Source organism: Collinsella sp. AM36-4AA, assembly GCF_003467795.1.
In the GTDB taxonomy this organism is placed as follows: Bacteria; Actinomycetota; Coriobacteriia; order Coriobacteriales; family Coriobacteriaceae; genus Collinsella.
In genome coordinates this window covers 1-57671 of record NZ_QSHS01000012.1, presented here as the reverse complement: position 1 = coordinate 57671, position 57671 = coordinate 1, and the positions used below count along the sequence as shown (strand labels likewise).

50 protein-coding genes (1 of these 50 running past the window's edge) are annotated in these 57671 nt (G+C 58.5%); 23 read left to right on the top strand and 27 right to left on the bottom strand.

Annotation, left to right across the window (positions count from 1 at the left end; all coding sequences use genetic code 11):
* The 3 genes in view from DW850_RS10410 to DW850_RS05340 are tightly spaced (at most 45 nt apart) and all read right to left on the bottom strand, a layout consistent with a single transcriptional unit that may run on beyond the window.
* Positions 1-1833, bottom strand: partial view of a MurT ligase domain-containing protein gene (locus DW850_RS10410; RefSeq protein ID WP_233540622.1) — the 5' portion only. 345 nt of this gene lie to the left of the window's left edge; the window shows 1833 of its 2178 coding nt (coding positions 1-1833); the start codon lies at positions 1831-1833; its stop codon lies beyond the left edge, outside the window.
* A 45-nt stretch (positions 1834-1878) separates the two neighbouring features.
* Positions 1879-2922, bottom strand: a complete 1044-nt coding sequence (locus tag DW850_RS05345; protein WP_117786457.1) for a hypothetical protein — start codon at positions 2920-2922, stop codon at positions 1879-1881.
* Entirely contained in the window at positions 2922-3998 is a 1077-nt protein-coding gene (locus DW850_RS05340) for a hypothetical protein (protein WP_117786456.1), read from the bottom strand. Before DW850_RS05340 ends, DW850_RS05345 begins: the two co-directional genes overlap by 1 nt.
* A 500-nt stretch (positions 3999-4498) precedes the next feature.
* Here DW850_RS05340 and DW850_RS05335 point away from each other — a divergent pair, with 500 nt between their 5' ends.
* From DW850_RS05335 to DW850_RS05310, 6 genes are all read left to right on the top strand, one after another.
* Positions 4499-5722 (top strand): iron-containing alcohol dehydrogenase, encoded by a 1224-nt coding sequence (locus DW850_RS05335; RefSeq protein WP_117786455.1) that lies wholly within the window; start codon positions 4499-4501, stop codon positions 5720-5722.
* Between the two features lie 83 nt (positions 5723-5805).
* Positions 5806-6906, top strand: coding sequence for a glycerol dehydrogenase (locus DW850_RS05330; protein WP_117563611.1), 1101 nt, complete (start codon positions 5806-5808; stop codon positions 6904-6906).
* 147 nt (positions 6907-7053) lie between these two features.
* Positions 7054-8121, top strand: coding sequence for a glycerol dehydrogenase (locus DW850_RS05325; RefSeq protein WP_117786454.1), 1068 nt, complete (start codon positions 7054-7056; stop codon positions 8119-8121).
* 151 nt (positions 8122-8272) lie between these two features.
* Positions 8273-9526 (top strand): 4Fe-4S binding protein, encoded by a 1254-nt coding sequence (locus tag DW850_RS05320; RefSeq protein ID WP_117786453.1) that lies wholly within the window; start codon positions 8273-8275, stop codon positions 9524-9526.
* A gap of 114 nt (positions 9527-9640) precedes the next feature.
* A complete protein-coding gene (ychF, locus tag DW850_RS05315) occupies positions 9641-10717 on the top strand; it encodes a redox-regulated ATPase YchF (protein WP_089572784.1) in 1077 nt (358 codons plus the stop codon).
* Between the two features lie 11 nt (positions 10718-10728).
* A complete protein-coding gene (locus tag DW850_RS05310; protein ID WP_089572786.1) occupies positions 10729-11112 on the top strand; it encodes a DUF1648 domain-containing protein in 384 nt (127 codons plus the stop codon).
* A gap of 9 nt (positions 11113-11121) precedes the next feature.
* On the opposite strand, the gene DW850_RS05305 is transcribed toward DW850_RS05310, so the two are convergent.
* The gene (locus DW850_RS05305) at positions 11122-11511 is read right to left on the bottom strand and encodes a hypothetical protein (protein ID WP_117786452.1); all 390 of its coding nucleotides are present in this window, start codon (positions 11509-11511) and stop codon (positions 11122-11124) included.
* Between the two features lie 76 nt (positions 11512-11587).
* Here DW850_RS05305 and DW850_RS05300 point away from each other — a divergent pair, with 76 nt between their 5' ends.
* Positions 11588-11806: a helix-turn-helix domain-containing protein gene (locus DW850_RS05300; RefSeq protein WP_035136926.1), complete on the top strand. Its 219-nt coding sequence runs from the start codon at positions 11588-11590 to the stop codon at positions 11804-11806.
* Between the two features lie 22 nt (positions 11807-11828).
* On the opposite strand, the gene DW850_RS05295 is transcribed toward DW850_RS05300, so the two are convergent.
* Positions 11829-12842 (bottom strand): asparaginase, encoded by a 1014-nt coding sequence (locus tag DW850_RS05295; protein WP_117786451.1) that lies wholly within the window; start codon positions 12840-12842, stop codon positions 11829-11831.
* Positions 12843-13109: 267 nt separating this feature from the next.
* Here DW850_RS05295 and guaA (DW850_RS05290) point away from each other — a divergent pair, with 267 nt between their 5' ends.
* The 4 genes from guaA (DW850_RS05290) to DW850_RS05275 all read left to right on the top strand — a co-directional run bounded on the left by guaA (DW850_RS05290) (position 13110) and on the right by DW850_RS05275 (position 18610).
* The gene (gene guaA / locus DW850_RS05290; protein WP_117786450.1) at positions 13110-14708 is read left to right on the top strand and encodes a glutamine-hydrolyzing GMP synthase; all 1599 of its coding nucleotides are present in this window, start codon (positions 13110-13112) and stop codon (positions 14706-14708) included.
* Positions 14709-14919: 211 nt separating this feature from the next.
* Positions 14920-15141 (top strand): type II toxin-antitoxin system RelB/DinJ family antitoxin, encoded by a 222-nt coding sequence (locus DW850_RS10170; protein ID WP_158551530.1) that lies wholly within the window; start codon positions 14920-14922, stop codon positions 15139-15141.
* 34 nt (positions 15142-15175) lie between these two features.
* Positions 15176-16534 (top strand): P-loop NTPase fold protein, encoded by a 1359-nt coding sequence (locus DW850_RS05280; RefSeq protein ID WP_117583318.1) that lies wholly within the window; start codon positions 15176-15178, stop codon positions 16532-16534.
* A gap of 9 nt (positions 16535-16543) precedes the next feature.
* Positions 16544-18610: a DUF262 domain-containing protein gene (locus DW850_RS05275; protein WP_117786449.1), complete on the top strand. Its 2067-nt coding sequence runs from the start codon at positions 16544-16546 to the stop codon at positions 18608-18610.
* A gap of 412 nt (positions 18611-19022) precedes the next feature.
* On the opposite strand, the gene DW850_RS05270 is transcribed toward DW850_RS05275, so the two are convergent.
* From DW850_RS05270 to DW850_RS05260, 3 genes are all read right to left on the bottom strand, one after another.
* On the bottom strand, positions 19023-19853 hold the full coding sequence (locus DW850_RS05270) for a class I SAM-dependent methyltransferase (RefSeq protein ID WP_117786448.1): 831 nt from the start codon (positions 19851-19853) through the stop codon (positions 19023-19025).
* Positions 19854-19968: 115 nt separating this feature from the next.
* Positions 19969-20574 carry a class I SAM-dependent methyltransferase gene (locus DW850_RS05265; RefSeq protein WP_117786447.1) on the bottom strand — a complete coding sequence of 202 codons (606 nt, stop codon included), beginning with the start codon at positions 20572-20574 and terminating at the stop codon, positions 19969-19971.
* Positions 20561-21190 (bottom strand): class I SAM-dependent methyltransferase, encoded by a 630-nt coding sequence (locus DW850_RS05260; RefSeq protein ID WP_117786446.1) that lies wholly within the window; start codon positions 21188-21190, stop codon positions 20561-20563. The genes DW850_RS05265 and DW850_RS05260 overlap by 14 nt, the downstream gene beginning before the upstream one ends.
* 563 nt (positions 21191-21753) lie before the next feature.
* Here DW850_RS05260 and DW850_RS05255 point away from each other — a divergent pair.
* Positions 21754-22203 carry a hypothetical protein gene (locus DW850_RS05255; protein WP_117786445.1) on the top strand — a complete coding sequence of 150 codons (450 nt, stop codon included), beginning with the start codon at positions 21754-21756 and terminating at the stop codon, positions 22201-22203.
* Between the two features lie 208 nt (positions 22204-22411).
* On the opposite strand, the gene DW850_RS05250 is transcribed toward DW850_RS05255, so the two are convergent.
* The 5 genes from DW850_RS05250 to DW850_RS05225 form a co-directional block, all read right to left on the bottom strand.
* Positions 22412-22831, bottom strand: a complete 420-nt coding sequence (locus DW850_RS05250) for a YjdF family protein (protein WP_117583313.1) — start codon at positions 22829-22831, stop codon at positions 22412-22414.
* Between the two features lie 393 nt (positions 22832-23224).
* Positions 23225-23461 (bottom strand): hypothetical protein, encoded by a 237-nt coding sequence (locus DW850_RS05240; protein WP_147326463.1) that lies wholly within the window; start codon positions 23459-23461, stop codon positions 23225-23227.
* 245 nt (positions 23462-23706) lie between these two features.
* Positions 23707-24615: a radical SAM mobile pair protein B gene (locus DW850_RS05235; protein WP_055252675.1), complete on the bottom strand. Its 909-nt coding sequence runs from the start codon at positions 24613-24615 to the stop codon at positions 23707-23709.
* Entirely contained in the window at positions 24603-25292 is a 690-nt protein-coding gene (locus DW850_RS05230; RefSeq protein ID WP_055252677.1) for a radical SAM mobile pair protein A, read from the bottom strand. The genes DW850_RS05235 and DW850_RS05230 overlap by 13 nt, the downstream gene beginning before the upstream one ends.
* Positions 25289-25489, bottom strand: a complete 201-nt coding sequence (locus DW850_RS05225) for a hypothetical protein (RefSeq protein ID WP_089572807.1) — start codon at positions 25487-25489, stop codon at positions 25289-25291. The genes DW850_RS05230 and DW850_RS05225 overlap by 4 nt, the downstream gene beginning before the upstream one ends.
* Positions 25490-25632: 143 nt before the next feature.
* On the opposite strand from DW850_RS05225, the gene DW850_RS05220 reads away from it, so the two are divergent.
* Positions 25633-26193 carry a TetR/AcrR family transcriptional regulator gene (locus DW850_RS05220; protein ID WP_117786443.1) on the top strand — a complete coding sequence of 187 codons (561 nt, stop codon included), beginning with the start codon at positions 25633-25635 and terminating at the stop codon, positions 26191-26193.
* A gap of 83 nt (positions 26194-26276) precedes the next feature.
* Here the strand turns inward: DW850_RS05220 and DW850_RS05215 are convergent, their stop codons facing one another.
* Genes DW850_RS05215 through DW850_RS05205 form a run of 3 tightly spaced genes read right to left on the bottom strand, consistent with a single transcriptional unit; the run spans position 26277 to position 28831 of the window.
* The gene (locus tag DW850_RS05215) at positions 26277-27125 is read right to left on the bottom strand and encodes an NAD-dependent protein deacetylase, SIR2 family (RefSeq protein ID WP_117786442.1); all 849 of its coding nucleotides are present in this window, start codon (positions 27123-27125) and stop codon (positions 26277-26279) included.
* Complete coding sequence (locus DW850_RS05210; RefSeq protein WP_117786441.1) at positions 27113-27811, bottom strand: hypothetical protein; 699 nt, start codon at positions 27809-27811, stop codon at positions 27113-27115. Before DW850_RS05210 ends, DW850_RS05215 begins: the two co-directional genes overlap by 13 nt.
* A 3-nt stretch (positions 27812-27814) precedes the next feature.
* Entirely contained in the window at positions 27815-28831 is a 1017-nt protein-coding gene (locus DW850_RS05205) for an NAD-dependent protein deacetylase (RefSeq protein ID WP_117786458.1), read from the bottom strand.
* A gap of 92 nt (positions 28832-28923) precedes the next feature.
* Between DW850_RS05205 and DW850_RS05200 the strand changes: the two genes are divergently transcribed.
* From DW850_RS05200 to DW850_RS05190, 3 genes are all read left to right on the top strand, one after another.
* Positions 28924-29484 carry a TetR/AcrR family transcriptional regulator gene (locus DW850_RS05200; RefSeq protein WP_089572815.1) on the top strand — a complete coding sequence of 187 codons (561 nt, stop codon included), beginning with the start codon at positions 28924-28926 and terminating at the stop codon, positions 29482-29484.
* Positions 29485-29682: 198 nt separating this feature from the next.
* Entirely contained in the window at positions 29683-30213 is a 531-nt protein-coding gene (locus DW850_RS05195) for a flavodoxin family protein (protein WP_117786440.1), read from the top strand.
* Positions 30214-30393: 180 nt separating this feature from the next.
* Positions 30394-31683: an ATP-binding protein gene (locus DW850_RS05190; RefSeq protein WP_089572817.1), complete on the top strand. Its 1290-nt coding sequence runs from the start codon at positions 30394-30396 to the stop codon at positions 31681-31683.
* Positions 31684-31782: 99 nt separating this feature from the next.
* On the opposite strand, the gene DW850_RS05185 is transcribed toward DW850_RS05190, so the two are convergent.
* From DW850_RS05185 to DW850_RS10270, 6 genes are all read right to left on the bottom strand, one after another.
* Complete coding sequence (locus DW850_RS05185) at positions 31783-34023, bottom strand: DNA gyrase subunit A (protein WP_117786439.1); 2241 nt, start codon at positions 34021-34023, stop codon at positions 31783-31785.
* A 45-nt stretch (positions 34024-34068) separates the two neighbouring features.
* A complete protein-coding gene (locus tag DW850_RS05180; RefSeq protein ID WP_117786438.1) occupies positions 34069-36066 on the bottom strand; it encodes a type IIA DNA topoisomerase subunit B in 1998 nt (665 codons plus the stop codon).
* Between the two features lie 152 nt (positions 36067-36218).
* Positions 36219-37601, bottom strand: a complete 1383-nt coding sequence (locus DW850_RS05175; RefSeq protein ID WP_117786437.1) for an ATP-binding protein — start codon at positions 37599-37601, stop codon at positions 36219-36221.
* Between the two features lie 129 nt (positions 37602-37730).
* Complete coding sequence (locus tag DW850_RS10405; RefSeq protein WP_158565226.1) at positions 37731-37901, bottom strand: hypothetical protein; 171 nt, start codon at positions 37899-37901, stop codon at positions 37731-37733.
* Positions 37902-38079: 178 nt separating this feature from the next.
* Complete coding sequence (locus tag DW850_RS05165; RefSeq protein ID WP_117786435.1) at positions 38080-42447, bottom strand: hypothetical protein; 4368 nt, start codon at positions 42445-42447, stop codon at positions 38080-38082.
* A gap of 155 nt (positions 42448-42602) precedes the next feature.
* Positions 42603-43607 carry a helix-turn-helix transcriptional regulator gene (locus DW850_RS10270; protein ID WP_055252404.1) on the bottom strand — a complete coding sequence of 335 codons (1005 nt, stop codon included), beginning with the start codon at positions 43605-43607 and terminating at the stop codon, positions 42603-42605.
* 297 nt (positions 43608-43904) lie between these two features.
* Here DW850_RS10270 and guaA (DW850_RS05155) point away from each other — a divergent pair, with 297 nt between their 5' ends.
* Positions 43905-44885, top strand: coding sequence for a glutamine-hydrolyzing GMP synthase (gene guaA, locus DW850_RS05155; RefSeq protein ID WP_082435590.1), 981 nt, complete (start codon positions 43905-43907; stop codon positions 44883-44885).
* Between the two features lie 116 nt (positions 44886-45001).
* Here the strand turns inward: guaA (DW850_RS05155) and DW850_RS05150 are convergent, their stop codons facing one another.
* Both DW850_RS05150 and DW850_RS05145 read right to left on the bottom strand, forming a co-directional pair.
* A complete protein-coding gene (locus DW850_RS05150; RefSeq protein ID WP_055252403.1) occupies positions 45002-46150 on the bottom strand; it encodes a HAMP domain-containing sensor histidine kinase in 1149 nt (382 codons plus the stop codon).
* Complete coding sequence (locus tag DW850_RS05145; RefSeq protein WP_055252402.1) at positions 46147-46821, bottom strand: response regulator transcription factor; 675 nt, start codon at positions 46819-46821, stop codon at positions 46147-46149. Before DW850_RS05145 ends, DW850_RS05150 begins: the two co-directional genes overlap by 4 nt.
* Before the next feature lie 89 nt (positions 46822-46910).
* Between DW850_RS05145 and DW850_RS05140 the strand changes: the two genes are divergently transcribed.
* From DW850_RS05140 to DW850_RS05120, 5 genes are all read left to right on the top strand, one after another.
* Positions 46911-47057: a CD1871A family CXXC motif-containing protein gene (locus DW850_RS05140; RefSeq protein ID WP_197032826.1), complete on the top strand. Its 147-nt coding sequence runs from the start codon at positions 46911-46913 to the stop codon at positions 47055-47057.
* The gene (locus DW850_RS05135) at positions 47050-47961 is read left to right on the top strand and encodes a 4Fe-4S binding protein (RefSeq protein ID WP_055252400.1); all 912 of its coding nucleotides are present in this window, start codon (positions 47050-47052) and stop codon (positions 47959-47961) included. Before DW850_RS05140 ends, DW850_RS05135 begins: the two co-directional genes overlap by 8 nt.
* Before the next feature lie 35 nt (positions 47962-47996).
* A complete protein-coding gene (locus DW850_RS05130; protein WP_117583291.1) occupies positions 47997-48959 on the top strand; it encodes a redoxin domain-containing protein in 963 nt (320 codons plus the stop codon).
* Between the two features lie 226 nt (positions 48960-49185).
* Positions 49186-50877, top strand: a complete 1692-nt coding sequence (locus DW850_RS05125; protein WP_117583290.1) for an FAD-dependent oxidoreductase — start codon at positions 49186-49188, stop codon at positions 50875-50877.
* 221 nt (positions 50878-51098) lie between these two features.
* On the top strand, positions 51099-54353 hold the full coding sequence (locus tag DW850_RS05120; RefSeq protein ID WP_117716805.1) for an ABC transporter ATP-binding protein/permease: 3255 nt from the start codon (positions 51099-51101) through the stop codon (positions 54351-54353).
* A 37-nt stretch (positions 54354-54390) separates the two neighbouring features.
* Here DW850_RS05120 and DW850_RS05115 read toward each other — a convergent pair whose 3' ends face one another.
* The 3 genes from DW850_RS05115 to DW850_RS10495 all read right to left on the bottom strand — a co-directional run bounded on the left by DW850_RS05115 (position 54391) and on the right by DW850_RS10495 (position 56114).
* Positions 54391-55524 (bottom strand): hypothetical protein, encoded by a 1134-nt coding sequence (locus tag DW850_RS05115; protein WP_117786434.1) that lies wholly within the window; start codon positions 55522-55524, stop codon positions 54391-54393.
* A gap of 63 nt (positions 55525-55587) precedes the next feature.
* On the bottom strand, positions 55588-55986 hold the full coding sequence (locus DW850_RS05110) for a DUF3592 domain-containing protein (protein ID WP_233540623.1): 399 nt from the start codon (positions 55984-55986) through the stop codon (positions 55588-55590).
* Positions 55987-55988: 2 nt separating this feature from the next.
* On the bottom strand, positions 55989-56114 hold the full coding sequence (locus tag DW850_RS10495; protein WP_255415234.1) for a hypothetical protein: 126 nt from the start codon (positions 56112-56114) through the stop codon (positions 55989-55991).
* 539 nt (positions 56115-56653) lie between these two features.
* On the opposite strand from DW850_RS10495, the gene DW850_RS05100 reads away from it, so the two are divergent.
* Entirely contained in the window at positions 56654-57610 is a 957-nt protein-coding gene (locus DW850_RS05100; protein WP_117583392.1) for a tRNA-dihydrouridine synthase, read from the top strand.
* The last annotated feature ends 61 nt before the right edge of the window (positions 57611-57671 follow it).

Here is a 57671-nt window from a genome sequence, read left to right as displayed (position 1 = left end):
GTTGCCGATCAGGCGGTCGGAGCCGCGTACGGTCTCGGCGGCAATGACGCCCAGGCCCTCGATGCGATTTTCGCCCATATAGTACGAACGGCCGAGCAGCTGATAGCTGCCGCAGATGGCGAGCAGCGAACCGCCGTCCTCAACATAGGCTGCGACCTTGTCTTTTTGGGCGAGCAGCTCGTGTGCCACGGCTAGCTGGTCGCGATCGGATCCGCCGCCCATCATGACGATATCGGCATCATGCAGATCGAGCACCTCGCCCATGCGGACCTCATCCACGCGAACGGGGATGCCGCGCCAGGCGCAGCGGCGCTCGAGGGCGATGACGTTGCCGCCGTCGCCATAGAGGTTGAGGGCATCGGGATACAGGTAGACGATGCGCAGCGGGCGCGAGAGCTCGACTGGCGCGATACCGACAGGAAGAGCGCTGCCGTCGGCACGGACTGCGGCGCGGGCGGCAACCGTGGCTGCATCGGCACCCTTCAGCCCGTCGAGTTCTTTGACCAGCGGCGGGAAGGCCGTGTAGTTGGCGACGGCGTAGAAGGTGTCATCGGCGGCCTCGTCTGCCATGGCGCCAATTGCCTGCGCGACGTCCGAGATAATGGCGGCGTCGATGCCGGCGTACTTGAGGCGTACCTGCATGTCGTGCGCACGCGTGCCTCCGGCAAAGGCGACAAGATCCGGCGTGTCGGCGATGCGCTCGAAGTCGACATCGTAGATCCACGAGACATCGTGGCCGTCGGCATCGTTATCGTTTAGGAAGAAGGCGCAGAGCCTGCCACCTGCCGTTTTAATGGACTGGATCTGGCGATCGAAGCCCACGGGATTCTTGGCCAGGTTGGCCTCGACGGTGCGGCCGGCAATATCCCAGCGGCCCATGCGTCCGCCGGCGGGCACGTAGGCATTAAGCGTGGGCTGCAGGTGCGCCGCGTCCACGCCCAGCTCGTGCGCCGCAAAGAAGGCGGCGGCGACGTTATAGACCATGTACAGGCCGTTGTAGCGCGTGGCGATGTGCACGGCGGGCGCGTTGGCCTCGGGTCCAAAGGCCAGGTCAAAGCCGTAGCCGTCGCAGCCGAGCTCAACGCCCGTCACGCGGCGGAGCAGCGCGGGGCGACCCCAGCCGCACGAAGGGCAATGATAGGCGCCCAGCTGTCCGTACTGCACATAGTCGTATTCCAGCGGGGCGTTGCACTGCGAGCAAAAACGCGAGTCGCTAATGCGGTCGGACTCGGTGCCCGTGGCGCCGTCGATGCCAAAGGCGATGCTCGTGTTGGGGACGCGCGCGGCGATCGAGGCGCACAGCGGATCGTCGGCGTTGTAGATGAGCGTTGTCGTCGGAGAGAGCTCCAACGCATGGGCGATGACGTCTTGGGTATGGTCGATCTCGCCGTAGCGGTCTAGCTGGTCGCGGAACAGGTTGAGCAGCACAAAGTACGTCGGTTTGAGCTTGGGCAGAACGCGTACGGTGTAGAGCTCGTCGCACTCAAAAACGCCCACGCGCTTGCCGCTGCTGGTGTGCTTAAGGCTGCCGCGGGCCTCGAGCAGAGCACCCACCACACCAGGCTCCATATTGTTGCCGGCACGGTTGCACACCACGGTAGCGCCGCTGGCAGCAACGGCGTCAGCGATGAGGTTGGAGGTGGTGGTCTTGCCATTAGTACCGGTAATCACCACGCTGCGGTCGACCAGGCTCGCGAGGTCGCTTAGCAGCTCGGGGTCGATCTTCATGGCGATGCGGCCGGGAAGCACGCCACCCTGGCGTTTGAGGACAGAGCGCAGTCCCCAGCGGGCGATATCGCTCGAGGTGCAGGCGAGAGATGAGCGGAGGTTCATGAAGCCGTTCCTAACATAGATGACATGGTCGGGGCGATCGCGTCGCTAAAAGCCGTAGCGGCGCGCAAATTCCTGGGCGAGCTGCGATACATCTTCGCAGGCGTTGGCCCAGGGGGCAAAGTCGGGGGTGTCCGAGATAATGCCGTCGGCTTCCCAAACTGCCTGATGCGAAAGGTCCCAGGGGTCGTGCGGTTCGGGCCGGCAGGGAAGGTACGGTGTCTGATACATGGGGTTCAGCAAAAAGAACGCGCCGCCCTCGCAACGGTTAGCGAACTCACGCAGCGCACGCACCGCCGGGCGCATCTTGTTTGTTTTGAACAGCAAGATCGTGCGGGCGAGCAGGTACCAAGGAGAGTTTTCGAGTGCGTCTGCCCCCATCTGTTCCTCGAGCTGATGCGCCAGGGCAAAAAAGCCGTCCTGGTCTTCCAAGCGGGCGAGGGCAAGCAATACGGTGCCGGCGGCCCGGGTGGGATAGCCCTCCGCCTTAAGGACACGGCGAGCATAGTTGGCGGCGGCGCGGTAACGAGCGCTCGCCATGCACAGCTGCGAGATGGCCTCGAGTGTGTGAAGCCACCCGATAAGGGCCGGCTCGCTCACGGTAAGGTCCGCTGCGGTGACACCGTCGGCCAAAACATTATTGGCCCAATAGTGCGGGGCCTCCATATCAAACCCGGGCACGCTCTGTTGCAGGTAGTCGGCCGTGCTCGTCTCGAGCTTCATCAGGTCGCCCAGGCAGGCGTCGACGGGCGTGTCCGCCAAAATGATGGCGAGCAGCTGGGCATCGACGGCCAGCGCATCGACGCGGACGATCTTGAGCAGCTCATCACGCATGTCGTCGAACAGGCGGTTGCGCGTCTGCTCAAACTCCTCGTCGCTGCCCATGTCCTCGATGCGATGGAGCTCGTCGAGCAGGTGGCGATGAACGCCGGCATAGGACAGCAGTGCCTGGGCATGCTCGGCCTGCGCATACTTTTGAGGATTCGCGCTAATGTCGTTATGGACAAGCTCGCGTGCTGCATCGGTGAGCTCGGGGTGCGACGCCAGATAGGTGCGCTCCAGGTAGGCGGGGATGTAGACGCTCGGATCCATTAGAGGTCCCCTCCCTTAAATGGAAGCCCCTGCTCGGCCGCGCGCAGGATGCGCTCGTCGATCTGGGAGCGCACGATGTCGTTGGTGGCGATCCAGGCGGCAAAGCTGGCGTTGTCGGGGGCGCCCAGGCCCTCCTGCAGTACCGGCGTCGCCTCGGACAGCGCAAGGACAAGCTCGTCGGTGGAGCCTGCACCCACGTTGACGCGGGCATAGACGCCATCGGGAAACTCGGTTTGGAAGTAGAGCGCCTCGGCTGCGTGCGGGCACGAGCGCGCAAGGATGCGCAGGTAGTGTTCGGCGCCCTCGTAATCCAGCTCGCGCCAGGCAGCGCTCATCAGCGCGATGAGCGTCCACGGGTCCAAGTCGCGTTCTGCATCCTTGGGACGACGGCGCAGCGGCGTGTTGGCGAGATAGGGGACGGAGTGGGCAGAGCGAAAGCGCCTGAGCTCCTCAGCGGGGTATTCGAGCTTTGCCATGGCGAGCATTGCGGTGTGGCGGACGCCGGCAGGATCGTTGGGGGCAAAGTCGAGGCTGCGGTTTGCGGCTTCGAGCGACATGCGGTAGCGGCCGCTAATGAGCGCGCGCGATGCCAAGGCGGCAAGCCAGCGCAGGTAGGGACGGCGGGTCAGGTCGCCTGCGGCCTCGCGCTCGTAGGGGTCCTGCGCCGAGGCAATCTTGAGCGCCAGATCGTGCTCCACCTCGTCGCACTTGGACACCAGATATTGCACGTATTCCTCGTTGGAGTCAGCGGTGAGGGCGCACAACATGCGCTGCGCATCCCAGTTGGCCGGATCGAGTGCGGCGGCCTCGCGAAGCATGTTCTCGGCAGCGGCCTCTTCCTGCTCGGCTTGGGCATCGTCGGGGATAAAGGGAATGCGGTAGTCGACGGCCTCGACCACCTTGGCAATCAGATGCCCGGCGCGGTCGCGGTCGTGCACGATGAGCGGCGCGGGGTTGCGGGTGAATTGCTCCATCAGACGCTCGACGGCGGGGCCGTCGGTGAGCGGGATATTGTCGCGGCGCAAGGCCTCAAGAACGAGGCGATGGCAATCCTCTTGAATGGGATCGAATGCCATGGGGCCTCCTTTGCTGCGGTTAGGGTTCAAATGTCTCTATATAAGGTTCTAGTTTACCCGCATGTGGCACACCGGGGGTGCCGCACTTGGACATGCACCTTTGCACCACGAAGACGGATGTCGCACAAATGTCGGCGCCTTGGACGACTGAGTGGTATCACGGTGCCGCAAACGGTCGATTTTTGGCGGCGAACGGGGCGCATTTTGGAGGGGCACCGTCCTGCCCGGGATATGTGGTCAACCTTGATAAAACGTTTGCCCAGCTTGGGAGTATGAATGCCCCACAAGGGTCTTCAGGGATAGAAAAAACGTTTCATCATTGTTGGCTTTAGGTGAATAACTGACCAACCAGAACGGTAAAATAGTGTTTGTCTGAGCGTTGAGACGTTTAGACATCGTGCGTTGTCATCGCCGGCAACGCGCAAAACGGTCCTAACGGAGCCAATCGGGTGCTCCGTTATATACACAAGTCTAAGAGGGGCTTGTTTAGGAGGCACAGTATGGGACGTTTTACCAATCCTCGCGATCTGTACTTTGGTGAGGGCGCTCGCCACGAGGTGAAGAACCTCAAGGGCAAGAAGGCCATCATCGTTTCTGGCGGCAGCTCTATGCGCCGCGGCGGGTTCCTGCAGGACGTCGAGGCCGACCTCAAAGAGGCCGGCATGGAGGTCAAGCTGTTCGAGGGCGTCGAGTCCGACCCGTCCATCGAGACGGTCATGAAGGGCGCCGAGGCCATGCGCGAGTTCGAGCCCGACTGGATTATCGCCATCGGCGGCGGCTCGCCCATCGATGCCGCTAAGGCCATGTGGGTCTTCTACGAGTATCCCGAGGAGTCCTTCGACAACATCATCCAGCCGTTCAGCTTCCCCGAGCTGCGTCAGAAGGCTCATTTCTGCGCCATCTCCTCTACCTCCGGCACCGCTACCGAGGTCACCGCGTTCTCCGTTATTACCGACTACGCCAAGGGCATCAAGTACCCGCTGGCCGACTTCAACATCACCCCTGATGTCGCCATCGTCGACCCCGAGCTCACCTACACCATGCCCGCCAAGCTGTGCGCTCACACCGGCATGGATGCTCTGACCCACTGCATGGAGGCCTACGTTTCCACCTGCGCCTCTATGTTCACCGACGCCAACGCCCTGCACGGCATCCGCGAGATCGTCGAGTGGCTGCCCAAGTCCTATGCTGGCGACCATGAGGCCCGTCAGCACATGCACGAGGCTCAGTGCATCGCCGGTATCGCCTTCTCCTCGGGCCTGCTCGGCATCGTTCACTCCATGGCTCACAAGACCGGTGCTGCCTTCGAGAACGGCCACATCATCCACGGTGCCGCTAACGCCATGTACCTGGGCAAGGTTATCCAGTGGAACTCCAAGGACCCGCGTGCTGCTGAGCGTTACGCTTACGTGGCCAAGGAGATCCTGCACCTTCCCGGCGAGACCAACGAGGAGCTCATCGCTGCGCTCGTCCAGAAGATTCGCGACCTCAATGACCAGCTCAACATTCCGCAGTCCATCAAGGATTACGCGAATGGTGGCGTGAAGGTCGACGCCGAGAACCCGCAGATGGTTTCCGAGGAGGAGTTCCTCGCCAAGCTCCCCGAGATCGCCGCGAACGCCGAGCAGGACGCCTGCACGCCCGAGAACCCGCGTGAGACCAAGGCTGCCGACTTCGAGAAGATTCTCAAGGCCTGCTACTACGACACCGACATCGATTTCTAATCGACTCTTGTTATCGTAACGAGGGGCTCCGCACGTATCTGTACGGAGCCCCTTTCTTTTTTCTTTTAGAGAATGGGATAGTTATGGCTGCAATTTTCAATAGCCCCAGCAAGTACATCCAGGGTCCGGACGAGCTCGCCAAGCTCGGCTCCTATGTCGAGCCGCTCGGCGCTAAGGCCCTCGTCATCGTGACGCCTTCGGGCAAGAAGCGCGTCGGTGCCAAGATCGAGGGCGGTTTTGCCGAGGCTAAGGCCGAGCTGCTGTTTGAGGACTTTAACGGCGAGTGCTCCAAGGGCGAGGTCGATCGCCTGGTTGCGCTCGCTCGCGACAACGGTTGCGACATCATCGTCGGCGTCGGTGGCGGCAAGATCCTCGACACCGCGAAGGCCGTCGCCTATTACCTGGAGTCCCCGGTTATCATTTGCCCCACCATTGCTTCGACCGATGCCCCGTGTTCGGCACTTTCGGTGCTCTACACCGACGATGGCCAGTTCGATAAATATCTCTTCCTTAAGGCAAACCCCAACATTGTCCTGATGGATACGACGGTTATCGCGGCGAGCCCGGTGCGCCTGACGGTTTCCGGTATGGGCGATGCGCTCGCAACCTACTTTGAGGCCCAGGCGACGCATGATGCCGACGGTGGCACCTGCGCTGGCGGCAAGGGCGGCATGGCCGGTCTGGCGCTCGCCAAGCTCTGCTACGAGACGCTTATGGCCGATGGCGTCAAGGCCAAGGTCGCGCTGGAGAAGGGTGCGCTCACGCCTGCCGTCGAGCATATCATCGAGGCCAATACGCTGCTTTCGGGCATTGGCTTTGAGAGCTCGGGCCTTGCTGCTGCTCATGCCATCCACAATGGCCTGACGATGCTGCCCGAGTGCCACGGCATGTATCACGGCGAGAAGGTCGCCTTTGGCACCATCGTTCAGCTGGTACTCGAGGATGCTCCGACTGAGAAACTCGAGGAAGTCTTGGGCTTCTGCATTGAGCTGGGCCTGCCGGTCACGATGAAGGAACTTGGCGTTGCCGAGCTTACGCGCGAACAGGCCATGATTGTTGCCGAGGCCGCCTGCGCGCCCGATGACACCATGTGCAATATGCCGTTTGAGGTGACGCCCGAGATGGTCGCAAACGCCATCCTGGGTGCCGACGCGCTGGGACACTACTATCTCATGGATGAGTAAATCAAGCTAAGGAAGGGGCAAAGCCAGCAGACGGCTTTGCCCCTTTTTGCTATGGTGCAAACTAACCTGACCCCATCGCACCAAGTTGGTGCAAAGGGGTCAGGTTACTTTGCACCAATCGTTGTTTGATGAAGGGCGGATTCTCGTATGGCGCTTCCTATGGTTTACGGCGGTCCCGGCCGGTATGTTCAGGGGCCGGGCGAACTTTCGCGTCAGGGCAGGTATTTGTCATGGTTGGGCTGCGCTGCCTATGTCTTGTTTGACCAGGGCGCCGAGGATCGGCTGTGCAGGCAGATCGTCGATGGATTTCTGGATGAAGATCTAAGCGAGCCGTTCTTTAAGATTTACAACGGTCCGTGTACGGAAGATGCCGTTGTCGAAATGGCCAAGGAAGCCCAGGCCGAGTATTGCGACATGGTGGTGGGCATTGGCGGCGGCAAGATGCTCGATATCGCAAAGGCCGTTGCGTTTTATGCTGAGCTGCCGTTGTGCGTATGCCCCACGGCGACTTCGATGGACGGTCCGTGCAGTGCGATTTCGGTGCTGTATCACGAGGATGGGTCGTTCGACCGCTACCTGATGCTCGAGAAGAATCCAGATCTGGTCGTGGTCGATACCAACGTGGTCGCGGCGGCCCCACTGCGTATGACGGTCGCTGGCATGGGCGATGCGCTGGCAACGTACTTCGAGGCGCGTTCGTGCGCCGCGGCGCACGGCGCCAACGAGCACGGTGGCACGCCGGGGCACTTGGCCCTGGTTGCGGCTCGTGCCTGCTATGACACACTCATGGAGTGCGGCGTCGCTGCCAAGCGCGATCTCAAAAAGGGCCGTATATCGCCGGCGGTTGAGCGCCTGATCGAGTGCAATATTCTGCTCTCGGGTGTTGGCTTTGAGAGCGGTGGCCTAGCGCTTGCCCATGCCATCGCCAACGGCCTGACGATTCTGCCCGAGTGCAAGGCCATGCATGGTGAGGCCGTGGCATTTGGCCTGGTGGTGCAGCTGCGCCTGGAGCGTGCGCCCGAGCTTGATCAGGTGCTCGAGTTTTGCCGGCGCGTCGGTCTGCCGACGACGCTCGAGGAGCTGGGCCTTGGCGAGATTTCCGATGCCGATCTGCTGAGCGTTGCGGACGCAACTTTTAAGAACGAGCGTAACATGGCCAACGAGCAGGCCAAGGTGACCAAACAAAAGCTCGTGCAGCTCATGCGCGAGGCATAGTTTGGCGCTTGATTGGCCTTGTGCAATCGAGGCGGCGATAGGCCATGGGCTATTTGCCGCAAAGATGCTCCGCGTGTAATTTGCCCGAGGCGTGGGCCGATAGCGTATCATTATCTCTTGCTTGTTTGCACTGCTCAGGGAGGGGCCGCGCATGGCGCAGGAACACGATCTGTTTGATGACATTATCGAGATCAGCAAGGGTTTCGACTTTCTTAAAAACCCGCTTGGCGGTGTGACCGATGCGCTCGATCCGTCGGCGCCGCAGTGGAATCCTGCTGACTACAAGGAGCGTCCGCGCGGCAACACCATTCCGTGCTTGACCTGCAAAAACGAAAAGAGTGGCTGCACCGCGTGCATGGACGTGTGCCCGGTCAACGCCATCGAGGTCGAGGAAGATGCCATCGAGATCCTCGATTCCTGTCGCAAGTGTGGCCTGTGCGCCGCTGCCTGTCCGACTGAGGCGATCATCTCGCCGCGCCTGGCGCCCAAAAACCTGTATGACGACATTGTCTCGGCAGCTACGAGCCACGAGACCGCCTACGTTACCTGCACGCGTGCCCTTAAGCGCATGCCGCGCGAGAACGAGGTCGTCGTAGCCTGCGTGGGCGATATTACAGCCGAGACCTGGTTCTCGGTACTGGCCGACTATCCCAACGTGAGTGTGTATCTGCCGCTGGGCGTGTGCGATAAATGCCGCAACACCGGTGGCGAGGACATGCTGGGCGAGGCGATTGCGAAGGCCGAGGAATGGGCTGGTACGGGTATGGGCCTGGAGGTCGACCCCAAGAGCCTCAAATGCCATAAGCGCCGCGAGTACGAGCGCAAGGAATACATGGAAAAGATCGCCCGTACCACGGGCCTTACCGTGACAAAGCTCAACCCGGCGACGGCGGCACTGGCTTCGGTGACGCAGAAGCTCAAAGCCCATCGCCATCAGATTACCCAGCTGGAGCGCACACTCAACACCATGTGCGGTACCACGACGACCAAGCGTCGCCGCTCGCTCACCCATGGGCGCCAGCTGGTACTCTCGACGCTGCAAAACCACCCCGAGCTTGCCCAGAACATGCAGGTGAGCACGCCGGAGTGCGATTTTGACAAGTGCACGTCGTGCGGCGAGTGCGTCAATGTATGCCCCACGTTCGCCTGCGATTTGGTGGGAAGCGGCCGCTTTGCGTTGGAGTCCACGTATTGTTTGGGTTGCGGAGCCTGCGTCAAGGTTTGTCCCGAACATGCGCTCAAGCTGGTCGAACACGATGCGTCCAACTTGGTTGTCGTCGACCCCGAAGCCGAGGAAAAGGCCGCCCAGAAGGCGAAGGCTCACGAAGAAGCTGAGAAGGTCAAGGCCGAGGCAAAGGAAAAGCTCAACAAGGTGCTCGACCAGGTGGAAAAGCTCGCAGACTAGTCGGCGACCCCAATCTCTGCTTCATTTGCGCCGCCGTGGCGCCCGGGTTCGCCTGGATGCTGCGGCGGCGCTATACTTATGCAGTTTGAAGTACCTGTATCAAAAGGAGCTGTCGTGTCCCTTTCCATCGGTATCGTGGGCCTGCCCAACGTGGGCAAGTCGACGCTGTTCACCGCGCTTACCAAAAAGACCGGCCTTGCCGCCAACTACCCGTTTGCCACGATCGACCCCAACGTGGGTATCGTCGATGTGCCCGATAGCCGCCTGCAAAAGCTCGCCGACATCGTCAACCCGGGTCGCATTGTGCCGGCTACGGTCGAGTTCGTCGACATCGCAGGTCTGGTGAAGGGCGCTAACGAGGGCGAGGGTCTGGGCAACCAGTTCTTGGCAAACATCCGCGAGACCGACGCCATCTGCGAGGTCGTGCGCTACTTTAAGGACCCCAACGTCATGCGTGAGGTGGGCCGCACCGGCGAGTTCGTCGATCCCGCCGGCGATGCCGACACCATCATGACCGAGCTCATCCTGGCCGACATGGGCACGCTCGAGAAGCAGCTGCCCAAGCTCGAGAAGGAGGCCAAGCGCGACAAGGAGCTCATGCCCAAGTTTGAGGTCGCCAAGCGTCTGCTTGCCTGGCTCAACGAGGGCAAGCGCGCCGCATCCATGGAGATGACTGACGAGGAGCGCGCCGCCGCCAAGGGCCTGTTCCTGCTCACCATGAAGCCCATCCTGTATGTGGCCAACGTGGACGAGGATATGCTCAACGAGGACCTGGCGCCCATCGATGGCGTCAAGCCGCTGCCGATCTGCGCCAAGATTGAGGCCGAGCTTTCCGAGCTCGATCCCGAGGACGCTGCCGACTACCTGGAGAGCCTGGGCCTGGAGCAGCCCGGCCTGGACGTGCTCGCGCAGGCCGCCTACAAGCTGCTTGGCCTGCAGTCGTTCTTTACGGCTGGTGAGATGGAGGTCAAGGCCTGGACGGTTCGTCAGGGCGCAACCGCTCCGCAGGCCGCCGGCGTCATCCACACCGACTTTGAGCGCGGCTTTATTAAGGCCGAGGTCATTGGCTACGACGATTACATCGAGCTCGGTGGCGAGCAGGGCGCCAAGGCCGCCGGTAAGCTGCGTATCGAGGGCAAAGAGTATGTCATGGCCGATGGCGACGTCGTGCACTTCCGCTTTAACGTGTAAGGACGACGCATATGTTTAAATATGGCAAAAAAGCTGGCTACATGGGTATTGCGTTGCTCGTACTTGCGGTGATTCCGCTGGTGGTCGCAGCGTGTGTTATCCCCAACATTGGTCCCGAGGTGGCAACGAAGTTTAACGCGGCCGGTGAGGTGACGCGCTGGGGCAAGAGCTACGAGCTGCTGGCACTGCCGGTGCTCAACCTGCTGCTGAGCGTGGCGACGTACTTTACGGCAGGACGCCAGGCTAAAAACAATGATGACTCCGCCGCCATGGCGCGCATCGTGTGCGAGCGCTACCTGCGAAACGGCTGCATCACGGGCGTGTTCCTCAACGTAATCAACGTCTACTTTATGTATTCGGCGATAACCGGCACGGGCTTTGGCTTTGGTTTCTAGCTTGTCCTTTTAGGCAACGAGCCTGCACGCATATTCAATGGCTGCTGCGAGGCCGCCGCTCGATCGTGGTTTAAAGACCATGTCGGCGGCGGCCTCGTTTTCGTATCCGGCGCCGCGAAGGGCGAGCGCGATACCGGCTTCCAGGAGAAGGGGCAGACCGCGTTGGCTGGTTGCGATTACGGCAGCCTGATTGAGCGAGCAGCTGTGCGCTTGGCATTGGATGGCAAGTTCACCTTGCGCCGGGCAAGGGACCAGAACGGCGGCGACGCGACTTGATAGCAATGCAAATGCTGTGCGCTCATCGGGCGAAAGGCATTCAGCTTCAACGACGACGAGCTTGGGCGGTGCGCTGTTTGTGCGAAGCATGGCTCGGTACATGCGGACCGAAGAACCCGACATAGAAAACTCCTGTGTATTCGGCAAAACGTAAACTATAGTTTACGTTTTTGTTCAGCTCCATTTCAAACTCGGCTGCATGGACGAACGTGCGAAACAGATTCTTGGCAGGCGGGTCGAAGAGACACGCAGAGACCTTGGTATCTCCAAGGTTGATTTTTGTGTGGCGACAGGAATCAGCCGACCCTACCTCGACCGAATCGAAGATGGAACGGCAAATTTCACGCTCAAGGTTCTATTTAAGATCGCGCCCGCACTCGGCATGACGGTATCAGAGCTTCTCGAGGGCATCGAATAGGGGATACCCGTCGACAACTGAATTACGCCATCGGGATGCGGTCGTGGTTGACTTGGCTGTAGAACAGGCGCTGGATCTCGGCGGCATCACGTGACTGGCCGAGTGCCCACATGGTTTTGGCCACGAGCGTCTCGGTTGTCATATCGTCGCCGCGCAGAATGCCCGGATGATCGGCGTAAGCACGGCCGACCTCGTAAACGCCCAGATCGAGGCCCTCTTCGGGGACCTGCGTGGTCATAACGACGGTGCGACCCGAATCGACCCAGCGGAAAATTGCCTCTTGGAACGACTCGCCCGACTCACCAAACTCGGGGATACCGCCAATGCCAAAGGTCTCCAGAATCACGGCGTCGTAGCTATCGGCAAGGGCGTCGAGGATGCCCGGGTTTACGCCGGGCGTAAGCTTGAGTACAAATACGCGCGGGTCGATGCTGTCGTAGAAACGAACCGGGTTCTCGTTCTGGTGAGTGCCGTGGAGTCCGTTGCGAACGATGCGGTCGTTGCGGATATAGGCAATGGGCGGATAGTTGACGCTAATGAACGCATTAAAGCTCATGGTGCGCTGCTTGCGGGCACGCGTGCCGGCAATGGCTACGCCGCCAAACACGATCGAGACGTCGTGCGAGTGCTCGTCGAGCGCATAGAGCAGGCTCTGGTACAGGTTGAGCTTGGCGTCGGTAAAGGGATTGCCCATGGGCTTTTGCGAGCCGGTGAGTACGATGGGCTTGGGGCTGTCCTGAATCAGGTAGGAAAGCGCCGCCGCGGTGTAGCTCATGGTGTCGGTGCCGTGCAGAATCACGAAGCCGTCGTGGTCGGCATAACCCTCGACGATGACGTCGCGGATACGCATCCAGTCACTGGGGCGCATATTGGTGCTGTCGATGTTCATCGGCTGCACCACGTCGAGCTCGCAGAGCCCCGAGATCTCGGGGACGCTCTGGGCGAGCTCCTCACCGGTCAGGGCGGGGGAGAGGCCGTTGCCGTCCTCGGTCGATGCGATGGTGCCGCCCGTGGCGATGAGAAGGATGCGCTTCATGCTGGTATTCCTATCGTATTTGCCGCCGCAGAGGCGGAGCCGTTCGGCAGTATTGTGGCACAGGGCGTCCAATGTTCAAACGTATTACATCATCTGTAACGTTTGGAAACACTTCATTCGCCGTCAAATAGGGCCCCGGTCGTGCGTTTGCCGTGCGCTGATGGCTGCGAGGGACGAGAAACCCCATATAACGTGTACACTATGAAAGTTATTTTCGTTCATTCACGCGGGTGGGCACCGGCTCCCCGCCAACAAGAGGGGGAAACCATGGATCAAAAGGCTTCCGCAAAGGTCCTCGTACTCGACTTTGGTGCGCAGTACGGTCAGCTCATTGCCCGTCGCGTCCGCGACCTCAACGTGTATTCCGAGATTGTCCCCTGCGACATCTCGGCCGACGAGATTCGCGAGATGAACGCCTCTGCGCTCATCCTTTCCGGCGGCCCGGCCTCCGTGTATGCCGAGGACGCTCCGTCCATCGATCCTGCCATCTTTGACCTGGGCCTTCCCGTCCTGGGCTTTTGCTACGGCCATCAGATCACGGCCGTGACGCTCGGCGGCAAGGTCGGCCACTCCGAGGTGGGCGAATACGGCCGCGCCACCATCACGCGTACGGCCGGCGCCAAGCTCTTTAACTCCACGCCCATGGAGCAGACCGTGTGGATGAGCCACCGCGACGCCGTGTCCGAGGTGCCCGAGGGCTTTACCGTTACCGCCAGCACCGACGTGTGCCCGGTTGCCGCCATGGAGTGCGTCGAGCGCAAGATCTTCACCACGCAGTTCCACCCCGAGGTCAAGCACTCCGAGTACGGTCAGCAGCTGCTGAGCAACTTCCTGTTTGAGATCTGCGGCCTGGAGCCCAACTGGAGCATGGACAACCTGGTCGAGACCATGACGGCTGAGTTCCGCGAGAAGGTCGGCGACGACCGCGTGATTCTGGCCCTGTCCGGTGGCGTCGACTCCTCCGTCGTGGCTGCGCTGGGCGCCCGCGCCGTGGGCAAGCAGATGTCCTGCGTGTTCATCAACCACGGTCTGCTGCGCAAGGGTGAGCCCGAGCAGGTGGAGGAGGTCTTCACCAAGCAGTTTGACGTCGACTTTATCCACGTCCACGCCGAGGACCGTTATGCCGAGCTTCTGGCCGGCGTGACCGAGCCCGAGGAGAAGCGCCGCATCATCGGTACGCAGTTCTGGAAAGAGTTCTTCGCCGTGGCGCAGCAGCTCGAGACCGATGGCAAGCCGGTCAAGTACCTGGCTCAGGGCACCATCTACCCCGACATCATCGAGTCCGGCGCTCGCAAGACGGGCGGCAAGACGGCCACCATCAAGAGCCACCACAACCTGATTCCGTTCCCCGAGGGCGTGCACTTCGACCTTATCGAGCCGCTCGATCACTTCTTTAAGGACGAGGTCCGCGCGCTTGGCCTGGCGCTGGGCCTGCCGGGTCACATCGTGTTCCGTCAGCCCTTCCCGGGCCCGGGCCTGGCCATCCGCATCATCGGTGCGGTCGACAAGGAGAAGCTCGAGATCCTCAAGAATGCCGACGCCATCGTGCGCGAGGAGCTCGACGCCTATAACCAGCGTCTGTTTGAGCAGACCGGCGAGCGCAACTCCGAGCACAGCTGCTGGCAGTATTTTGCGGTCCTGCCCGACATCAAGTCCGTTGGCGTTATGGGCGACGAGCGCACCTATCAGCGCCCGATCATCTTGCGCGCCGTGGAGTCCAGCGACGCCATGACCGCCGACTGGGCCAAGCTGCCCTACGACGTCCTGGCCCGCATCTCCGGCCGCATCGTTGCCGAGGTCCCTGGCGCCAACCGCGTATGCTACGACATTACGTCCAAGCCGCCCGCGACCATCGAGTGGGAGTAGTTAAAATATGTGCAATTTACGTGCATGAAAACCTAGATAGCACCCATGGCGCACTGCATCATGGGTGCTATCTTTGTATATGGGAGCGGGTCACGGCATATTCCAGTCGCCACGTGACGGATATCCGCCACACCATGACGGATTCCAGGAACATACCGCCTGCCGCGCGTGCAATCGCCGTATTGCGCACACACGAGGCAAGGAGGTCCGCATGGAGACAGTTAACGTCACCGTACGCATGGAGAGGCAGACGAGGGACGACGCTGCGAAGCTCTTCTCGAAGCTCGGCATCAGCACCACCCAGGCGATCAACATGTTCCTCAAGCAGGCCGTGAGGGAGCAGAGGACACCCTTCGAGGTCTGGATTCGCGGCAATTTTGAGACTGGATGCAAGTGGGACAAACTGAGGCAAACTGGAACGAACTGGAGATAGTTTCTAACTATTGAGTGGGATTAGAGTAAGTAACATGCGAAGAATCGATTCAGCACCTACACGCGACATCCTTGTTAAGCTGCTGCACAACGACGCCCTCGGGAGGAATGGAGATCTCGCCGAGTTTGCCGGGATACTCAAATCCATCGAAGGCGGGTTTTCCCTGTTCGTCGACGCTGATTGGGGAAGCGGGAAGACATTCTTCGTTAGACAGGTGGCCTGCATCCTTGAAGAGGTTAATCCTTTTCTTGAGTCTCACGGAGACCTCGACGGATTGCTTGACAACAATCGCGAGCTTGCACCCTATATGGAGCTGAACAGCTTCTTGCCCGTATACTACAACGCCTGGGAAAATGACCATTGGGATGATCCGCTGCCTTCGATTGCAGCATCTATAGCCCTCCAAGGCGATGCATGCGCCTCTTTTCGCAGTGACACCGAAGCTGGCGAAAAGATTGCCGGAACACTCGACGCCATATTGGGGGTCTTTGGACATGGCGGAGCCAGCTCTTTAAGAGACGCTTTTTCGGGCAGAGATTTAATCCAGGCTTATCGTGACAGAGAAACGCTAAGGTCCTCTGTTTCAAACCTGGTAGATGTAGCTCTCCCTGAAAAAGCCAACACATTGCTTCTCATTGTCGATGAGCTCGATCGTTGCCGTCCTTCTTTTGCAATGAAGGTGCTCGAGCAGTTGAAGAATCTGTTTACAGATGATCGAGTAGTCATCGTGTATTCGGTCAACGCCAATCAACTATCACATGTTGTTGAAGGCATGTATGGGCAAGGTTTTGACGGCCGACGTTATTTGTCGCGTTTCTACGATCTAACCATCCCTCTAAGAAAGGTCGATAGCTTTAAGCAGCTAGAAGCGAACGGCTTCATAAAAACCTCCAACCGCTTTGACGTAATTGCGTATGAGCTTGCAGAGGCATACGGAATGACGATGAGGGACGCCAACAGGTATCTGACTGAGCTTTTCAGAGTTCGCCCTTTAGTATTGGAAAGCCGCGATGGATTTGTAGACGACCGGGTTCGAGCGTTTGCCGATGCCGGCCTGGTCCCGACTATGCTCGCCTTGAAAGTATTTGACGCCGACGCGTTTGCCTCTGTGGTTCAGAAATTTGAAATTGAGCCTCTTTATCATGCATTCTCTAAGAGCGAAGCGGCGATGGAGTTTATGGATGCAACATGGGGGTCGTACATAAAGTTCGAGGAGGGAAAGACCCCTTCCGACGAAGACAAGGTAGGTGCAAGGCACGAGCTCCTCGAGACCTTGGTCTACATGATTTGGTGCAAAGACAGAAACAATTCTAAATACCAGCATTCCTATCAAGTTCTTATTGGAAGAAGCTGGGGATTTGACTCGCTCCCGCGTTTAGCAAAGATTATCTAGGAGTAACAGATGAAAGGCGAAGAACGATACCTTCTTAACTTGCTCGAAGGCACGAAAACTCGATTTGTTATCCCCGTCTATCAGCGCAACTACGACTGGAAGATCGAAAACTGCAAGCAATTGTTCGACGACCTCGAGGATGTCATTTCAGAAGGCGTGGAGAGTCATTTCTTTGGAAGCATCGTCTCCAAAGCAGATGGCCCCGACACACGCATCGTCATCGATGGCCAGCAAAGGATCACCACGTCTTACCTCCTTCTCCTTGCGCTTGTGAGCAAGCTCAGGGAAGGCGCCATCGCCTCCGAAGACGACAATCTGGCCGACATGATCAACGAGGAATACCTCATCGACAAATGGCATAAGTCCGAGCGAAAGCTGAAGCTGAAGCTCATCAAGGACGACCAGGCTGCCTTTGAGGCGCTTTACTCCGCTGACGCAGAGAAGTTCATCCAGGACTCCAACGTAACCCAGAATTACATCTATTTCTGCGGCCGTATCGACAAGACAAGGCTGACGGCCGATCAGCTGCGCGATGCCATCGAGCGCCTGATGATCATCGACATCAAGCTTGACAAGGAGGATGACGCCCAGCGAATCTTCGAGAGCCTCAACTCGACAGGCCTCGACCTGAACGAGGGCGACAAGATCCGCAACTTTATCCTCATGGGTCTGGATGCCCAAATGCAGGAAGAGTATTACGAGCAGTACTGGAACGAGATCGAGAAGAATACCGGCTACGACGTAAGCTCCTTTGCTCGTGATTGGCTTGCTGCCGTCCGCAGGAAGACCCCCGCAATCAAGAAGGTCTATTCCGTGTTCAAGGACTATGTAAAAGCGGAGGCATTCGATACGAAAGTCCTGTTTGAGGAACTTCTTAAGTACTCAAAGCATTACAAGGCGATTAACGACGCCGATTCTGGAAACCATCGGCTTGATGCGGTTTTGAGGCGACTTATTCTGCTGGACATGAGCGTCATGAACCCGTTCACGCTTAATCTATTCGAATACAGGCGCTGTGGAGGAATCAGCGACCAGCAGGTGATCGAGGCGCTCAAATCCGTCGAGACCTACCTTTTCAGGCGCTGGGTCTGCAAGGTTCCCACAAATGCGCTCAACAAGGTCTTCGAGACTCTGCACAGCGAGGTTTTGAGAGGCGTCAAAGACGGCGGTTCATATCCTGACGTGTTGAACAAAGTTCTCCTCTCCAAGGAGGGCAGCGGCCACTTCCCCGACGACGCCGAGTTCATTCAAGCGTTCGAAGAGAGGGACTTCTACAGGATCGCGAGCTACAAGTACTACCTCTTCGATCGTCTTGAAAACGGAGACAGCCTCGAAAGGGTCAACGTCGTCGACAACCTTCGCGATGAGTCTTTCAGCATTGAGCACATCATGCCCCAGACGCTTTCGACAAGCTGGCAGCAGGATTTGGGCGTTGAGTTCGCCGCAATTCACGCAAGGTGGCTGAACAGCATGGCGAATCTGACGCTTACCGCATACAACTCCAAATACAGCAACAGGCGCTTTGCCGAGAAGCGGGACATGGAGAACGGCTTCAAGCAGTCTGGCTTCAGGATCAACGGCTTCGTCTGCCAGCAGGAGGCCTGGGGCGAGGAGCAGCTGAAGGCTCGCAACGAGCTCATGAAGAGGAAGTTCCTTGAGCTTTGGCCATCCATCGAGTCCGACTTCGAGTGGGGCAACGACGCCTACGAGGAGCATGCCCTCGACGATGATTTCTCGTTCACCGGCAGGCAGATCGCCGCATACAGCTTCATGGGATCTCGCTTCACGGCGAAGACCTGGGTTGACATGATCTGCGGCGTGCTTTCCATGGTTTACGAGCTTGATCCAGTCGTCTTCCATAAGTTCGTCCCTGAGGGCTCGGACTTCCCGGGAAGGTATTTCTCATGGAAAGAAAGCGACTATTGCTTCAAAGTCGGTGAGGGAATCTACTTCAATCCCGGAAGCTCGACTTATGTGAAAATCGAAACGCTGAAGATCGTTTTTGAGGCAGCGGGCATTGACTGCTCAGAGCTTCTGATCGAGCTGTACAAGTCGAAGGTCGGGGATCCATCGTAGCTGCTGGGGCCTGTAGAGGCTTCTCTACCCTGCCTCCTCTGACATGCAATGTCCATGTGATCATTAGCTGCTATCGCAGTTTGCCGTGACCCACCTTGACCCGCTAAAACACCCTGCCCCGCCCCGAAATCCGTGACCAAGATTTGGCCCCATGGATTCACGGCGATTTTGAGACTGGGTGTAAATGGGACAAACTGGTGCGAACTGCGGCAAACTGGAACAAACCGGAGATAGTTTTTAACTATTGAGTTGGAATAGAACAGACGTTCGATATAATAATATAGTATCAGATAGCGGGCACGGTTTCAATCGAATCCGTGCCCGCTGCTGTATGCGTGCCCTTGCACGCCCAATATGCGCCGTAAAATCCGTCTTCTTCAACGTCAAAGTGAATGCGCTTCGTTTTTGCCTCTCAAAATCTTATTTTCACGATTTGCATTTTCATCCCGTTGTCACCGACCCTTGCGAGAAACCGGAAAAAGCCGCTGACAGAAGGGTCTCTCAAATCGTTGTAACCCAGCATATAGCCGCGACTTGTGACCTGCAGACGGCTGTTCCACGTGCCGATTTCCTTGGCGGCATCCGAAACCGCAAAATATGCCCCCACATCCTTGATTTTTGCAGTCTTAAGCCATGTTTTTGCGATCATCTTTACTGCCGTCCGATTGGCAGCATCAAAGACCAGCACACCGCCGGGGAAAGCGTCCGCCATCCCCCGCACCAGTTCCCGGACCTGCTGGGTCAGAAAGTAATAGAACACTCCGGAGGCAAAGAACACCGCCCCGCCGGAGGCATCGATTTTGCCAAACCATGCGGTGTCTTTCAGGTCGCAGGGGATATTTTGTTCTCGATCCCCGGCGGGCAGCAGCTGCTGCCGCAAGGCAATCACATCCGGGAAGTCCAGATTGTAGATCTTGCATCTACCGTTGTCGCAGGTTCTGCCGGTGTTGTCCAGCCCGCAGCCCAGATTGACCACCGCCGCATTGGGGTGGTCTTTCAGGTAATCCCGCACCTCGAAAGCAAGATCACCCTGCCGTGTGGCCACCTCCAGCGCACCAAAGCGCTGCATCAGGCTGCGGGAGTTTTTCTCTGCCTCTGAAAAGTCGTAGTCGATCTGGTCGAGCAGACGAACCGCTGTTTCATCCCTGTAAAGGTTCGGGTACAACTCCGTACACAGCTTCCGGGAATACAGCGGGAGGATCAGCGTCTCCTGCACGGTGTTTTTCTCAATTTTACATTTCATAGGTTTCTTCCTCAGTGAATAAAAACTGTCATAATTGCCGCCAGCATAGCCGCTATGACCGTCATGCCTATCGCCATGTGCAGGATGGATGCAAAAATACCCGTGCTTGATGCCCCTACTTCCGCGCCGTGACGCAGAGCCACTTTTTCTTTTTGTGTATCTGCACCTCGTGAAAACCCGCCTGCTCCAGACATGCCTTTAATTCAATGTCCTTGTAGATGGTCATGCCGCCGATGATCTGCGTCCACCTCTCGTCCTTGTCCGTATCGCCATTGCTTTCGTTGCAGATAAGAATTGTCCCGCCTGGCTTCAGCGTCCGCCAGACCTCACGGAAGCATCGGGGCAAATCAGGCCAAAAATAGACGGTTTCAAAGGCCGTGGCAGCATCGAAGTAGCTATCCTCAAACGCCATATCCGCCACACTGCCTTGCAAGACGGCGCAACGCCCCTCCTGAATTGCAGTTCGGTTGAGCTTTCTAGCCTTCTCCACGCTGACGGGCGAATAGTCGACGCCCTTGACGACGCCATGCGGGCATTTTTTCAGCAGCCGTTTTATGTTCGCCCCGCCGCCGCAGCCGCAATCCAGCACCTTGGCATTTGGCGCAAGTCGTAGAAATCGAAGTCCCCACCGCGCCACAGGGCTGTGGCCCAGATTCATCATGGCAACCATAAGTTTTCCGCCGAGGCCCACGGGCTTGCGGGTGTTTTCAAAGAACGACATCTGGCCCCTCCGATTTCGTGCATTCCGCATAGGTCAACGGGAACGAGGCCTTCAGCACCGCGCTTTTCCGCACCGCCCAGCCGTTTTGACGCAGGAAACGCAGGTATTCCTCGCTTGTCCATCTGCTGTGGAGGGGGAATCCCGCCATACTCATGAAAAAGGCTTTTGCCTTGCCGGAAACCGAGTTCCCCGCGTGGGTGAAGGTTGGTGCGATGAGCACGCCGTCGTCCTTCAGCACCCGCCTGATTTCGTGCAGGGCCTTTTCCGGATGCGGCACTATGTGAAGTGCGTTGGACACGATCACCACTTCGAAGGACTTCTGTGCATAGGGCAGGCGGAACATATCTTGTACGGAAAAGTGCAGCTTTGCGGATTGATTGTCCCGCTTTGCTTCAAGGATCATCTTTGCAGAGGCGTCCGTAGCCTCGATGCGCGCCGCCGCATCCACGACGCTCTTTGCGATAAGCCCCGTGCCGGTAGCAACCTCCAGCACGGTCTTTGCTTTCACCACCGGCCGGATCAGCCCATACATCTTCTCATACGCCGCCCGGTCGTTTCGCATGAAACGGTCATACCGACCGGCGTTCTTGTCCCAGAAACCCTCACGTTCGTGCATGGCTGTCGCCCCCAAACAGTTAGAGCCATCTAACTATAACACACGAATCATGCAGTAAGATGAGGCTAACCTTCTTTTCTTGGCTAAGACGCATCTCTTCGGTTTTCGCTTATAACGGCGCGAATCAGATACTAGGCTGGAGCTGAAGAAGGAGCTTGGCGGACAGGTAGGTCGATACCGGTTCCCGGAACGGTGATCCAGCCAATTACACCAGGGCTCTAGTCATTGAGTGGGAATAGAAAATTCCTTAGTTATGGGGGTATTAATTTGATTTCCTTTAGGATACACCCCCATAACTATATGAATTGACCTGCTGACTCCAATGAAGATTGGAGGGTAACGGCCAGGGGCGACGGCCTAGCGAGTGTTATTTTGCGAGCTATGCGCGTTGAAAGCGACCTTTCGTGGTATAAACTGCTTGCCGGAAGCCGCGGCTTTCAGAGTACGGCTTACGTGTACGTTTAACCTCCGTGGGCGACGGGGTGCCGCAAGGCGTAGAATATCGCCCACCTGTAGGGGCCTGCAGCGATGCGGGCCCCACTTCGTATGAAGAGGCGCAACCGGTGAGGGTCGTATCCATCTCCCAGGACTTCTTCGACCTCGTCGAGGGCGACCGCGAGCTCATGCTTAAGCACAATCTCCCCTGCATCGTGGTGGTGAGGCTGCGTTTCCGCGGAAAGCGCAGGGACTTCGCCGTGCCGCTGCATTCCAACATCGCCCCCAACGTGCCCAAAGACCAGTACTTTGCGTTGCCACCCCGCCCCACGACGCGCCCCGGCTGTCGCCACAGCATCCACTACATCAAGATGTTCCCCATAACCAAGTCCTACCAGCGCCGCTTCAGGACCGAGGGCTCGGCCTACTACGAGACGCTCCAGCGCATCATCGACGGCAACACCAAGCGCATTGTCTCCGAGTGCCAGGCGTACCTCGACCGCTACGAGCGCGAGGGAAGGCCCCGCTTCGCCGTCGACATCGACCGTATCGTGGGGCTGCTGGAGGGCGAGAAGTAGGGCACCTCGGCTCAGTCTCGAGCCATGCGGAGTCGCTCCGCATTTTTGAACGCCGCGTGTGCGTCCCAAATGCTTGAGAAACAAGCTGTGAAGTGCAGTGGCTCGCCCGTGCCCGTGCATAGCCGTCACCATCAGCGTCTACGCGGCGTCGGCTTCAAGTGGAACTGGCCCCACTGCTGTATATGGTCTGCCTTGCTGCACATGGCGATCAATGCCCACGATGCTTCTGCTTGCGCTTCAGCTTCCGCTGCTCGAAGCGCGCCTCCGCCTCATCCGCGCGACACTGGCTTCTTGCGCGGGCCGATTCCCGCTTCATCGCTTCCCGCTGTGCTGCGAGCGCCTGTTGTGCCTTGGTGCTCACCGCGGGCCGCTTAAGGGCTTTCGCTGCCTCGCGAGCGCGTCGCTTGGGATTCTTCGCGGGCTTGCTTGTTTCCGTGGCCTCGTCACCGAAGAACGAGAGCTTCGCCCATTTGCTTGTAACGAATTGCAGGATTTCCTCATTGGACGGTTCTGCACCGAAGACGATGCGGGCGGCGCCGTATCTGCCGTCCTCGACATGCTCCGCCAGCCCGACCCAGAATTGGCCGTCGTGATATACGGTCAGGGTGGATGACACGCTGATCTGCATGGTTGGTTCCTCCTTTATGTAGATGACCATGCAGAGAAGGGACAACCAAGGAGGCAGGTTACTGATGCGGACTCCCGCACGCCCACGACTACCCGACGGGGACTGTGTTTTCATCTCTGGTGGTTGGATTGTAGCATGAGCGAATGCGCATTGACCTCGCTGCCGGCATGCTGTGACTGGTCGAGGGTTTTACCAGGAATGGGGAAAGCCGGCACAGGAGCTGCGCCCGGGCGATGTGGTCAACATCGCCCCGGGGGTGAAGCATTGACACGGAGCCGCGCCCGACGGCTGGTTCTCCCATCTCGCGCTGGAGGTTCCGGGCGAGGAGACCTCCAACGAGTGGTTGGAGCCTGTGAACGACGAGGATTATCTCAAAGCGACTAACAAAGAGGCTTAAGCACCGTCGCCCACCCGCGCCGCCGAGAGCAGTGCGCCCAAATCGGCCTGGATTGCCTCCGCCTTGCTTCCGAGCTGCAAGGGGGCTGAGTCGCCCGAGATGTTTACGCTCAACAGATGCGCATCCGGCAGCTTTGCGGCCATGCTCCAGAACGGGAGCGTGATGATGCCGGGGGTCATCTCGCCCACGCCAAGCTCCAGCAGCAGCACGCGGCCAGCTCCGCGCTCGTGCACGAAGCGCTCGTATCGTCCGAGGCTCTCGCGCCATGTCGCACCCTGCAGAAACGTGCCGTCGCGCACCCACGGTACAAGATACTGGTTTTTCGTGCGAAAACGCTCATGCCGCTAAATTGAGCGACCGCCTGTACTGCAGCGGGATCATCCGCCCGAGCGATCCCTTAATCCGTCGCCCGTTGCGCCAATCGGCAGAAGCCACGCGTGGACGCTAATCGCTCGAGCGAATCGTCGTCGGTTTCCGTTTAACGATTTCTTTTTCCGCTATTATCCGACCCTCGGACTTCCTCGTGATAGAAGTAGTCCACGATCACCGGATGCCCCTGGGGGACTCTGCCATAAGGCATTTCGTTGTCCACAAAGGGGCAATCGTACTTCTTGGCCATTTCCTCGGCTTTTACTTCAAGCGCTTCAAAATAGCTACGGTTGCGCTTGTTATAGATCTCATCGTAAAGCGGTACGAGATTGGGATGTTTCTCGGCGATATAATCCAGGATCGCTTTTTTGAAACCACCCCGAAGATTGAGATTTTCGAGCCAAAACAAATCGCACCGATCTTTTACTCGCTCAAAAATCATCTCAAAATCCGTGATGCCGGGAAATACCGGGGACACGAAGCAGACCGTACGGATACCTTCGTCATACACCTGCTTCATAGCAGCGATACGACGCTCGATGCTCGACGCGGAGTCCATATCGTTCTTGAAGTTCTCATCCAGCGTGTTGATCGACCATGAAACGGTCACTCGTCCAAGCCTCTTCAGCAGATCGATATCCCGTACCACAAGATCGGACTTTGTGCAGATCAGAATATCTGCATCGCTGCCAATCAGCTGCTCCAGGAGTTTCCTGGTATTCCCGAATCGCTCCTCCTGTGGATTGTAGCCATCCGTCACAGAACCGATAACCACCCGCTGTCCAGCGTATTTCTTCGGATTCTTGATTTCCGGCCAATGCTTCACATCAAGAAAGGTGCCCCATTCCTCCTTGTGTCCGGTAAAGCGCTTCATAAAGGAGGCATAGCAATACTTGCAGGCATGCGTGCAGCCTACATAGGGATTGACCGAGTAGCCGCCTACCGGCAGGCTGGACTTGGTCATGATGTTCTTTGCTTCCACCTCATTGATGAGGATTCCATCGATCACTTCCGCCATGTTCTCTGCACCTCCAGCACTCTTTCGAATTCTTCCGGCAATTCCTGAATCATGTTTTCGTCCCCTATGACAGAGACGAGGTCTTCCTTCATAAACATTGGAATGCCAAGCGCGTGCGCCTGGTCCGTCAAAGACCATGCCCACTCCGGTTCCGTATGAACCTTCCTGCTCTGCGCCCCGGTCATGGTACCGACGACGATCCAGTTGATTCCGGAAAGGTCGACCGTACCGGGATCGTCGAATAGCGGCTCAAAAGTAACGAAGAAGTGATTTGCTTTGACGTTTTTCCGAAGGGCGTCGATACGCCACAGCTCCGCTTTCCTCGTCACCGTAACGCCGAACCATGCGTTTTCCAGGTCGGTATCTAAATCCAGCAAATCGGGTCTCTTGGTCAGGAACAGGAACTGATGCTGTGGATTCTCATGGATCTTTGCAAATACCTCGTCTCGCCATTCCAGCTTCCACCCGGAGAGATCGCTCATGCCGGTAAGGAGAAAGTTCTGCGGGCGTTTCTTTTCCATCATCTTGAGCTTGCTCGGGAAGAACGCAGGATCAGCGAAGTCGTCAATCATATGCCAACGTTTCACATTGTTACGGGCATAGCAATATGGACACCCCACCGTGCAGCCGATGACGATATTCATATTCTGAATCTGATTTTTGATGCAGATACTCATAACGCCTGCCTACCTGCCTCTCCCGTAAACACGCAATCAGCCTCCCCCACCTTGCGGGCAAAAGCCTCGATATCTTGCTTGCAAGCAGCAGGCTCGCAATCGCTCAAATCGTATGACGTGCCGCCGTTTCGATAGACGGCCCGATGGGAAAACGATCGGCTGACAAGCCCGATGCCGAGCTTCTCGCACAGGGTCATCCGTGCTCCCTTTCAGCTATAAAAAACAGGTGTCTATAAACAGTATCCTTGTTGATTTTCGCAGGGGCAATGAACAAACGCGTGCACCTGTCGATAAACGAACAGCTACTGGACATTGTCAAACGACTCAGATTGGAGAGGCGATGGGAGAAACCAAGATCGACCGCCGGCGGCGCTACACCCTCTCGGTCATACAGGAGGCGTTCTTCGCGCTGCTGGCCGAGGTCGGCTTCGCGAAGATGACGGTGGCGGACATCTGCCGCCGCGCCGAGATCAACCGGGGAACGTTCTATCTGCATTGCGAGGATAAGTACGCGCTGCTCGATGCGCTTATCGACGAGGCATTGGCAGCGGCTCCCCCGCTTGAGGGGGTTGAATCGGCAACGCTTTGCCGGCGTCCGCCGGCAGACGACGATTATCGCCTGCTTTATTCGGACAGCGACGCATACGCTCGCGTAGCCCAGCGCGTCATAGAACGCGGAGCGGAGCAGATGGTTCCCTGGGTCATGGAGAAAACAGGGCTTTCACGCGAAGACGCCTTCCTGCTCTTCGTCCACAACGTCCAGGGCGATCTGGCCGTCAACCGCCTGCTCGGCTGGAGACGAGGCCCCGAGTTCGCCCATGCCCAGGAGCTGCTCAACGCCTATTCCGAAGGGGGCTTACTGGCGGTATCCGCTCTTCGCGATTCCGATAACCCATCGTGACCTGCGATTCAGGAATACCAGCCTCCGAGCCCTCTCGTTCGGAGGCTGCGGCTAAAACCTCATTGCGCGTCTACCGCTCCGCGTTACTCGCCACCTGCCCGCGCCACCGAGAGCAGGGCGCCCAAATCGGCTTGGATCGCCTCTGCCTTGCTTCCAAGCTGCAACGGAGCCGAGTCGCCCGAGATGTTTACGCTCAAAAGGTGCGCATCCGGCAGCTTCGCGGTCATGCTCCAGAACGGGAGCGTGATGATGCCGGGGGTCATCTCGCCCACGCCGAGCTCCAGCAACAGCACGCGGCGATCGCTGCGCTCGCGCACGAAGCGCTCGTATCGTCCGAGGCTCTCGCGCCATGCCGCACCCTGCAGAAACGTGTCGTCGCGCACCCACGGCACAAGCTGCCAGCCGCAGTGCGGGCATCGGGGGACATCCTCGCTGCGGACCTCGAACCCCGCCATGCCCGCGAGCATGCGCTCGACGTAGGGGCTCGCGTCGAAGGGCTCGTCGCAGCATGGCTGCTTGCACTGAAGGTGCGCGAAGCTTCCCTGATAGTTGCAGATCCTCTCGGTGGGAAACGTCTTCTCGACCTGGGTGTCCACATTGGTGCTCAGGATGAAGTAGTCCTTATGGCCGATGAGGGACCGTAGGTCGAGATAGGGCTGCGAGGCCAGCTCGCGCAGCATGAAGTCGATGTATCGCGCATAGTATGCCCACTGCTGCTCGAGGCTGGGGTAGAGGTGGTAGAAGCCGTCGAAAAGGCTCTTGAAGCCAAAGGCTTGCTGCCAGCCCGCCATTCCTGCGCGCGCCATGCCCGCGCGGTTGTAATGGTTGAACCCGGCGGCGCTCGACATGCCCGAGCCGATGCCGACGATGATGGCGTCGGCATCGTCGATAAGGCTTCGAAGCCTACGCGCTTCTCTTTCTAGGGGTGGCATCGGGCGATCTCCTCGAAAGCCGGGGCCATATCGCCGTCAACGAGAATCGTCTCGCACGATGCATCGGGCGCCATAGCCTGGCTGTAGTTGAACACGATGTAGGTGGCGTGCTCGCAGACGTTCGCGATCTGGGCGAGCATGTGCTTTATGATGCCGTTGCGCAGTCCCACGCCAAGTTCGAGGATGGCGACCCTGCCGTTGCGATGGGCTTGCACAAGGCGCTCGAGCTCCTCGAGCTGGGCCGTGGCGAGGGCGTCTGGATGGGCGAGACGCCGCTCGTCGATCGACGTGCGTATGCTCCCCTCAGTCTCGAGCACGCGCTCCTCGTCGAACCCGGCGCGCGCGAAGTGCCCGTCGATGTTGCATGTGACCACGAAGGTGTCGGCGTGCTCCGTAAGACGCCGCAGCCCGTTCATGAGCGAGCCGGGCTCATATTCGAGATACTCCTTTTGATGGAACCGCTCGGCCCATCGGCGTCGCACGCTGGCATCCGGGGAAGCGAGCCCCTGCAGTATGCAGCCGATGCCGTCTGCCTGGGCGAGGTCCCCGTACGCCTCTTGGAAATGAGCATCGGCGCAGAAAAGGTTGAGCCCCTCCGCCATGTCGAGTCCGTTGCTAGCGCCGATGATGACAAGATCCGCTTCGGCTAGCGCCCTGCCTATACGAACTGCTTTCGCCGTCTCCATGCGCTACCTCCCCAGCGTCTTGCGCACGTCGGCGAGCACGTCGGCGATGTCGGCGCGAACGGCGAGCCCCCGATCCTCGATCGCGCGGGGGAGAAACTGCGTCTTGTTGTTTACGGCGATGTAGCTGGCCTGCGGTAACTGCGCCGTGAGGGCCCAGAACGGCTCCTGGATAAACGCGGGCGTCATGCGGCCCACACCCAGCTCGAGGAAGAGGATCCTCTGCCGTGCGTGCGCGTCGAGCCAGTCGGACACCTTGCGGTACTGCTCCTCGTAGAGTTCGCCCTGCAGGAAGTTGCCGTAGCCGCGAACCCAGGGGAACGCCTCTGCCCCGCAGTGCGGGCAGCGCGGCACGAGCTCTGTCGGAACCTCAAGGCCGTCTCCCATGGCCTCTACCATGCGGGAGACCGGCTCGACCGCATCCCACACCGCGTCGGTGCAACAGTGGGAGCACTGAAAGAAGCGGTGGTCGCCTTGGATCTCTGCCACTTTCTCCCAGGGATAGAGCTTCACAAACTGCGTGTCCTGGTTGGTGGTGAGCACGAAGAAATCCTTCTCGGCGATAATGGTGTCGAGGTCCCTGTAGGGCTTGCGCAGCGGGGCGTTGAGCGTGGTGTCGAGGAAGGTGGCGAGGTATCCCCAGCGCGCCTCGGCGGTGGGCCAGCGGTAGAACGACCCCTCGAAAGCGCCCTTGAAACCGTAGCGCTCGGCGAATTTGCCGAAATGCCTGCGATAGGTTGCGTTGTCCTCGTAATAGAAGTCGCCGCCGCCCGCCGCGGAGAGCCCAGAGGCCCCGCCCACCAGCACGCAATCGGCTTCCTCGATCATGCGGGCGAAGTCCCTGATTTGCTGGTCGTAGGGCTCGGGCTCGCGGTCACTCAGCTCATAGGGCGTGCCGCCGCTGCGGTAGGCGGCCTGAAGGGAAAACGATTGGTTGGTGAGCTCGATAACGAGCTGCTCGTACAGGGTCACTGGATACCTTCTTTCAGCTATTATAAACAGGTGTCTATAAAAAGTATCCATGTCGATTTGCTTAAGAGCAATGAACAGCTTCGGCCTGCTGTCGATAAACGAGCGTTTGCCGGGCATTGTCGAGCGTTGCAATTGGAGGGGTAATGGAAGCGGGGAAGATCGATCGTCGCCGACGCTATACACTCTCGGTCATACGGGAGGCGTTCTTCGCGCTGCTGGCCGAGGTCGGCTTCGCGAAGATGACGGTAGCGGATATTTGCCGCCGCGCCGATATCAACCGTGGCACGTTCTATCTGCACTACGAGGACAAGTTCGCCCTGCTCGACGCGCTTATCGACGAGGCCTTGGCGGCGGTGCCGCCGCTCGAGGGAACGGAGGCGGGTGCCCTCTGCCAGCGTCCGCCGGCAAACGATGACTATTATCTGCTCTACTCGGATGACGACGCGTACGCCCGGGTGGCACAGCGCGTCGTCGAGCGCGGCGCCGAGCAGATGGTTCCCTCGATCATGGAGGAGACTGGGCTTTCGCGTGAGGACGCCTATCTGCTCTTCGTCCACAACGTCCAGGGAAATCTCGCGGTCAACCGCCTGCTCGGTTGGAGGCGAGGGCCCGAGTTTGCCCACGCTCAGGAGCTGCTCAGCGCCTATTCCGAAGGGGGCATGCGGGCGGTATCGGCTCGTCACGATCCTCGTAGCTCGTCTTGACCGCATGTCATTTCAGGTAGGTGGCGTTGCTATGGGCCCTCTTTGATTTTCGACGTTGTATAAGGCAATCGCAATCGTCTTGAGCTTCTTTAGGGAACTTGAACAAGAGATATGGCCTGCTGGCGATTGATTAACACCATTCGTTTTGGTTACAAGAAAGCATGCTGCGCGCCTGCAGCATGAGGGAGAGGGAATCCTATGAATATCGTTGTATTGAGCGGCAGCCCGCGTAAGGGCGCTAATACCGATACCATGGTCGAGGCGTTTGCCGAGACCGCGCGTGAGGGCGGCCATACGGTCGAGGTCATCCGCGTTGCCAGCAAGAAGATCGCCGGCTGCTTGGGATGCCAGTACTGCTTCGCCCATGAGGGCGTCTGCGTGCAGAAGGATGACATGGCCAACGTGATTGAGTCGCTGAAAGACACCGACATGGTTGTCTTCGCTTCGCCTATCTACTGGTCTGATATTACTGCGCAGGAAAAGACCGCCATCGACCGCCTGTACGCCTTTGGTGCCACGGGATTCCCGTTCACCAAGACGGCCCTTTTACTCGATAGCCACAGCGAGGGTGTCTATGATGCGGCGATCGCTATGTACAAGTCAACCTGCGCGTACTGCAAGTGGGAGGACCAGGGCATTGTCACCATCAGCGGTATGACCGAGCGCGACAGCATGGCATCCTCGCCCAAGTTGAAAGAGGTGCGAGAGCTCGCTCGCAAGCTTGCCTAAGGACAAGAAGAACGCATGGCAATCAGCGTTGGTGGAAATGCTTGCTGTCCTTACCGAGAGATAGGGGCGAATTCCCTCAAGTGCCGTATAGAACAATTTTTAAACGCAGAAAAATAACTGAAAACAAATTAATCCGCGTTAAAATATTGTCAAATAGAAGTTCATGAGGGAAGGTTACGTATGCGTCGCAAGGCAGACGAGCTCCTTAGGGAATGGCGAGACAGAGCTGATAGAAAACCTTTGCTGGTCAAAGGCGTGCGCCAGTGTGGCAAGACCTATTTGCTCAGAACGTACGCCCAGGATCTTTTCGAATCGGTTGTCTACGTTAATCTTGAGAACGACCGGTCGGCGCGAGCGGATTTTTCGGGCGGTCTTGACCCTCATTCGATCGTACGTGCGATCGAGGCTCGTACGGGACAGCGTATCGTGCCTGGCAAAACCTTACTGTTCATTGACGAGATCCAGGCATGCGAGGAAGCGCTCACTTCCCTTAAATACTTTTGCGAAGATGCTCCCGAGTATTACGTTGCGGCTGCCGGGTCGCTTCTTGGGGTTGCCATTAACCATCAGTCGTATTCGTTCCCCGTCGGAAAGACCGACTTGATTGAGATGACTCCACTCGATTTCGAGGAGTTTCTCTGGGCGATGGGGCACGATCAGCTGGTCGACGAGATACGCTCATCATTCGAGATAATGGGTCCTCTTGCGCCAAGCCTTCATGAAAAGGCGCTTGGGCTCTATCGACAGTATCTTGTTGTTGGCGGAATGCCCGAGGCGGTCCAAACGTACATCGATGATCAGTCAATCATTGATGTGGCCGAAAAGCATCGGATTATTCTCGACGGATATTCCGCCGACACCAATAAATATGCTGATGAACGCTTGAGTGCAAAGACGCGTGCGTGCTTCGATTCCATTCCACAGCAGCTTGCCAAAGAGAATCGTAAATTTCAATACAAGGTAGTGCGAGCGGGGGGCAATGCGTCTCTCTTTGGAGATGCTCTCGATTGGCTTGTATTGTCGGGTACGGTGGCGCGCTGCAGCCTAGTCGGGCAGATCGAAAGCCCCTTAGAGGCCTTCGTTAACCCTTCTGCTTTTAAAATCTATCAGGCGGATACAGGGCTGCTGGTCTCCAAGGCCGGTGCTCAACGCGCCGATATTCTTGCCGGTATCGGCGGCACATTCATGGGTGCACTTACCGAAAACTACGTTGCCCAACAGCTTTCAGCCATGGGTTATCCACTGCATTATTGGGCGCGAGATAATCGTGCGGAAATCGACTTTGTAGTAGAGAAGCAGGGATGCTTGTCTGCGATTGAAGTCAAGGCGGGGGAGAACACAAGATCTCGAAGTCTGTCCTCACTTAAAAAGACCCATCCGGGCGTGCGCCTTATCAGGCTATCGACTAAGCCCTTTGGAATGAATGATGGGCTTATGTCTGTTCCGCTTTATGCGGCATTTTGTCTATAGGGATGATGCTGGTGTAATGCATGGGGCCCGGGGCGCAGCGTTTACTGCGCTCCGGGCCCCGCTGCTTTGTAAAACCATGACGGTTTAGTCGCCGTTGTTTTAGTCAAACAAACTCGGCATGTCATTTTCCTTCATGAGGGCGCCGGCGGAGGGCAGGCTCTGCGCGGTGAACTTCTCGGCCGAGACGCCGGCGCCAAGGATTTCCTCGGTCGTGCCGACGGTGGTGACCGAGCGGCCCTTCTTGGCCGTAAAGGCCTGGACGCCCTGCGTGTTGGTGGTCGTCTTGGTCTTGAGCAGCGACGTGTTGAAGTTCATCAGGCGGTAGTCGCTCGAGACCAGCGCGAGGTCGCGGTCCTCCTTGAGCACCTGCGCATACAGCAGCTTGCTGCCGCCGTAGATGGCGTTCTTAAGGCGCTTGCGGTTGGTCTTGGTAGCGTATCCAGAAAGCGCGACACGCACCACGCGGCCGTTCTCAAAGACGAACAGCACGTCGGCCTTGTAGTCCTCGGGGTCGATGACCCAGATGACGCTCTCGTCGGGTTCCATCTCAAGATCGGTCGGAAGGTACGAGCCCAGCTGGGCCGACTTTGTATCCTCAAACGCCGCGACCTTGCACTTGTACACCTGGCTCTTGTTGGTAAAGACCAGCAGCTCGTGGGTGTTGGAGGACGGGAACTCGATAAAGGGTTTGTCGCCGTCCTTGTACTTGAGCGTGGTCGCCTTCTTGAGCACGCGGTCAGTCATCTTCTTAAGGTAACCATCGCGCGAGAGCATGATGGTTACCGGGTACTCCTCGACCTCGGGCTCCAAGCTTACCTCGACGACCTCGTGGGGCTCAATCCTGCCCGTGCGGCGCGGCATCACGTATTTCTTGTTGACCGCGGCCAGCTCGTCGCTGATAACCTTCTTGATGTTTTCCTCGCTCGAAAGGATCTCCTCAAGCTCGGCGATCTCGCCCTCGAGCTTTGCAATGTCCTTGGTGCGGTTGAGGATGTACTCCTCGTTGATGTTGCGGAGCTTGAGCTCGGCAACAAACTCTGCCTGGGTCTCGTCGATGTCAAAGCCCTTCATGAGGTTGGGCACGACTTCGGCCTCGAGCTTGGTGCCACGGATGATGGCGATGGCCTTGTCGATGTCGAGCAGGATCGCCTCGAGGCCGTGCAGCAGGTGCAGGCGCTCGGACTTTTTGCCCAGGTCAAAGTTAATGCGGCGACGCGTGGACTGAATGCGCCACGCGACCCACTCGTGCAGGATCTGGCGCACGCCCATAACACGGGGATAGCCGTCGACCAGCACGTTGAAGTTGCACGAGAATGAGTCCTGCAGCGTGGTCGAGCGATAGAGCTTGGCCATGAGCTTATCGGGGTCGACGCCGCGCTTAAGGTCGATGGCGATGCGCAGGCCCGAAAGGTCGGTCTCGTCACGGATGTCGGCGATTTCCTTGACCTTGCCCTCCTTGGAGAGCTTGACGATGCGCTCGATGATGACATCGGTCTTGGTGGTGTAGGGGATCTCGTACACCTCGATGATGCGCTCTTCGGGAATCCAGCGCCAGCGGGAGCGAATCTGGAAGCTGCCAAGACCGGTCTCGATGATCTTCTCCATCTCCTCGCGGCGGTAGATAATCTCGCCGCCGGTCGAGAAATCGGGCATGGGCATGTACTCGAGCAGGTCGCAGTCGGGGTCCTTCAGGTAGTGCATTGTGGCGGTGCAGACCTCGTTGAGGTTGAAGCCGCAGATGTCGGACGCCATGGCGACGCCGATGCCCTTGTTGGCCGAGACGAGGATATTGGGGAACGTGGTGGGCAGCAAGCGCGGCTCCTTCATGGCGCCGTCGTAGCTGTCGACGAAGTCGACCGGGTCCTTGTCGATGTCCTTGAAGATCTCGGCGCTGATGGGGGAGAGCTTGGCCTCGGTATAACGCGAGGCGGCGTAGCTCAGGTCGCCCGAATAGTACTTGCCAAAGTTGCCCTTCGACTCCACGAAGGGGGCAAGTAGCGCCTCGTTGCCCGTGGCCAGGCGCACCATCGTCTCGTAGATCGCGGCATCGCCGTGCGGGTTGAGCTTCATGGTCTGGCCCACGATGTTGGCGCTCTTCTGGCGCTCGCCCTTGAGCAGGCCCATCTTGTACATGGTGTAGAGCAGCTTGCGGTGCGAGGGCTTAAAGCCGTCGATCTCGGGGAACGCACGCGACACGTTGACGCTCATGGCGTAGGGCATATAGTTGACCTCGAGCGTTTGCGTGATCGGCTGGTCGGTGACCTCGGAGTGCAGGCCGATGACGTTCTCGGCGTTGACCTGCTTTTTCTTTGGCTGGTTCTTCGTCTTCTTCTTTGCCACGATTTCCTCTTGAACTTCTTATGGGCCGTCGTTATCGATTTGCTGCTACTGCAGGTCCAGCTGGTCCAGATATTCCTTGCCGTGCTCGGAGATATGGCGCTTGCGGCCCGCCTCGTCGTTGCCTAGCAAAAGGTTGAACATGGTTTCCATCTTGGTGACGTCCTCGGGCTCCACCTTGATCAGGCGTCGCGTCTCGGGGTTCATGGTGGTGAGCCACATCATGTCAGGGTCGTTCTCACCAAGACCCTTGGAGCGGTTGATCGAGCACTTTTGGTCGCCGATCTCCTTGAGGATGCCGTTTTTCTCGAGCTCAGTGTAGGCAAAGTAGGTCTTCTCTTTGCAGTTGATCTCGTAGAGCGGCGACTCGGCGATATACACGTAACCCTCGTCGATAAGCGTGGGCACCAAGCGGTAGAGCATGGTGAGCACGAGCGTGCGGATGTGATAACCGTCGACGTCGGCGTCCGTACAGATAATGACCTTGTTCCAGTTGAGGTTGTCCAGGTCAAAGGCACCAAGGTTCTTGATGCGCTTGTCCTTGATCTCCACACCGCAGCCCAGCACGCGCATGAGGTCCATGATGATGTCGGACTTAAAGATGCGCGGGTAGTCTTCCTTTAGGCAGTTGAGGATCTTGCCGCGGACGGGCATAACGCCCTGGAACTCGGCGTCGCGCGACGTTCGGATGGCGCCAGCTGCCGAGTCGCCCTCTACGATGTAGATCTCGCGACGGTTTTTGTCCTTGGAACGGCAGTCGATGAACTTCTGCACGCGGTTGGCCATGTCGGTCTTTTGCTGCAGGTTGGTCTTAATGCTCAGGCGCGTCTTCTCGGCGTTCTCGCGCGAGCGCTTGTTGATGAGCACCTGCTCCACGATCTTGTTGGCAGCGTCTTTGTTCTCGATCAAGTAGGTCGAGAGGCGCTCCTTAAAGAATGCCGTCATGGCCTGCTGGATAAAGCGGTTGTTGATGGCTTTCTTGGTCTGGTTCTCGTAGGACGTCTGGGTGGAGAAGCAGTTGGTCACCAGCACCAGGCAGTCCTGGACGTCTTGCCACTTAATGCCGCTCTCGTTTTTGTTGTATTTGCCCTGTTGCTTAATGTAGGCATCGATGGCGCTGGTCAGAGCGTTACGGGCCGCCTTCTCGGGTGAGCCGCCGTTCTCGAGCCACGATGAGTTGTGGTAGTACTCCTGCATCATGAAAGTGCGCGAGAAGCACATGCACGCGGTGATCTTTACGTTGTAGTCGGGCAGGTCTTCGCGGTCGCGACCGCGACGGTCGGCCTCGATAAAGAAGGGCTCGGTGAGGTAGTCGGCACCGACCTTCTCGAGCACATAGTCCTCGATGCCCTTGGGGTAGCAAAAGTCCTCTTCGGTAAACTCGCCATCATCGCCCTCGATGCGCAGGCGGAAGGTCACGTTGGCGTTGACCACGGCCTGGCGGCGCATGGTCTCGCGGTACCACTCGTGGGGAATGCTGATCGAGGTAAAGACCTCAAGATCGGGGCGCCACTTGATGGTAGTGCCGGTGCGGTTCTCGTCGCTGGGCTCAATCTCGAGCGCCTTCTTTTTGGCGCCGACGACCTTACCCTTCTTAAAGTGCAGAGAGTACTTGTTACCGTCACGCCAAACCGTGACGTCCATGTACTCGGAAGCGTACTGGGTCGCGCAGGAGCCCAGGCCGTTGGTGCCGAGCGAGAAGTCGTAGTCGCCGCCCTGGTTGTTGTTGTACTTGCCGCCGGCGTAGAGCTCGCAAAAGACGAGCTCCCAGTTAAAGCGCTTCTCGGAGGGGTTCCAGTCGAGCGGGCAGCCACGGCCGTTGTCCTCTACCTGAATAGAGCCATCGCGAAAGGCGGTGAGGGTGATGAGCTTGCCGTAGCCCTGGCGCGCCTCGTCAACGGCGTTGGACAGGATTTCGAAGGCGGCATGCGCGCAACCGTCGAGTCCGTCCGAGCCAAAGATGACGGCGGGGCGTAGGCGTACGCGCTCCTCGTCCTTGAGCTGGCGGATACTGTCGTTACCATAGTTTGCGGTGTTTTTTGCCATACTCGCTCTCTCGGTGCTCCCTTGCTGCGTTTTAGTCATATAGATAGTCAAGGTAGCATAGCCCAGGCCTCGGACGATTCTACCTAACACGAAATCCATCGAACAATCGTTCGATTAGATAATGGATGCTTGGGATGCGGGTGGGGTCTGTCCTATTCAAACATCTGCGGCAGGTCGATGAAGACGGTTCGATCGCTTTCGTCAGCTTCGAAGCCCGAACGGGAGAAGAATCCGTAGCGATGGCACTTGAGCCCCGTTGCCTCGACTTGGGTGATTTCCTCGTCGACCATTTTTTGCGTGACGGGGGATTTGCGGAACTTTGCTTCGTAGAATGCGTAGCCCTCGGGGTCTTGCGTTACCACATCGAATTCGCCGCTCGTTTTGTTTGCGGGATCGTCGTACCAGTACTTGCCTATGGCATCGAAAGCCGGTTCGATCTTGCCAGTCCTGTTTTGCCGCACGAGGTATTGACGGCAGATCTCCTCGAACATATGTGGAGTGTAGTTTTCCTCGAAGTCTTGGGAGACGTGACGATCATAGAAGACTTCCGGGTCGAGCAGCTGACGCGCAGAGGCATTGCGGAAGACGTAGCGATAGTAAAAGAGCGAAAGTGGGTCCACCACAAAGTAGCCAGACTTGCGCTTATTCGTAGGGTCGTTGATGGGTGCACGCTTTTGGACGATTTCGAGTGACATGAGCTTGTCGAGTACGTCCGCCATGGCCGGACCGCTCGAGACGTGCGACTGTGCCAGCACGTCCCCCCAACGGGAGTAACCTTGTGCGAGAGCCCCGAAAACTTCGTTGGCGTTGGTCATCTTCGAGATCTCGGCGTTGAGATAGGACGGTACTTCGCTTTCTAAGCGGGCGCCAGGTTCTGTGACGAGCTCGATGATATTGTCGCGTACGCTTTGGGACTGATCGATGAGGCGATTGTAAAAGGGGATGCCGCCAAAAACGCTATAGAGCCGCACCTTGTCCTCGGGTGAGAACGCGGGATAGAACTTTGCAGCGTCAAAGTAATCCATGGGCTTAAGCTCAAGCGCGAGATCAATTCGCCCGTAGAGGGGGCTTTCATGCTCGATGAGAGATTTCATAATCTCAACGTAGGAGCCGCACAGGACAATGTTTAAACGTGAGTCTTCCCTGCGAGCGTCGATTGAGGTCTGGAGAATGCTGTCTAAGCCTTTAACCGCATCTCTCAAGTAGGGGTATTCGTCGAGAACGAGGGTAATGTTCTTGTCTTTGGCTTGGGCAAACAGAAATTCGATGAGCTCGCGGATGCCCGTGAAGGCGAGCGGAGGAAAGCTTAGCGCTTCAGCAGCAAGGGCGGACAGACTCTCGAGGTTGTCTGCCTCGGAGGTTTGGCGGCACTCGTAATAGATCGTTGCGACGTCCGATAAATCGGTTAGCGCCTGCTTGATGAGCTCACTTTTGCCGACGCGACGCCTTCCGTAAATGAGAACATTGCGCTGCTCGGGCGCATTGAGTGTATTCTTAATACGGGCGAGTTCAAGCTCCCTGCCAATGAATTCCACTTACTCGGTTCCTTCCGACTCGGTTTTGTCCGAGTTAATTGTATCGCATGAATAAGTTTATGCTCGAGTTTACTCGGACAAAACCGAGTCGGTTTTGTCCGAGTAAGTTTGAATAGCGAATCGAAATTGTTATGTCCACATGGCGATGGCGGACATGGTTTCCATAAGCGCCGCGTTCGCGCTTGTTATTGCCGCAATGCGCTGTGTCGCTGAGGCGCAGATCGTACCGCTCGAAAGCGTCTTTTGGTTGGCGAACCTGGCCACGGGCGTGTTCTGCGGTGCGACGATTTTCGCGGCCACGTTTGCTGTCCTGTGCGCAACGTTTTTCACGGCGAAAAGACGCCGTGCCAAGCTCGAGGCAGAACTCGACTCCTCAGACGACATTTAATGTGCAATGGGCTGGCTCTGGGTATCCAGAACCAGCCCATTTTGATGTTCGATGAGCCGATTCAGCGTCTCTCACAAAAGTAAGTAGGAGCTAGCGAGGCCTATCCAAATTGACCTCATTGGCGGTGTCGGTTTCGACCGCCGTGCGGCGGGCGCTGTAGGCGATGAGGCCGGCGCCTGCCGCGGCGAGTGCTGCAGCGGCTGCCGTAAGGGGAGCGTTGACATCGCCCGTGCCCGCAAGCGCGCCCGCTTTTCCGGAGCGCTTGTTATTGCCGTGGTCCTTGCCGCTGCCGGAGCTGCTTCCGTCCGCGCCGCCGCCCTCGTCAGTACCGCCGCCACTTGAGCCACCATCGCCGTCCGCCGTCATCGGGGCGTCGTGAAGTCCTGTCGTATCCGAGCTGTCGCATACGCCGACCTGAACTTCTGAGCGTTCGCATGCCGCGTCGGACACATGAAGTTCGTGCAGTACGGCACCCAGCGCCGAGTTTGCGCCGGGTCGGATTTCCTCGAGCGTCACGGGGTCGAGCGCCACCAGATTACGTGCCTTCGCATACAGCGTTACGCGTTTGCCCACTTCGTCGCTCCAACTCTCGGGGATGGCGAAGCTCATGCGGAACTGTGCCGTGCAACCCGGTGCCAGCACGGCGTTGCCGTTGTCGGCTACCAGCGGGTGCGTTGCAAAACGTGTGCCCAGCGTCTCGAGTGCGTACTTCACGTGTGCCATGTCGTTGGCCGAAGCGTCCTCGGCAAGCTCTGGATCGTAGATCGAAGCCATGCGTGCGTTCGCGCCGAATCCGATGGATGCGCTGGAGAACGGCTGGCTGGAGCCCTCTCGATACAGATCGATCGTGCCGGCGGTCAGCAAGGTGTTGCCGTCGTTTCGCACCGTGACCACGAAGGATTCGCCTGCTGCTCCGGGCACCACTGCGCCCGAGGTGGCGACCGCCCCTGTCGGAGTGGCACACGCCACCAAGGGCACTTCGATGCCGTGTAGCTCTGCCTCGCTCTTCTCTGCGCTCACAATGTGCGTGGCGAGCGTGGAGAGTATGCCTCCCGACGTCAAAAATGTCGTTATCTGATCGACGGGATGGTCCAGTTCGCACATCACGAACGGCTCCGTGAACAGATCGCCTGCCAAGGTGCTGGCGAAGATGCGGAAGTGCTTGCCCATCACTGCTACCGGGTTGCCTTCTTCGTCGTAGGTTTGTCCCACCTTGCCATCGGTGTTCTCCACATAGAGCACGCACCTGCCGTTGTTGCTCACGCTAAACGATGCCGGGCCACAGCCTGCGGCACCCACGGGCTGCGTTGCAAATGCCGATGCGCCTCGCGTCCAAGTAATGTGCTGCAGTTGCTCGTTGACGGTTGCCAAAAAGCCCGAGTGTTGTGGCCACGGCACCGCACGGGGCACCGTGGCGTCTGGTGACATAACGCCCCAGCCCGCAATGGACTGGCCGATCACAGCGTACGATGCGCAGCCGCAGCCGTCTGCGGTCTCGTACACAACGGGCACCACCATTTTGCCGTTGATAGTTTCGGGCTCGCCCAGCTCGATACTCGACGGTGCTTGTGGAAAGCGGAGGACCTGACGGAATGTCAGGCTGTCGCCCGAAACGTCCGACCACAGGGTAAAGCACTCCAGCGCAACCTCGGCCTCGCTGCCGAGCGCCTTTTCTGCGGTGGTTCCGCGGCGGTGGAGGTAAGCACCCGACAGGCGTCCGTCGACCAGCGTCTTGCCCACCGTGATACGCGGGCACTGCAGGCAATGGTAGCCATCCTCTTGCAGACGGCCGCGCGAGATGCTGCGCCATGACGTATGCGACACCACGCGGATCTCATCATTACTTATGCGCAGGCGCACGACGGACAGTATGCCGGCTGTGCTTGCCGTATCGAAAAGGGTGTTGTCACCGTCGGGGCGCTCGCCCGAGACCAGCAGCACGTAGGCGTCTTGGTTTCCTCTTCCGTCTGTATATTCCACCACGTCGAAGTCGTAATCGTATATGCCGTCGCGCTCCACGTCGCCCTCGCCAAACCCAAGGGGAAAGTCCACGGGCGTGGGAGCGGACCACGTGCCGTTTGCCTTTGTGTGCACCACCAAGCGCGAGCGACCATTGTCGCCGTACCGCACCGAGGCGATACGGAACAGGCATTCTACGCCGGCAATCATTGCCAGCTTCATGTGGGCTTCGCTGAGCACGCCGGAAAACAGCACGTTGTCGCTCGAGGGTTTTATGCCGCCACGCTCGTCCTCCGACACGCCGGCAGAATTGGCGTTGGGGTCCGCAACGGCGTTCGTCGCCTGCCCGATATAGGTGTACTTATACATTGGCGCGGCGTTTTCGTCGTTCTCTATCAGTGCATGGACGAAATGCTCGATCTGTCCCGTGTCGTCGCTTTCTGCATCCGCCTCGAGCTCAATGCGCGTGACCGCTTGATCCCAATCGCGCACGACAGGCGCGGCGTTTACGGCAGTGGCCTTAACCTCGGCGCGTGCGAGCAGCTCGGCGTTGGTGACGATGGTGGCCGACGCGATAAACTGCGGCACACCACCTGCCTCGGCGTTGCCGCCCGAGCCGAAGCAGGCGTTCAGCGTATAAGGCGTATCTCCACCCAAGGCCAGCTCAGAGCGCTGGAGTACATACTGGTCGCCGTTGTTCACCGACATATTCCACGAATCGGCGAGTGTGGGCCACGATCCCGACCAAGCCTTGGTGGTCCACTTGAACATAACGAACTGGAGTATCACATCGACATCGACGTCTGCACCTACGCGCAGTCGCGGAAGCGGGTGTCCATCTGCCTTCTCGTACCCAATGAACAGCGTGAGGGATGCGGCGCCGCGCACGGCAGACGAGGCGACGCCCGCAACGCCGGCTCCAAAGGTAACGGCAAGCCCGATCTGGATGGTGAACGAGCCCGACGTGTTTGACCAATCGAGCGAAATGTTTTTAAAAAACGCCGCGCCGCTACCGTGCGTGTGGGCGCCCACGGCGAGCGCCAGTTTTGCCAGCACCCAGGGGTTGACGTTTAGGAAAAACGGTACCGGTCCCAAGGTGAACTGTTCGGTCCAGTTGAGGTCGGTTCTTACCTGGAAGAGGGCCTTAATATTGCCGTATGCGGGGTCGTTGTTGTCACCCCAGGTTTTGCCCACCCAATCGTAGGCGAGCGAGCCGTACAGCTGTGTGGCGATATCCATCGTGAACAGCAGCGTGCAATGGTGGCGAAGGAGCTTGGTGTTTCTTGGATCGGTGCCCGAACCGGCACTCATGCTCTTGTACTGATTCCACTTCCCTTCCATTTCGTCGAGGTAGCGGCTTGCCTGCTTGGCGCCCGACTCGCGCGGCGATTTCTTCCAGTATTCCGGATCAGGGTTGCCCGAATCGTTCATATAGCTGGCTGGTTTGTATCCTCCGCCAAACAGTACGTACCCGGCAAACGAGAAATCGAAGAGGATCGGAAATGTGGGCATCCAATACGTGAACTTATTACCACCGATGCCAGGAAACGATGCGGGGAAATCAAACGGAGTGATCTCTTGGTCCATGGTGGTGGGAATGATGGTGGTCGAGCCCGATTCCGCCTTTGCGGCTGGCGCAGTGACAACGGCCATGGGGGAGGAGAGCGTGTAGGTTTTACCCTGATATTCGAGGACAAAGCGCAGCTTGCATCCTTCTTCCAGAAGGCTCGACGCTGCATCGAGGAACTTGTCTTCGAGTATGAACGTCGCCAGGTTATCCGCGCCCGATGCGCTGGCCTTGACTTGGCCAATCTGCGTGACGGTTTCGGATGAGCTGCCCGCGGCAGGCGTCACTTTGTTGATGCGCAGCGTTGCCTGTCCACCCTGTGGCAGATGTGCCTGCACGGTAAAGGCGTGCGTATCGGGCTGCTCGTTTGTCGTGTCGTTCTTCGGCAATGCCATGAACGTAGCTTCGGCGTACTGGATGTCCCATTCGTCGAATGTGAGCTGGCGGAAGTACGGCTCGCCGTCGGACAGCGGACGTGTGGGTGCGGTTATGGCGGTGCCGCCCTGGATACGCGCAAGGGGAATCTCGACATCGCGGTAGCCCGCCATGCTAATGGAGATGCCGCCGTTAAAGTCGTACGCGTCGAGAAGCGTTGCCTCGTCCACGTAGTCTTCCGAAAGAGGGGCGACCTCAAAGATGGCCGTGCCTTCGTCATCGGTCGTGGCGGTGAGCTGCTTGCCTACGGCATAGCGCGATGTGAGCGTGACCTGGGCACCTGCGATGGGCGTATTCTTGTTGGCGACGTCGACCACGACTACACCAAACATGGTGCGCGAGAGAACGAGCACCTTGAAGGGATCTTCTTCGTCGGCATAGGCCGCGGTGGGCGCGAACGGCAGCAGGAAGGCATTTTCGCTTCCCGGCACGCGAGACAACATGATGCTCGCCAGCGAGGACGCTCCAGCAACAAGTAACGAACGGCGATCAAGCATCTTGGGCTCCCATCCCGCAAATATCGGTGGAAATAATCCAATTTTGCGAGAAGACGCTTCGTGGCGGTAGTGCCGTTCGATGGCCAAAATGTCCAAATTGATCGAGCGAAGCGCCGGGTTCCGGAACGCGTTCGATGCGCTTGGCAGCCCGGTCGCTAACGCAACATATGCGCGACCAGCTCGGCGCGTGTGCCGATGCCAAGCTTTGCGTATACGCCGGATAGGCGGTTTTTGACGGTGCCCGGCGATACTCCCATATGGCGTGCGATTTCGGCGTTGGTCCACCCACGACAGGCGAGCATGGCCATGGTGAATTCCGTGGTCGTTAGATCGTCGGCCACGTCCTCGCCCGAATCGGGGTTGTGGATGCGCCGCCAGCCGTAGCTGAAGCGGTACGTGATCTCGATGATGCGCGCGAAATCGTCAGGGTATTGCGTTTTTAGGCACGCCTCGATGAGCCCCTGTAAAAGGCCGTGGTGCTCGCCGATGAGCTCGATGAGGCCGTCGGGGCGCGCAATGTCCCAAGCGGCGCCAAAATGCGCTTTTGCGGCGTCGACGTCTTTGAGACTCATGTATGCCATGGAAGCTGCCAGGTGCAGGAACAGTTCCGAGATGGGATAGCTTCCCTGTTTCATAATTAGGGCGTTTTCCGCCATGCCCAGACTGCGGCCATATTCGCCGCGCAGGTACAGGGCATGCGCCATCACGTAGCTGGCGAACAAGCGCAGGCCTTCGGGCAGATGCGCCGCAAGCGGATAAAACTCTTCGGCAGAATACGGGGAAGGCAAGTGCAGCAGGACGCTCGCGGCCGAGGCGAACAGGATATGCGTGGCGTGGACGGCGGGCGATTCCTCGTCAGTTGGCGTATCGAGGATGCCCGCAAGGCACCGGCGGGCGTCGGCGATACGGTTGAGCGACAGACTGGCGTATCCGCAGATAAAGCATGCGGAATAGCGCAGTGCGGGATCGGTGGCGTCAAGATAGGGGCGCGCCGTCTTGGCAGCAAGGGTGGCCTGTCCGCGAAAGTACAGCGCTTCTGCCGTGGCAATGGCGCGCGAATCGGGGTCGGAAATGCCTGCAACCGCAGCGTCCATCTGCCCCGGCACAAAGGCAGTGCACATCAACGGCATGGGAACGCATGGGTAGCCATCGCAGTCCATCTTCCATCTCCCAACAGCTGGCAACAATAGCAGCAATTGTACTCCTGTTGCTCGGGACTTGAATTTGTGGGTATCGCCTACGATTGTGCCGAACGTATAAAGGAAGAGTCTATTGGCGATGCTCCCAAGGTGGCTACCGAAGCCTAGCTGACCTCGACATTAGGAAAAAATACCACCCCTGTAAAAAGCTCTGTCGCAGCGATGGGAAACGCATCTCGTTCTGCATATAATGAGGTCATGTGACGGTGCGTTTGCATACGTGTAACGCATTCCCATCGAACCGAAAAGGAGCTCTGCATGGATCCCAACAAGCGTCCCGACGACATGGTGCGTATCACCACTCCCGAACTTGCCCAGGCGTTCATCGAAGAGCAGGTCGCTGCAATCCGCGAGCAGATCGGCGACAAGAAGGTCCTGCTGGCCCTTTCGGGCGGCGTTGACAGCTCGGTTGTCGCGGCCTTGCTCATCAAGGCCATCGGCAAGCAACTCATCTGCGTGCACGTGAACCACGGCCTGATGCGCAAGGGCGAGAGCGAGCAGGTCGTCGACGTCTTCAAGAACCAGATGGACGCCAACCTGGTCTATGTTGACGCGACTGATCGCTTCCTGGATAAGCTCGTGGACGTCGAGGAGCCCGAGGCCAAGCGTAAGATTATCGGCGCCGAGTTCATTCGCGTGTTCGAGGAGGAGGCCCGCAAGGTTGGCGACGAGGTTAGCTTCCTCGCCCAGGGCACCATCTATCCCGACATCCTGGAGTCCCAGGATGGCGTGAAGGCTCACCACAACGTGGGCGGCCTGCCCGATGACCTGCAGTTTGAGCTCTGCGAGCCCGTCAAGCTGCTGTACAAGGACGAGGTGCGCGTCGTGGGCCGCGAGCTCGGCCTGCCCGAGAACATGGTTGAGCGTCAGCCGTTCCCCGGTCCTGGCCTGGGCGTCCGCTGCCTTGGCGCCATCACCCGCGACCGTCTTGAGGCGCTGCGCGAAGCCGACGCCATCGTGCGCGAGGAGATCGACAAGGCAGGTCTGACCATCTGGCAGTATTTTGCCGTCGTGCCCGACTTCCGCGCCACCGGCGTGCGCGAGGGTAAGCGCGCCTACGACTGGCCCTGCATCATCCGCTGCATCAACACCGTTGACGTCATGACCGCCGAGGTGCCCGAGCTCGACTGGGCGCTGCTCAAGCGTATTACCGCTCGCGTCACCGCCGAGGTTCCCGGCATCTGCCGAGTGTGCTACGACCTCACGCCGAAGCCCGTCGGCACGGTCGAGTGGGAGTAAGCTAACTCAGCTGGTAGGCGACGAGAACTAGCAGATGTGACAAAGGGACAGTCCCTTTGTCACATCCTCGATATTATGTGCGGGATGGTACGCCACGCGGCGTGCCATCCCGTTCGTTATTTTAATGAGCCGAGTGCGCGAGTGGGAAGAGTCACGAGCATGGTCGTTCCGCGCTCCGAGCTCTTTTCGACCTCGATGGAGCCGCCGTGAAGTGCGGCGATCTCCCAGACCAGCGCAAGCCCCAGCCCCACGCCGCCGTATGCCCTGCTGCGCGATTTGTCGACGCGATAGAAGGGCTGAAAGATGCTCGTCTGGTATTGCTCGGGAATGCCCGGCCCCTGGTCGCGCACGCGTAGCAGCACGCGGTCGCCTTCGGCGCAGGCGTTGATTTGCACGGTCGAGTTGGGCGCGCTATAGCGTATGGCGTTTTCGGTCAAGTTGAACAGCAACCGATAGATCAGCGTGTCGCTGCCGATCGTTTGCGCGTCGCCCTCACTTGTAAGCGTGATGTCTTTTTGCTCGGCAAGGGGTGCCAGGTCCGTGAGCACTTCTTCGATCATCGGCGCTAGGTCAATCACATCGTTGCAAGGGACACTGCGCAGCTCGCTCATCTCGAGCAGGGTCTTTGTCATGTGCGTCATTCGCTCGGTCTGCTCCTGCAGCAGCCCGAGCAGGCTCGCTGTATCGGCGTCGACGTCGGGGTGCTCGGCGCAAAACAGCTCGACCTGGGCCTGCATGAGCGCAAGTGGCGTGCGCAGCTCGTGCGCCGCATTGCCCGTAAACTGTCTTTGTGCGGAAAATCCCTCGTCAAGGCGGGCAATCATGTCGTTAAACGACGCGCTGCAGCGCCTGAGTTCAGAGGGCACGTCCTCGCTGATTTTTGTGTCGGCGAGGTTGTCGGGCCGCACGCTCTCGACTTGCGTCGCAAAGAAGCGCAACGGCCGCAGCGCATGTCCGCTTACAAAGTAGGCCAGCACGCCGCCGAGCAGCGTCACCGCCGCAGTTATATACCAGCTCGTCGCGCCAAACGATTCTTGGGCGTCGTTCACGACGATGGTCAGCGCGTCGTCGAGCTCTTTGTTTGTCGGGTCAAATGAGCTGGGCGAGGCCGCCTCCACCTTGCTGTGCGCCGACGCTTCTGCACCAATCGAGTCCATGTAGCGCATGCCGGAGTAGCCAACCAGGCAATTCATAAGTACGCAGGTCGAACATATCAGCAGTGCCGTCATCAACGTGATGCGCCACTGCAGCGACAACCGCTTCATTTGCCATCCTCCATAACGTAGCCTTCGCCGATTCGGTTGCGGATGGGGTCGTGCCCCAACGCGCCGCGCAGCTTTTTGCGCAGCGACGAGATGTGCACGCGGGTCGCGTTGCTAAAGCTGTTGACGCTGCTGTCCCATACGTGGTCGATGAGCTCCTCCTGGCTCACCGGCCGCCCCTGGTTAAGCATCAGGTATTCCAAGATGCCGGTCTCCTTGCGCGTGAGGGACAGGATCTCGTCGCCCACTGTGGCGAGGCGCGCCTTGGTGTCAAAGCTCAGCGATCCACAGGTTAGAACAACGTCGCTTTGTGTAAAGCGTCTGAGGGTAAGGCTGCGAATCCTTGCCGCAAGCTCGTCAAGATGAAACGGCTTGGTGAGGTAGTCGTTGGCGCCCGCATCGAGCCCCGCTACCTTGTCGGAGACCTCGCCACGTGCCGAGAGCACAAGCACCTTGGTCTCACAATCAGCTGTCCTGAGTTGCCTGAGCACGGTCATGCCGTCGACATGGGGGAGATTGAGGTCGAGCACGACAAGATCAAAGGTCTCGACATCGAGCAGATCGAGGGCCTGCTGCCCGTCGTAGCAGCAGTCGACGCTATAGGCCAAGTTGCGCAGGCTGCGTGCGATCGCATCGCACAGCGCCCGCTCGTCCTCGATGACCAAGATGCGCATAACGTTCTCCTTGCATAATCATTCACGCTTAACACGGATTTTATAGTCGGTATGGTCCAATGGGTCGCGAAACGAAAGGAGTGGTCAGATTGTTCAAAGCGATTAAGCCTGTGGCGCAGGTGGCTTTGCTGATCGTTGGGGTAGCCATGGTTGGCTTTGGAATTATGCGCGGCGAGGCAGATGCCGTGCTGGCCAAGGCAATCAGGCTGTGCTTGGAGTGTATCGGAATTGGATAAAAGAAAAAACACTGCATCGCATCTTTTAGCGCGATTTCGTGGATTGATTCAGGCGGCGGCGACGCTTGCGACCAATATTCACCTGCCTAACTTTGCCAAGGGCGGCATCTACCAGGGAGCGGGCAAAGCCGTCTGCGTGCCGGGCCTCAACTGCTACTCGTGTCCAGCGGCCTCGGGTGCGTGCCCCATCGGGTCGTTTCAGTCGGTGGTGGGCTCGTCTAAGTTTAGCTTCTCGTATTACGTCACCGGAACGCTCATTCTGATCGGCGTGCTGCTGGGACGTTTTGTATGCGGCTTTTTGTGCCCGTTTGGATGGCTACAAGAGCTTTTGCATAAGATTCCCAGCAAAAAGCTCTCCACGAAAAAGCTCAAGCCGCTCACGTACATCAAGTATGCCGTGCTGCTGTTTGCCGTGGTGCTGCTGCCCGTCTTGGTGGTTAACGATGTGGGTATGGGCGACCCGTTCTTTTGCAAGTACATCTGCCCGCAAGGTGTGCTCGAGGGCGCGATTCCGCTGTCCATCATGAACGTGGGAATCCGCTCCGCGCTGGGAAAGCTCTTTTCCTGGAAGCTCGCGATCCTCATTGTGGTTGCGGTGCTGAGCGTGCTGTTCTATCGCCCCTTCTGCAAATGGATTTGCCCCCTCGGCGCATTTTATGCGCTCATGAACAAGGTGTCTTTGCTGGGGATCCAGGTTGACCAGTGCAAATGCGTCTCGTGCGGCAAGTGCGCCAAGGTGTGTCAAATGGACGTGGACGTTACGCGTACGCCCGACCATGCCGAGTGCATTCGTTGCGGCAAATGCGTGGGCGCGTGCCCCGTCGATGCTATTAGCTTTCGCTATGGGCTGGGTGTGACGGGCGACAAACCCGCGCAGTCCACGCAAGCCTGCGAAAACAAATAGGTACCTATATAAGTTTCGATATAAACGGAGGAACCATGAAACTGTCAAAAATTGCAGCTCTGTTGATGCTGCCCGTGCTGGCGCTGACTCTCGCGGCGTGCTCTGCCCCCAAGGGCGACGCGAAGGGTGCTACGAGCGGCGATGCGCAGATTGCCGAGCTCATAGCGCAAAAGCCGTCGAGTGCCGAGGAGGCGGCCGAGCTGTACCAGCAGCTGCTGCAAAAGGAAAACGAGATCTTTGCGAGCGATAACGCCCTATGGGAAAAGGTGTTCCTTGCGGCCAACAAAGACACTCCCATGATTGAGGACGGCAAGAACTACGGTGACTTCTTGCTCGATACCATCGAGGGCGCCAAGGATCAGTTTGCGGCTGACGAGCTTAAGACGCTTAAGGCCGGCGCGCAGCAGGTCAAGGAGATCGAGGACAAGCTCATGGCGCTGGAGAAGGAGTTCCCCGGATGCGGCAGCACGCCCGGCGAGGGGGAGAGCGTCGATGCCTCGACCGCAGGCATGACTAACGGCGAGAGCGGGGAGACGAAGTTCCCCAGCTTTAAGGGCAAGGACTTGGACGGCAACGATGTAAACAGCGACGAGCTGTTCTCCAAGAACAAGGTCACCGTCATGAACTTCTGGTTTACCACCTGCAAGCCGTGCGTGGGAGAGCTGGGCGATCTGGAGAAGCTCAACAAGGAGCTTGCCGAGAAGGGCGGCCAGGTCGTGGGCGTTAATTCCTTTACGCTCGATGGCAACAAAGACGAGGTGGCCGATGCCAAGGACGTGCTTTCCAAGAAGGGCGTGACGTATAAGAACATCTGGTTTAAGTCGGACAGCGAGGCCGGAAAGTTCACCTCCAACCTGTACTCGTTCCCGACCACCTACGTGATCGACCAGAACGGTAACATTGTGGGAGAGCCGATCATGGGCGGCATCAACTCCGCTGAGCAGCGCGAGGCGCTCAACAAACTGATCGATCAGGCACTCGCGAAGAGCGAACAGTAAGTCCGTGGGACAGACAACTGAAGGGGAGTCGCTGGAAACAGCGACTCTTTTTTCTGCTTCGGGGTAGCATCATGGGTATACGTCGAAAGGGCACGCAGCTTTTCGTGCATTGCCCGAGCGGTGCGCGAAGCAACCAAGCTGTGAGTTTTCTTAAGCGTTCTGGGTATGGCAGTGTCAAGAATATCGGCGGCATAAGCGGCTACACGGGAAAGGTGGTGCGTTAGCTATGAAGGTGGTTATCGTTGGAGGCGTCGCGGGCGGCGCATCGGCGGCGGCACGTTTGCGCAGACTCGACGAGCAGGCCCAAATTGTCATCTTTGAGCGCACGGGTTTTGTATCGTATGCCAATTGTGGGCTTCCGTACTACATTGGCGGCGTGATAGAAGAAGAGAGCGCATTGACGCTGCAGTCTCCCAAGGGCTTTTGGGATCGCTTTCGCATTGCGGTCAAGACGAGTCACGAGGTGTTTGCCATCCATCCCGATTCGCATACGGTCGAGGTTCGCAATATGCTGACGGGCGAGGAATTTGTCGAGACGTATGACAAGCTCATCCTGTCGCCGGGTGCAAAGCCGATCCGCCCTGCGTTGCCGGGCATCGACTCGGATAAAATCTTTAGCCTACGCACCGTTGAGGACACGCTGCGTATTCACAGCTATGTTCGAGAGCGGCGACCGAGCAGTGCCGTCGTGATCGGCGGCGGCTTCATTGGCGTCGAGACGGCGGAGAATCTGTGCGAGCTGGGGCTCCAGGTGACCCTTCTGCAGCGTCCCGTCCAGCTTATGAACAACCTGGATTACGACATGGCGACCCTTTTGCATACCGAGGTGCGTGAGCACGGTATCGATCTGCGCCTCAAGGCCGATGTGACAGGTTTTGAGGAAGTTGATGGCCGCGTTGTCACCCATGTTGCGGGCGATGACCCTATCGGAGCCGATATGGTGCTGCTTGCCATTGGCGTGGCACCTGAGAGCCATCTGGCGCAAGAGGCGGGGCTCGAACTGGGCATCAAGGGGGCTATTGTGGTCAACGACCGCATGGAGACCTCTGCTGCCGACGTGTATGCCGTGGGCGATGCCGTGCAGGTCACGCATCAGGTGACCGGCGAGGACGCGGTCATTTCGCTCGCCGGCCCCGCCAACAAGCAGGGGCGTGTCGTCGCCGATGTCATAGCCGGCATGGACAGCTGCTACCTCGGATCGTTGGGCTCATCGGTTATCAAGGTATTCGACTTGACGGCGGCAAGCACGGGACTATCCGAAAAGGCGGCACACGCGGCGGGAATTGACTGCGACAGCGTGGTCCTGTCGCCCGGTTCGCATGCGGGTTATTATCCGGGTGCAACGCCCATGACCATGAAGGTTGTCTTCGAGAAGCAGGGATTGCGCCTGCTGGGTGCGCAAATCGTGGGCATCGATGGTGTGGACAAGCGTATCGACGTTCTGGCGACTGCCATCCAGGCAGGCATGCGCGGCGATAGGCTTAAGGATTTGGACCTAGCATACGCGCCGCCGTATTCATCGGCGAAGGATCCCGTCAATATGGCGGGCTTTATGATCGAGAACCTCAATCGCGGCATACTGGCGCAGTGGCATTGGGAGGATGAGCCCAACTTGCCACGCGATGGCAGCGTGCAGCTGCTCGATGTTCGTACGGAAGGGGAGTATGAGCGCGGGCATATCGATGGTTTCGTAAACATTCCCGTCGATGATCTGCGCAATCGCCTGAGCGAGCTCGACCGGGCCAAGCCGGTCTACGTGATTTGCCAGAGCGGCATTCGCAGCTACATTGCTTGCCGCATTTTGGCGCAGCATGGCTTTGAGTGCTTTAACTTCTCGGGCGGCTATCGCTTCTTTGCAGCCGTGACTGAGGCTCGCCGCGGCAGCGCTAACGTTATGCCGTGCGGGCTCGAAAAGTAGCGCGCATTGGAATGTGACAAAGTGACAGCCTCTTTGTCGCATCGGGGATGTTATATGCGGGATGGTGCGCCATGCGGCGTGCTGTCCCGTTCGTTTTTTGGCGCGGTTCGTTACATTCCTCACTGGTATCGGCCAAAAATGAGGATAGAGTAGGACAAACGCGCCGAACGTGAACGGCGGGGGAGCGGGCGAGCGCGCCCGCGCGAGAGAGGTTGCCGTCCATGCTGGATCTCAGAGTTATTTGCAAAAGGTACGTTACGCAGTCGTTTACGCAGGTAGCGCTCGACAGCGTAAGCCTGTCTTTTCGCGATAACGAGTTTGTAGCCATCCTGGGTCCCTCGGGTTCGGGTAAAACTACGATGCTCAACGTCATTGGTGGACTCGACCATTTCGATTCCGGCGACCTGCTGATCGATGGCATCTCGACCAAGGATTTCAGCGACCGCGATTGGGATGCCTACAGAAACAATCGCATTGGCTTTGTGTTTCAGAGCTACAACCTCATTCCGCACCAGAGCATTTTGGAAAACGTGGAGCTGGCGCTTACGCTCACGGGCGTGGGACATGCCGAGCGCCGCCAGCGTGCGCGTAAGGCGCTCGAGACGGTTGGTCTGGGCGAGCACGTTGACAAACGCCCGAACCAGCTTTCGGGCGGGCAGATGCAGCGCGTGGCCATTGCCCGCGCCTTGATCAACGACCCCGAGATTGTGCTGGCTGACGAGCCGACCGGCGCCTTGGATTCAACGACGTCCGTGCAGGTTATGGATTTGCTCAAGGACGTTGCGCGCGATCGTCTGGTCATCATGGTCACGCACAATCCCGAGCTGGCGTACCAGTACGCCACGCGCATCGTCAGCCTGGCGGACGGCAAGGTCACCGACGATTCCGACCCCTTTGATGTGGCCACGGTCGCACATCGCGAGGCAAAACCCACGCGCAAAACCTCGATGAGCTTTATGACGGCGCTGGGGCTTTCTGCCCGAAACCTCATGACCAAGAAGGGCCGTACGGCCATGACTGCCTTTGCAGGTTCGATTGGCATTATTGGCATCGCGGCGATTCTGGCGCTCTCCAACGGCGTAAACGGCTACATCAAAAAGGTCGAGGAGGACACGCTCTCAAGCTACCCGCTTACGATTTCCAAACAAGATTACGACCTGTCGTCTATGATGGGCGGACAGGGGGGCACGGATGAGGAGGCGTCCAAGGGCGAGGACTCGTCCGATGGCGCTACCGGCGGCAAGGCTCAGGGGACCGATAAGATCCCTGTGGTCACGGCCGTAAAGGACATGTTCGCAAGTGTTAAATCTAACGATATGACGAGCTTTAAGGCATGGCTTGACGACGGCGGCAACGGTATCGACAAAGAGGTCAACGCTATTCAGTATGGTTACGGCGTGACGCCGGTTGTCTATCGTTCGAGTAAGGGCGACGAGAAGCCCGTTCGCCTTGTTCCCAACGCTATGACCGAGGCCATGAGCGGAGGCGCGAGCTCGGCGGCAACGGTGAGCATGGATTCCATGGGAACGTCGGTCTTTAACGAGATGATTGACGACCAGAGCCTGCTCGACAGCCAGTACGATGTCGTTGCCGGCCATTGGCCTACGTCCGCCAACGAGGCCGTGATGGTGCTTTCGAGCCGCGGAACGGTGGGCGACTACACGCTCTACAGCATCGGCGCGCTGGATATCGATGAGCTCAACGACCTGGTTAACAGTGCCATGACGGCCGACGGCAAGGTCAAGACGCCCAAGACCGGCAGCGACTTTACCTACGACGATGCACTGTCCACGACGTTTAAGGTGTTGTCGCCGGCCGATGCCTATCGCAAAAACGAAGAGACCGGCATGTGGACTGACATGTCTGGCGACGCCGACTTTATGAAAGCCAAGGTTGCCGACGGTATTGACGTGCGCATTGTGGGCGTGGTGCGACCCAACGAGGCGGCAAACGCGAGCGCATTGTCCCCGGGCATTGCCTATACGCATGCGCTGACTCGCCAGCTTATGGAGCGTGCTGCCGATTCGCAAATCGTGCAGGAGCAGCTTGCCCACCCCGAGACGGATGTCTTTACGGGCAAGTCTTTCGATGAACTGCAAGGCGAGGCCAAACAGGGCGTGGATTTGGGCAGCATGTTCGGTGTGGACGAAGCGGCGCTCAAGAGTGCGTTCTCGTTCGATACGTCGGCGCTCTCGGGTGCGGCCGGCGGTATAGACCTTTCTGGTATCGACTTGTCCGGGCTGGACCTTGACCTTTCGGGCGTTGGGAAGGACATCGACTTCAGCGACATCATGGCCAAAGCGCCGGCCCCAGATTTCTCGGGCATCTTTGACGGTCTGGAACTCACGCCCGAGCAGATGCAGCAGGTAGGAACGCTTGCCAACCAGCTGTTTGAGGGCTTTCTGCAGTCTGATCAGTTTAAGGCGCTGTCGCCCGAAGATCTTAAGGACGCGTCAAAGCTTGCTGCCGCATTCTCGGCGTATCTTGAGAATGATGCCGCAGCCCAGCAATGCCTGGCTCAGCTCAAGGCGTTGGGCGGCGATGCCTTGGCCGAGCGTCTGCAGCAGGTGATGGGCGACTATGTGCAAAAGCAGCTGGCTCCGTATTTGCAGCAGTCTATGGATCAGGTGATGAAGGCGGTCAGCGAGCAGATTGCGACGACGGTATCAACCCAGCTCAAGGCGGGTGCGGCAGGGTTCATGGACCAAATGGCGACGCAGATGTCTTCGAGTTTTGCCAACCTGGCGAGCGCCATGCGCGTGGATGCGGGCGCCTTTGCTCGTGCCATCCACTTCAACATGGACGCCGAGGATCTGAGCTCGCTCATGATGAGCTATGCCAAGGCGTCGAAGCTCACCTACGACAACAATCTGACCACGTTGGGCTATGCGGACGAGGCGGACCCCATTTCGGTCAAGATTTTCCCGCGCGACTTTGAGGCCAAGGAGCGCGTGCTCGATTACATCGATGCGTACAACAAGCAGGTCAAAGCTGCTGGCCACGATGAGCAGGCAATCTCGTATACCGACTACATGGGCATCATCATGGGCTCGGTGACCGACATCGTGAATACTATCAGCTTGGTGCTCATCGCATTCGTGAGTATCAGTTTGGTGGTGAGCTCCATCATGATCGGCATCATCACCTACATCAGCGTGCTGGAGCGCAAAAAGGAGATTGGCATCCTGCGCGCGATCGGCGCGTCAAAGCGCAACGTGGCCAACGTATTTAATGCCGAGACCTTTATCGAAGGCCTCATTGCCGGCGTCTTTGCCATTGTCGTCGTGGTGGCCGTGAGCTTTCCGGTTAATGCCTGGGCGCTTGCGGCCAAGCAGGTGCCCAACCTGATGAGCCTGCCCGTTCAAGACGCGCTGATGCTCATTGTAATTTCGGTGCTGCTGACGGTCGTTGCCGGCCTGCTGCCGGCTCGCAGCGCATCCAAGAAAGACCCTGTGGAAGCCCTACGCTCCGAATAATGTGACAAAGGGACAGTCCCTTTGTCACATTGGGTGGCTAGCTCGTTTTGCCCATCAATGTGATACGGATGCTTGGATGGGTGTACTCGTCAAATTCATCCTCGGGATCCGTGTCAAACGAATAGTACGTTTTGATGGGGTTGTCACTCGTCCTGATGGAGATTCTCTCGTAGAGCGAACCGTTCAAAAAAGCCTGCCTAAACTCTTCGGGGAGCTTTTGCGGTGCTAGGAGCTCGGGACTCACGGTCTTGACGTCTACGGTTTGGACGACAGAGGAAAGTTCGTCCAAGTCGAGCTCGATGCGGGCGAGGTTGTCCTCAAGGCTCGCGTCGGGGTCGATCTCTGCCGCGTAGCTCACTTCCGTGAGCGTTCCCTTGTTGTCAAAATCCAGGTACGTATAGGTCTTCTGGGCATCGGAGTCGCCGTCGTGCAGATAGCTGCGGACGTGATAGCCGTAATCTTGATATCGCTCGTAGGGGTCATCGGCGGACACGTACTCGCATGAGGGCTCTAATGCCTTGCGTGCGATGGCGATCTGCTCGGCCGCGGCCGCGGCGTTCTCCTGCATCTCGATGTTTCCCTGCGCCAGCTGCGGGATATAGGCGCCGCACACGATCGCGAGGGGCAGCGCCACAAGCGCGACGACCCACTTCTTTGCACGGGGGACAGGCACGCCACAGGCCTCTGCCATGGCCCTTGCGTTGGCGAAGCTTTCGGCAAGCACGTCTGCCGCGGTGGCGACGGCGCCTACGGCAGCGGCGACTTCTGCCGCGCCGCCCAGGTTGCGTGCGGTCTCGTTGTCGCTGTTCTTGAGCAGGCGTGCGGCGGCCTGCGTGCCAACAACGCCTGCGATTTGTGCCGAGCGGTCTTTCTCGCTCTGCTCGATGGCGAGCCGGTTCTGCATTTCCTTCCACTGCTTGCCGCGCATGCCAAAACGCGGCGCGAGGGCACAGTAGCAGAATATGACGAGCTCGATGGCGGTGAGCACCAAGGCGGTCATCATGCCCGTCTCTTGGAAGCCTTCGTGATGGAAGACGATGTCGTCGATCATTTCGAAAGGAATAATCAATAAGGGCAGCACGAATGCCATGGCAAGCGCCGTGCCGGCAACCTTGGGACAGATGCAGTATCGCTGGATGCGCTTACGTTCTTGTTCGGAAAGTGTTGCCATGGCTGATCCTTGGTGTCGTAACGGTCGTTGCGGCGCATGGGGCGCGGGGCGCATCAGTTTGAGCTAGCGCTGGATAAGAACATAGAGCAAGATGCTCATCGCGATGAGCAAGAAGCCTGCGATGTTAAACATCAGTGTGGCAAAGTTGCCCACGATGGGGCGTTCGACATAGCTTTTGTCTGGGTTGCTGGGGTTGTAGTACACGGTCATTTGGCTACCGAGGGGCCAAAGCTGCTCCGCGAGGGTGCCTAGGCGGGCGATGGGGCCTGTCTGCACGTGCAGCCAGCCCTTGGCGTCTTCGTAGGCGGTGGCTTGCGTGCGGATGGGGAGTCCCGACAAGCTTTTGGTCTTTATGCCACGGAATTGTTTTTTCGCGCGGTATTGCGTGCCGTCGACGGTGTATTCCAAAACGGGATTCATTCTGCCTTCACCCATAAAGCGATGGTCGATGACCGTCCCCATGGTCACGGCGGTACAGGCCTTGGCTTTTTGCGGGCGGCGGCCTTCATGAGCGCGCTCACTCCGATAAGCAGGATGCCGATGCCCCCAACCAAGATGAGCGCGAGCAGGGATATCTGCGACGTGGTCACGGCGTTCTCCTTTGGCGCGATACCGTCATATGTGACCCAGTATAGAGAATCCCGCCATCGATGAGCTATTGCGGGGGGGGGGTCAATTCTGAATGTGACAAATGGACTGTTCCTTTGTCACATCGGGGACTGCGGAATCGAGGTCTAATACTTTTCCCGAGAAGTGAACGAGTGAAAACGGACTCCCGAAGCATCGACACTTTTGGCGTGCAATTTCCTGCGATTTTGCCAGTCAAATCCTGCGGTTTTGACGCCTAAAAATGTCAATGCTTCGGGGGTCCAAATACAGCCGTTCACTTCTCGGGAAAAGCATTAGACCTCGAAATATGGGCGGCGTTCGCGAACGGCAACTAGCTTGCGTCCGGTAGCCGGCACTTGGGGCAAAGGGACTGCCCTTTTGCCCCTTCACCATTGCATCGTATCTGGTGTGGAAAAAATATCGCCTGCGTTCTCGCGCCTGCGAAGAGTTCCTGAACCGCTTGAATGGGATGTGACAAAGGGACTGTCCCTTTGTCACATTGATTTGAGAGTGGATGTTGATGAATTTATCGCTGGCCCCTATGGAGGGGATTACCGGGCATGTGTTCCGTCGCGTGCATGCGGAGTGCTTTGGCGCGCTCGATTGTTATTACACGCCGTTTTTGCCGCCGCCGCGGGTGGGCAACCGCTTTGGTGGCAAGGCGTTTAAAGAGGTCGATCCTGCCAATAACCAGGGGCTTAACGTAGTACCTCAGCTGATGTCCAAGAATGCGGACGAGTTTGTGTGGGCGGCGCAGGTGCTCGCCGAGATGGGGTACCGCGAGGTCAATCTCAACCTTGGCTGCCCCTCGGGTACGGTTGTTGCCAAAGGCAAGGGTTCGGGCTTTCTGCGCAACCTGGATGAGCTCGAGGTGTTCTTGAGCGACGTGTGCGAACGCTCACCCTTGCCGGTGTCGGTCAAGACCAGGCTGGGGTTGGAAAGCGATGACGAGTACGAACGCGTGCTCGACCTCTATTGCCGCATGCCGCTGGCAGAGCTGATCGTGCATCCGCGCGTGCAAAAGGACCGTTATACGGGCTCGCCGCGTAAAGAGTTTTACGGCGAGACGTTGGAGCGGGCGCCGTTTCCCGTGGCCTATAACGGCGACATCTTTGATCTTGAGGACATGGATGCGCTGGTGGGGGCCTATCCCGGAACACGCCACGTAATGTTGGGGCGCGGCTTGCTCGCGAATCCCGCGCTGGCTCGCATGGTTAAGGGCGGCTCTGCCGCCACGGCTGCCGAGTTGCAGCGCTTCCACGACACGCTGTTTGCGGCCTATGCGGACGAGATTGGGGGCAACGCGGTCTTTCGCATGAAGGAATGGTGGTTCTACGCCAAATGTGCCTTCGCCGATCCCGCTACCGTGCACAAGCTCGTGCGCAAGACCAAAAAGGTCGACGAATACCGCGCCGCCGTCGAGCGCGTCTTTCGCGAGCAGCCGCTCGCGCCTGTTGCCCGCTTTTGTGGCTACTAGTCGTTGGGGACGTTCTTTAACGACTAGTCGTTCAAGAACGTCCATTACAGTCGAAATTGTC

Coding starts and splice junctions, on each gene's coding strand:
- DW850_RS05345 (WP_117786457.1), bottom strand. CDS start 2,922: ATGGATCCGAGCGTCTACATCCCCGCCTACCTGGAGCGCACCTATCTG.
- DW850_RS05340 (WP_117786456.1), bottom strand. CDS start 3,998: ATGGCATTCGATCCCATTCAAGAGGATTGCCATCGCCTCGTTCTTGAG.
- DW850_RS05335 (WP_117786455.1), top strand. CDS start 4,499: ATGGGACGTTTTACCAATCCTCGCGATCTGTACTTTGGTGAGGGCGCT.
- DW850_RS05330 (WP_117563611.1), top strand. CDS start 5,806: ATGGCTGCAATTTTCAATAGCCCCAGCAAGTACATCCAGGGTCCGGAC.
- DW850_RS05325 (WP_117786454.1), top strand. CDS start 7,054: ATGGCGCTTCCTATGGTTTACGGCGGTCCCGGCCGGTATGTTCAGGGG.
- DW850_RS05320 (WP_117786453.1), top strand. CDS start 8,273: ATGGCGCAGGAACACGATCTGTTTGATGACATTATCGAGATCAGCAAG.
- DW850_RS05310 (WP_089572786.1), top strand. CDS start 10,729: ATGTTTAAATATGGCAAAAAAGCTGGCTACATGGGTATTGCGTTGCTC.
- DW850_RS05305 (WP_117786452.1), bottom strand. CDS start 11,511: ATGTCGGGTTCTTCGGTCCGCATGTACCGAGCCATGCTTCGCACAAAC.
- DW850_RS05300 (WP_035136926.1), top strand. CDS start 11,588: ATGGACGAACGTGCGAAACAGATTCTTGGCAGGCGGGTCGAAGAGACA.
- DW850_RS05295 (WP_117786451.1), bottom strand. CDS start 12,842: ATGAAGCGCATCCTTCTCATCGCCACGGGCGGCACCATCGCATCGACC.
- guaA (WP_117786450.1), top strand. CDS start 13,110: ATGGATCAAAAGGCTTCCGCAAAGGTCCTCGTACTCGACTTTGGTGCG.
- DW850_RS10170 (WP_158551530.1), top strand. CDS start 14,920: ATGGAGACAGTTAACGTCACCGTACGCATGGAGAGGCAGACGAGGGAC.
- DW850_RS05280 (WP_117583318.1), top strand. CDS start 15,176: ATGCGAAGAATCGATTCAGCACCTACACGCGACATCCTTGTTAAGCTG.
- DW850_RS05275 (WP_117786449.1), top strand. CDS start 16,544: ATGAAAGGCGAAGAACGATACCTTCTTAACTTGCTCGAAGGCACGAAA.
- DW850_RS05270 (WP_117786448.1), bottom strand. CDS start 19,853: ATGAAATGTAAAATTGAGAAAAACACCGTGCAGGAGACGCTGATCCTC.
- DW850_RS05265 (WP_117786447.1), bottom strand. CDS start 20,574: ATGTCGTTCTTTGAAAACACCCGCAAGCCCGTGGGCCTCGGCGGAAAA.
- DW850_RS05260 (WP_117786446.1), bottom strand. CDS start 21,190: ATGCACGAACGTGAGGGTTTCTGGGACAAGAACGCCGGTCGGTATGAC.
- DW850_RS05250 (WP_117583313.1), bottom strand. CDS start 22,831: ATGCAGATCAGCGTGTCATCCACCCTGACCGTATATCACGACGGCCAA.
- DW850_RS05235 (WP_055252675.1), bottom strand. CDS start 24,615: ATGGCGGAAGTGATCGATGGAATCCTCATCAATGAGGTGGAAGCAAAG.
- DW850_RS05230 (WP_055252677.1), bottom strand. CDS start 25,292: ATGAGTATCTGCATCAAAAATCAGATTCAGAATATGAATATCGTCATC.
- DW850_RS05225 (WP_089572807.1), bottom strand. CDS start 25,489: ATGACCCTGTGCGAGAAGCTCGGCATCGGGCTTGTCAGCCGATCGTTT.
- DW850_RS05220 (WP_117786443.1), top strand. CDS start 25,633: ATGGGAGAAACCAAGATCGACCGCCGGCGGCGCTACACCCTCTCGGTC.
- DW850_RS05215 (WP_117786442.1), bottom strand. CDS start 27,125: ATGCCACCCCTAGAAAGAGAAGCGCGTAGGCTTCGAAGCCTTATCGAC.
- DW850_RS05210 (WP_117786441.1), bottom strand. CDS start 27,811: ATGGAGACGGCGAAAGCAGTTCGTATAGGCAGGGCGCTAGCCGAAGCG.
- DW850_RS05205 (WP_117786458.1), bottom strand. CDS start 28,831: ATGGATACTTTTTATAGACACCTGTTTATAATAGCTGAAAGAAGGTAT.
- DW850_RS05200 (WP_089572815.1), top strand. CDS start 28,924: ATGGAAGCGGGGAAGATCGATCGTCGCCGACGCTATACACTCTCGGTC.
- DW850_RS05195 (WP_117786440.1), top strand. CDS start 29,683: ATGAATATCGTTGTATTGAGCGGCAGCCCGCGTAAGGGCGCTAATACC.
- DW850_RS05190 (WP_089572817.1), top strand. CDS start 30,394: ATGCGTCGCAAGGCAGACGAGCTCCTTAGGGAATGGCGAGACAGAGCT.
- DW850_RS05180 (WP_117786438.1), bottom strand. CDS start 36,066: ATGGCAAAAAACACCGCAAACTATGGTAACGACAGTATCCGCCAGCTC.
- DW850_RS05165 (WP_117786435.1), bottom strand. CDS start 42,447: ATGCTTGATCGCCGTTCGTTACTTGTTGCTGGAGCGTCCTCGCTGGCG.
- DW850_RS10270 (WP_055252404.1), bottom strand. CDS start 43,607: ATGGACTGCGATGGCTACCCATGCGTTCCCATGCCGTTGATGTGCACT.
- guaA (WP_082435590.1), top strand. CDS start 43,905: ATGGATCCCAACAAGCGTCCCGACGACATGGTGCGTATCACCACTCCC.
- DW850_RS05150 (WP_055252403.1), bottom strand. CDS start 46,150: ATGAAGCGGTTGTCGCTGCAGTGGCGCATCACGTTGATGACGGCACTG.
- DW850_RS05145 (WP_055252402.1), bottom strand. CDS start 46,821: ATGCGCATCTTGGTCATCGAGGACGAGCGGGCGCTGTGCGATGCGATC.
- DW850_RS05130 (WP_117583291.1), top strand. CDS start 47,997: ATGAAACTGTCAAAAATTGCAGCTCTGTTGATGCTGCCCGTGCTGGCG.
- DW850_RS05125 (WP_117583290.1), top strand. CDS start 49,186: ATGAAGGTGGTTATCGTTGGAGGCGTCGCGGGCGGCGCATCGGCGGCG.
- DW850_RS05120 (WP_117716805.1), top strand. CDS start 51,099: ATGCTGGATCTCAGAGTTATTTGCAAAAGGTACGTTACGCAGTCGTTT.
- DW850_RS05115 (WP_117786434.1), bottom strand. CDS start 55,524: ATGGCAACACTTTCCGAACAAGAACGTAAGCGCATCCAGCGATACTGC.
- DW850_RS05110 (WP_233540623.1), bottom strand. CDS start 55,986: ATGGGGACGGTCATCGACCATCGCTTTATGGGTGAAGGCAGAATGAAT.
- DW850_RS05100 (WP_117583392.1), top strand. CDS start 56,654: ATGAATTTATCGCTGGCCCCTATGGAGGGGATTACCGGGCATGTGTTC.